At 68.3% G+C, this 44,143-nt stretch carries 44 protein-coding genes, 2 tRNA genes and 2 pseudogenes; 12 read left to right on the top strand and 36 right to left on the bottom strand.

Going from position 1 to position 44,143, the window contains the following annotated elements; genetic code table 11:
* The first annotated feature begins 103 nt into the window (after window positions 1-103).
* Entirely contained in the window at window positions 104-1,573 is a 1,470-nt protein-coding gene (locus ACFPZL_RS00535) for a PrgI family protein (protein ID WP_218115771.1), read from the top strand.
* Between the two features lie 49 nt (window positions 1,574-1,622).
* Here the strand turns inward: ACFPZL_RS00535 and ACFPZL_RS00530 are convergent, their stop codons facing one another.
* Both ACFPZL_RS00530 and ACFPZL_RS00525 read right to left on the bottom strand, forming a co-directional pair.
* On the bottom strand, window positions 1,623-2,441 hold the full coding sequence (locus ACFPZL_RS00530) for a hypothetical protein (protein WP_157732532.1): 819 nt from the start codon (window positions 2,439-2,441) through the stop codon (window positions 1,623-1,625).
* A gap of 19 nt (window positions 2,442-2,460) precedes the next feature.
* Window positions 2,461-4,254: a hypothetical protein gene (locus ACFPZL_RS00525; RefSeq protein WP_218115767.1), complete on the bottom strand. Its 1,794-nt coding sequence runs from the start codon at window positions 4,252-4,254 to the stop codon at window positions 2,461-2,463.
* A 142-nt stretch (window positions 4,255-4,396) separates the two neighbouring features.
* Here ACFPZL_RS00525 and ACFPZL_RS00520 point away from each other — a divergent pair, with 142 nt between their 5' ends.
* From ACFPZL_RS00520 to ACFPZL_RS00485, 8 genes and pseudogenes are all read left to right on the top strand, one after another.
* Window positions 4,397-5,128 (top strand): hypothetical protein, encoded by a 732-nt coding sequence (locus tag ACFPZL_RS00520; protein ID WP_236022074.1) that lies wholly within the window; start codon window positions 4,397-4,399, stop codon window positions 5,126-5,128.
* Window positions 5,125-6,609 (top strand): ATP-binding protein, encoded by a 1,485-nt coding sequence (locus tag ACFPZL_RS00515; protein ID WP_129392818.1) that lies wholly within the window; start codon window positions 5,125-5,127, stop codon window positions 6,607-6,609. Before ACFPZL_RS00520 ends, ACFPZL_RS00515 begins: the two co-directional genes overlap by 4 nt.
* On the top strand, window positions 6,606-7,154 hold the full coding sequence (locus ACFPZL_RS00510; RefSeq protein WP_094180420.1) for a hypothetical protein: 549 nt from the start codon (window positions 6,606-6,608) through the stop codon (window positions 7,152-7,154). The genes ACFPZL_RS00515 and ACFPZL_RS00510 overlap by 4 nt, the downstream gene beginning before the upstream one ends.
* A complete protein-coding gene (locus tag ACFPZL_RS00505; RefSeq protein WP_094180421.1) occupies window positions 7,151-8,929 on the top strand; it encodes a type IV secretory system conjugative DNA transfer family protein in 1,779 nt (592 codons plus the stop codon). Before ACFPZL_RS00510 ends, ACFPZL_RS00505 begins: the two co-directional genes overlap by 4 nt.
* Window positions 8,930-9,009: 80 nt before the next feature.
* Entirely contained in the window at window positions 9,010-9,450 is a 441-nt protein-coding gene (locus ACFPZL_RS00500; RefSeq protein WP_028707601.1) for a single-stranded DNA-binding protein, read from the top strand.
* A 37-nt stretch (window positions 9,451-9,487) separates the two neighbouring features.
* Window positions 9,488-10,027, top strand: coding sequence for a hypothetical protein (locus tag ACFPZL_RS00495; RefSeq protein WP_084634547.1), 540 nt, complete (start codon window positions 9,488-9,490; stop codon window positions 10,025-10,027).
* Window positions 10,028-10,031: 4 nt separating this feature from the next.
* A complete protein-coding gene (locus ACFPZL_RS00490; RefSeq protein WP_028707603.1) occupies window positions 10,032-10,259 on the top strand; it encodes a hypothetical protein in 228 nt (75 codons plus the stop codon).
* 181 nt (window positions 10,260-10,440) lie between these two features.
* Window positions 10,441-11,481: pseudogene (locus tag ACFPZL_RS00485) on the top strand (recombinase family protein); the annotation flags it as partial.
* 243 nt (window positions 11,482-11,724) lie between these two features.
* On the opposite strand, the gene ACFPZL_RS00480 reads toward ACFPZL_RS00485, so the two are convergent.
* The 13 genes from ACFPZL_RS00480 to ACFPZL_RS00420 form a co-directional block, all read right to left on the bottom strand.
* Window positions 11,725-11,964 (bottom strand): hypothetical protein, encoded by a 240-nt coding sequence (locus tag ACFPZL_RS00480; RefSeq protein ID WP_232514701.1) that lies wholly within the window; start codon window positions 11,962-11,964, stop codon window positions 11,725-11,727.
* A 130-nt stretch (window positions 11,965-12,094) separates the two neighbouring features.
* Window positions 12,095-12,167: transfer RNA gene (locus ACFPZL_RS00475), tRNA-Ala, on the bottom strand.
* A 49-nt stretch (window positions 12,168-12,216) separates the two neighbouring features.
* Window positions 12,217-12,636 (bottom strand): ribosome silencing factor, encoded by a 420-nt coding sequence (gene rsfS / locus ACFPZL_RS00470; RefSeq protein ID WP_218115759.1) that lies wholly within the window; start codon window positions 12,634-12,636, stop codon window positions 12,217-12,219.
* Window positions 12,633-14,009: a hypothetical protein gene (locus tag ACFPZL_RS00465; protein WP_218115758.1), complete on the bottom strand. Its 1,377-nt coding sequence runs from the start codon at window positions 14,007-14,009 to the stop codon at window positions 12,633-12,635. Before ACFPZL_RS00465 ends, rsfS begins: the two co-directional genes overlap by 4 nt.
* Complete coding sequence (nadD, locus tag ACFPZL_RS00460; RefSeq protein ID WP_218115756.1) at window positions 14,006-14,614, bottom strand: nicotinate-nucleotide adenylyltransferase; 609 nt, start codon at window positions 14,612-14,614, stop codon at window positions 14,006-14,008. The genes ACFPZL_RS00465 and nadD overlap by 4 nt, the downstream gene beginning before the upstream one ends.
* Before the next feature lie 4 nt (window positions 14,615-14,618).
* Entirely contained in the window at window positions 14,619-14,834 is a 216-nt protein-coding gene (locus ACFPZL_RS00455) for a hypothetical protein (protein ID WP_218115754.1), read from the bottom strand.
* Window positions 14,835-14,916: 82 nt separating this feature from the next.
* On the bottom strand, window positions 14,917-16,176 hold the full coding sequence (locus ACFPZL_RS00450) for a glutamate-5-semialdehyde dehydrogenase (protein WP_268912066.1): 1,260 nt from the start codon (window positions 16,174-16,176) through the stop codon (window positions 14,917-14,919).
* 39 nt (window positions 16,177-16,215) lie between these two features.
* Entirely contained in the window at window positions 16,216-17,001 is a 786-nt protein-coding gene (proB, locus tag ACFPZL_RS00445) for a glutamate 5-kinase (RefSeq protein ID WP_218115750.1), read from the bottom strand.
* Window positions 16,998-18,503, bottom strand: a complete 1,506-nt coding sequence (gene obgE / locus ACFPZL_RS00440; protein ID WP_218115749.1) for a GTPase ObgE — start codon at window positions 18,501-18,503, stop codon at window positions 16,998-17,000. Before obgE ends, proB begins: the two co-directional genes overlap by 4 nt.
* 95 nt (window positions 18,504-18,598) lie before the next feature.
* Window positions 18,599-18,853: a 50S ribosomal protein L27 gene (gene rpmA / locus ACFPZL_RS00435; protein WP_218115747.1), complete on the bottom strand. Its 255-nt coding sequence runs from the start codon at window positions 18,851-18,853 to the stop codon at window positions 18,599-18,601.
* Window positions 18,854-18,875: 22 nt separating this feature from the next.
* Complete coding sequence (gene rplU / locus ACFPZL_RS00430) at window positions 18,876-19,184, bottom strand: 50S ribosomal protein L21 (RefSeq protein ID WP_218115745.1); 309 nt, start codon at window positions 19,182-19,184, stop codon at window positions 18,876-18,878.
* Window positions 19,185-19,363: 179 nt separating this feature from the next.
* Window positions 19,364-21,901, bottom strand: a complete 2,538-nt coding sequence (locus ACFPZL_RS00425) for an Rne/Rng family ribonuclease (protein WP_218115743.1) — start codon at window positions 21,899-21,901, stop codon at window positions 19,364-19,366.
* Window positions 21,891-22,094 (bottom strand): hypothetical protein, encoded by a 204-nt coding sequence (locus ACFPZL_RS00420; protein ID WP_382334535.1) that lies wholly within the window; start codon window positions 22,092-22,094, stop codon window positions 21,891-21,893. Before ACFPZL_RS00420 ends, ACFPZL_RS00425 begins: the two co-directional genes overlap by 11 nt.
* Before the next feature lie 51 nt (window positions 22,095-22,145).
* On the opposite strand from ACFPZL_RS00420, the gene ACFPZL_RS00415 reads away from it, so the two are divergent.
* Window positions 22,146-22,760: a vitamin K epoxide reductase family protein gene (locus ACFPZL_RS00415; RefSeq protein WP_218115741.1), complete on the top strand. Its 615-nt coding sequence runs from the start codon at window positions 22,146-22,148 to the stop codon at window positions 22,758-22,760.
* A 45-nt stretch (window positions 22,761-22,805) separates the two neighbouring features.
* On the opposite strand, the gene coaE is transcribed toward ACFPZL_RS00415, so the two are convergent.
* On the bottom strand, window positions 22,806-23,414 hold the full coding sequence (coaE, locus tag ACFPZL_RS00410; protein ID WP_218115740.1) for a dephospho-CoA kinase: 609 nt from the start codon (window positions 23,412-23,414) through the stop codon (window positions 22,806-22,808).
* Window positions 23,415-23,480: 66 nt separating this feature from the next.
* Between coaE and ACFPZL_RS00405 the strand changes: the two genes are divergently transcribed.
* On the top strand, window positions 23,481-24,098 hold the full coding sequence (locus ACFPZL_RS00405; protein WP_218115737.1) for a DUF4126 domain-containing protein: 618 nt from the start codon (window positions 23,481-23,483) through the stop codon (window positions 24,096-24,098).
* Window positions 24,099-24,230: 132 nt separating this feature from the next.
* Here the strand turns inward: ACFPZL_RS00405 and rpsA are convergent, their stop codons facing one another.
* Both rpsA and polA read right to left on the bottom strand, forming a co-directional pair.
* Window positions 24,231-25,688 (bottom strand): 30S ribosomal protein S1, encoded by a 1,458-nt coding sequence (gene rpsA, locus ACFPZL_RS00400; protein WP_218115736.1) that lies wholly within the window; start codon window positions 25,686-25,688, stop codon window positions 24,231-24,233.
* Window positions 25,689-25,863: 175 nt separating this feature from the next.
* Window positions 25,864-28,482 (bottom strand): DNA polymerase I, encoded by a 2,619-nt coding sequence (polA, locus tag ACFPZL_RS00395; RefSeq protein ID WP_218115778.1) that lies wholly within the window; start codon window positions 28,480-28,482, stop codon window positions 25,864-25,866.
* Between the two features lie 144 nt (window positions 28,483-28,626).
* On the opposite strand from polA, the gene ACFPZL_RS00390 reads away from it, so the two are divergent.
* Window positions 28,627-28,974: a hotdog fold thioesterase gene (locus ACFPZL_RS00390; protein WP_218115776.1), complete on the top strand. Its 348-nt coding sequence runs from the start codon at window positions 28,627-28,629 to the stop codon at window positions 28,972-28,974.
* 86 nt (window positions 28,975-29,060) lie between these two features.
* On the opposite strand, the gene ACFPZL_RS00385 is transcribed toward ACFPZL_RS00390, so the two are convergent.
* The 18 genes and pseudogenes from ACFPZL_RS00385 to ACFPZL_RS00300 form a co-directional block, all read right to left on the bottom strand.
* Complete coding sequence (locus ACFPZL_RS00385) at window positions 29,061-29,678, bottom strand: hypothetical protein (protein WP_218115734.1); 618 nt, start codon at window positions 29,676-29,678, stop codon at window positions 29,061-29,063.
* A gap of 262 nt (window positions 29,679-29,940) precedes the next feature.
* On the bottom strand, window positions 29,941-30,546 hold the full coding sequence (locus ACFPZL_RS00380; protein ID WP_218115732.1) for an ANTAR domain-containing response regulator: 606 nt from the start codon (window positions 30,544-30,546) through the stop codon (window positions 29,941-29,943).
* A 99-nt stretch (window positions 30,547-30,645) separates the two neighbouring features.
* A tRNA-Leu gene (locus ACFPZL_RS00375) sits at window positions 30,646-30,727 on the bottom strand.
* 76 nt (window positions 30,728-30,803) lie between these two features.
* Window positions 30,804-32,279, bottom strand: coding sequence for a pyruvate kinase (gene pyk / locus ACFPZL_RS00370; RefSeq protein WP_218115731.1), 1,476 nt, complete (start codon window positions 32,277-32,279; stop codon window positions 30,804-30,806).
* A 6-nt stretch (window positions 32,280-32,285) separates the two neighbouring features.
* Entirely contained in the window at window positions 32,286-33,314 is a 1,029-nt protein-coding gene (gene lgt, locus ACFPZL_RS00365) for a prolipoprotein diacylglyceryl transferase (protein WP_218115729.1), read from the bottom strand.
* Between the two features lie 64 nt (window positions 33,315-33,378).
* Window positions 33,379-34,191 (bottom strand): tryptophan synthase subunit alpha, encoded by an 813-nt coding sequence (trpA, locus tag ACFPZL_RS00360; RefSeq protein WP_218115727.1) that lies wholly within the window; start codon window positions 34,189-34,191, stop codon window positions 33,379-33,381.
* A complete protein-coding gene (gene trpB / locus ACFPZL_RS00355; RefSeq protein ID WP_218115725.1) occupies window positions 34,188-35,435 on the bottom strand; it encodes a tryptophan synthase subunit beta in 1,248 nt (415 codons plus the stop codon). Before trpB ends, trpA begins: the two co-directional genes overlap by 4 nt.
* A 65-nt stretch (window positions 35,436-35,500) precedes the next feature.
* A complete protein-coding gene (trpC, locus tag ACFPZL_RS00350) occupies window positions 35,501-36,271 on the bottom strand; it encodes an indole-3-glycerol phosphate synthase TrpC (protein WP_218115723.1) in 771 nt (256 codons plus the stop codon).
* 1 nt (window position 36,272) lies between these two features.
* Window positions 36,273-36,506 (bottom strand): HGxxPAAW family protein, encoded by a 234-nt coding sequence (locus ACFPZL_RS00345; RefSeq protein ID WP_218115721.1) that lies wholly within the window; start codon window positions 36,504-36,506, stop codon window positions 36,273-36,275.
* 96 nt (window positions 36,507-36,602) lie between these two features.
* Window positions 36,603-37,244 (bottom strand): Trp biosynthesis-associated membrane protein, encoded by a 642-nt coding sequence (locus ACFPZL_RS00340; RefSeq protein WP_218115719.1) that lies wholly within the window; start codon window positions 37,242-37,244, stop codon window positions 36,603-36,605.
* A complete protein-coding gene (locus ACFPZL_RS00335; protein ID WP_218115717.1) occupies window positions 37,237-38,787 on the bottom strand; it encodes an anthranilate synthase component I in 1,551 nt (516 codons plus the stop codon). Before ACFPZL_RS00335 ends, ACFPZL_RS00340 begins: the two co-directional genes overlap by 8 nt.
* A 4-nt stretch (window positions 38,788-38,791) precedes the next feature.
* Window positions 38,792-39,235 (bottom strand): phosphoribosyl-AMP cyclohydrolase, encoded by a 444-nt coding sequence (gene hisI / locus ACFPZL_RS00330; RefSeq protein WP_382332067.1) that lies wholly within the window; start codon window positions 39,233-39,235, stop codon window positions 38,792-38,794.
* A gap of 4 nt (window positions 39,236-39,239) precedes the next feature.
* Window positions 39,240-40,001 (bottom strand): imidazole glycerol phosphate synthase subunit HisF, encoded by a 762-nt coding sequence (hisF, locus tag ACFPZL_RS00325; RefSeq protein WP_218115716.1) that lies wholly within the window; start codon window positions 39,999-40,001, stop codon window positions 39,240-39,242.
* Window positions 40,002-40,013: 12 nt separating this feature from the next.
* Entirely contained in the window at window positions 40,014-40,853 is an 840-nt protein-coding gene (gene hisG / locus ACFPZL_RS00320; protein WP_218115714.1) for an ATP phosphoribosyltransferase, read from the bottom strand.
* 102 nt (window positions 40,854-40,955) lie between these two features.
* A complete protein-coding gene (locus ACFPZL_RS00315; RefSeq protein WP_218115707.1) occupies window positions 40,956-41,219 on the bottom strand; it encodes a phosphoribosyl-ATP diphosphatase in 264 nt (87 codons plus the stop codon).
* Between the two features lie 41 nt (window positions 41,220-41,260).
* Window positions 41,261-41,923: a ribulose-phosphate 3-epimerase gene (gene rpe, locus ACFPZL_RS00310; protein ID WP_218115705.1), complete on the bottom strand. Its 663-nt coding sequence runs from the start codon at window positions 41,921-41,923 to the stop codon at window positions 41,261-41,263.
* Window positions 41,924-41,932: 9 nt separating this feature from the next.
* Window positions 41,933-43,423, bottom strand: coding sequence for an MFS transporter (locus ACFPZL_RS00305; RefSeq protein ID WP_328798027.1), 1,491 nt, complete (start codon window positions 43,421-43,423; stop codon window positions 41,933-41,935).
* 175 nt (window positions 43,424-43,598) lie between these two features.
* Window positions 43,599-44,143 (bottom strand): annotated as a pseudogene (locus ACFPZL_RS00300) (rRNA small subunit methyltransferase B); the annotation flags it as partial.

Genomic DNA, 44,143 nt, shown 5'->3' with positions numbered 1-44,143 from the left:
GGCACCGCCGTCGAGCCCGGCACCACGACCGCCGAGCACCGACCCGTCACCGCCGCCGACGCAGCCCCCGCCGCCCGCGCCACGCCCACCGAAGGAGTAGACGATGAGTAGCACGAACCACGACCGGCCCACTGCGGGCGAGCTCGTGCCGGTGAAGTTCTCCCGCCTCACCCGCCGCGGTGTCCTCCTCGGCCTGTCGCTGACCCAGCTCATCACGCTCGCCATCGGCGGAGCCACGCTCATCGGCGCGTTCTACACCGGTGGCGGGATGCTGCTCGCCTACACCGCCCCCATCTGGGTGCTCGCCGCCGCGCTGACGTGGATACCCATCGCAGGCCGGCCCATCGTGGAATGGCTGCCCATCGCCTGCTGGTGGCTGTGGCGTATCACCGGCGGGCAACTTCTGTACCGGCGCAGGATCGTTGTCCCGCGCCCCGTCGGAACCCTCGCCCTGCCCGGCGACATGGCCCGCCTGCGCGAGTACACCGAGCCCGACACCGGGGCAGGGATGATCCACGACCCCCACGCCGCCACGTTGACGGTGGTGTGCGAGGTCACCCATCCCGCGTTCGTGCTCCTCGATCCCGGCGAGCAGGAACGACGCGTCAGCTCCTGGGGCCGCGTGCTGGCCACGGTCTGCCTCTCCGGACGGATCGCCACTCTTCAGGTCTTGGAGCGGACCCTGCCGGACTCTGGCACCGGACTGGCCGAATGGTGGGCCACCCACGGCACCCCGGACGGATCGTGGGCGACCGACACCTACGCAGAACTCATCGACCGGGCTGGACCCGCTGGCGAACGCCACGCCACCACGCTCTCGCTGTCACTGGACATGAAGACCAGTGCCCGGCAGATCAGGACCGCCGGCGGCGGGATACGCGGTGCTGCCGCCGTGCTGCGGCAGGAGATGAACACCCTCGTCGCGGCGCTGCGCTCCGCCGACCTCTCGCCCTCGGGATGGTTGACGCCGGGGCAGATCGCGGTGATGCTGCGTTCCGCCTACGACCCCGCGATCGCCGCCACTCTGGAGCGGCACGGGCGGCTGGGCCAGTCCCTCGCGACCGCGGGGCCGGTTGCGGTCACCGAGACCTGGGGCAGGCTGCGCACCGACTCCGCTCACCATGCGGTGCTCTGGGTCAGCGAGTGGCCGCGGTCACTGGTGTATCCGGGGTTCCTGTCTCCGGTGCTGCTGTCGACCGGCATCCAACGATCGTTCTCGCTGATCTGCACCCCGATGCGATCCGACGCGGCTGCGCGCGACATCCGCAAGAAGAAGGTCGAGCACATCTCCGACCAGACCCAGCGCGCGAAGATCGGGCAAATCGAGGACGCCTCCCAGACCGCCGAGTACCACGACGTGCTTCAGCAAGAAGCCGACCTCACGGCCGGACACGGCATCCTCCGCTACACCGGCCTCATCGCAGTCTCCGCGCCCACCGTCGAGGAACTCGACGCCGCCGTCGCCGCGATTGAGCAGGCCGCGATTCAGGCGTCGTGTGAGACCCGGCTGCTCGTCGGCCAGCAAGCAGCCGCGTTCACAGCCGCCGCGCTTCCGCTCTGCCGTCGGATCTAAGTCAACCGCCACCGCCGCGGCGTGACCCGACCCTTGCTCCGGCAGTGGATCAGGCTCGCGCCTCGATGAACCGAAGCATCGAAACAGGAACCGGCGCGTCTGGGGTTCGTGGCAGATCGACCACGGGAAGCACCAGGGACACGTCTGCGAGGTCGTCGACCCCGAGTTCTAGCCAGTCCGTGCAGTCGGCATGTGGCAAAGCGCTCACCAGCTGGCGATCCGCGAGCAGCAAGCTGAACGGAGGGAAGTGAATCACGGCAGAGATTGTCGGTGTGGTGGTTGTCGTCCATTCATCGTCCCTTCCACCATCCCGCGACAGCTTTACGGCCAAGCCCTCGTGTGCTCCCTCAAGGACCGCCGCCGCTCCGTCCGGCGCGATCGCCGCCAAGAGCCGGATGCCCTCTGGCGCTGGGGCTGCGACTCCATGCCGCACGGCCCCGACCAGGTCAGGGTGTGAATCGATGAGTTTCGGAGTCAGCGCTGTCATGCCCGCGAGCGCGGAGCGGATGAATCGGCCCGGGCGAACCTCGTTGAGCTTTCCTTCAATATGAGTCCGCTCGCCCTTCCATTGGGAGTGGAGCAGGTTGCCTGCGAAGGTGTAGGCCCACCGAATGTACTCGTCATCCCAAGGGGATGTGGCTGCCCGGCAAGGTTCGCAATGCGCATACAGGCTGGCGCCACCGAGTCGTGGACGCCCGTGGGCAAGTCGGTTGCCTGCTGTCGTGCCGCCCCAAGAGAAGCTCCCATTGTTGAATGCAGCTCTCGGTGGCACGTGTGCCTTGGTGAGTCTTGCCCGGGCCCCGCACAGCGCGCACTTGCCGCTCTTTGCCCGCCCACCCGTCGGCCGGAAGCCTTCCTGCTCACTCATGCCTGCACTCGCGCAATCTCTAGGCGTCGATGGCGGAGTCTGCTGTGGCAAGTCCTTCAATCGCTGTCGGGGCCGAAACAGCGTGGGGCGTTCTTTCGGAGAGAGCCGCCGCCAGGCTGTCGATGTCCTCGTGCTCCGCGGCGTCGGGGAACATCCAATGCAGGTCGCGCTCCTCTGTGGCCACGTCGATAGTGGGTCGGACGCCCGCTCCGCGGTGCGAGCGACCGCGTACATTCCGCACGTCATCCAGGGAGTAGATCGGGCCGAGTTCGCCTCGCTTTAGGAGGTTCCCTGGGTTAGCGGTGACGATCCGTCGGTCAGTCACCGCTACGAACGTGCTCGACGCGAACTTCTCAACGATGGCACTGGCTCTTCCTGGCGCGAGCGCATCCCAGGTCGCATCAACCCTTCTGGCGAGAATGGCCGGCACGACGCCAGCGAAGTTGTGAGTTCCCATTTCGTATGGGAAGGCCACGCTGCGAAGCGTCTCGCCATCCTCAAGGAACCACCGAAGGATATGCAGATACGGATCGAGTTCAAGCCCTTCGGGTGCGCATACCGCCGCTGGTACTGCTGGCATCTCGACTGCTGGCTGGAGCATGTTGGCCAAAGGGTCGATCGCTTCGAGGAGCTGCCTGCAAGTGAGTTGAGAAGCCTTGGCGTCTTTTCGCTTCTTCGTGAGAGGCACGGTGGCGCGGCCGGGGAGTTCGGCGATGATCCGCAACTCGCGGACGAGCGACTCGGTCAGCGATCGGATTTCGGAGAGCGACTCGTCGATCTCGACGGGAGTGTTCCGGGCGATCCGGTCGAAGAGCTGCGCTTCGCTCTCGTCGTTGGTGCTTCGTGTTCTGGCGAGGGCGGCCCGGACAGCCTGGTACTCCGCGTGGGTCTTGAGTGAGCTGAGAAGCGCGTAGGTATCGAAGACGATTGCTTCGGCGTTGGATTCGAGGTACTGGCGGCGAGCGCGACCGTCCAACTTCCCGAGTTCCTGGACATGGCCTGCCACGTTCTTGCGGTATAGCTTCAATTGCTTGCGGATGTTGGGACCGCTGGGAGCGATGGGCTCCCAGACAGAGTCTGTGATGGCGTCGAGTTCGCGGGTCTCCTTGACTGCCTCATCGACGGACTCCGCCAGCCCTTCAAGCTCTGCCCATTGCTCGTTTCGGATGGCCTTGAGCGTCTGCGTCGTGAGCTGGATGTTGGAGCGGACGAGGCCGGAAATCTCGCCGAGCTGCATTTGGAGCGCGATCATGGCGACGGCCGGGCCGATAGCTGCGATCGCCGTGGCGGCCGTCATGGAGGCTGGGATGAATCGCGCCTGGGCGACCAGTTCACCGTTCTTGAAGATCGCCCCGAGCTTGGCGCCGTCCTTTGCTGCCATCTGACCGCCGCTCTTCAACAGAGACAGCGTCGCATCGTTGACGCGGAAGAGGCCTTGCGCGCTCGATACAGCCTCTGCGACGTTCCCGACGATCGTGCCTGCGTTGCCGAAGGAGCCGAGAGCGGTGGAGAGCTGAGCGCGGTCGAAGGACGGCACCATGTCAAGGCTGATGAGTTCAAGACCGTCGGGGACTTCGCCGAATACGACTGCGACGCCTGGCGTCACCTCGACGAGGGTCGTGGACGCTGCGAGCTCAAGCGCGTCGGACCTGACCTGACCATCCTCTGCGGTCTGCCTGCCAACGGCGTCATCATTACCGGACTCGTCGCGCGGGTCGTCCATGTGGCTCTCCTTCTCGCCGGTGACTGCCTCGTGCCTCCCTCCGACGCCTCCATCAAGTATGTCAGCCGCCTTCGACAGCGCCTGGGTCATCGCAGCACACCTCCTGGTCACACGACTTGCGAGGAGGCCGACCATGCCCACGTTCTTCGATTCGACTGCCGATGCCGCTGAGGCGTCCGAAGCCTTGCGCGGACTCACTCACGCGAGCCGGGGGTTCGATCAGCCAGCCGAGATGTATGGGGTTATCGGTGACCTGTCCTCGGGGATGCGGTCGCTGCGGCAGGCGCTCGACCAGATCGCTGATGTTCACGAGCGCAAGGCCGCGCACGCCTTCAACGACGCCGGCAGCCACGAGGCAGGAGTGCGGGACGCGCTCGCCACTGCGGAGGAGTTGCGTCAGGCCGCGAGTCTCGTCGACCGGGCGTATGACCGGCTCGCGGAGGGGTTCATCGCTGCGGGGCGGATCGCTTGGCATCCCGAGCCCGCCGTCGAGGAGGCCGCGCCGTCGCGGTGGGTCAGCGTGGTGTTCCTCCAGGGCGAAGAGGCCGACCGGCCATTGCGCATCCTCGGCGAGCTGGGCCATGTCGATGCGGTGGACTTCCTCGCGCAGTGGGACTACGGCGACGAGACCACGCAGGCCGCGCTGGAGAACGGATACGTCTACGACGAGCCCGGCGAGGGAACAAACGACCGGGTGGCGCTCTCGGGCGACTACGCGCTGGTCGTCAACCCGCACGTCGGCTACGTCTCGTTGCTGCGCCGCTACACCGAACCGGAGGCAGAGACCCAGGCCGCCGAACAGATCGAGCCCGAGCCGGTGCAGGGTGGGCCGGAACTGCTGGTGTCGTACTCGTCGCCGGGCGCCCCAGAGCGGGCCGACCTGCCCGCGCCGAAGCGAGACGGGTCGTGGTTCGAGCCGGCCAAGATCCCGGCGGTCAAGCAGGCGCGGGGGCTGGTGCGGTGACCGAGGATCGCGCGCGGCTGCACACTGCCGTTCTGGTGGCACCGTCGAAGGAGCGGCGCAAGCTCCGCAAGCAGCGCCGCAAGGCCGAGGCGAGGCTCCACGCCGAGCAGCACAGGACCGCGATCGCCGCCGCGAAGGCGAAGGCTGAGCAGGAGCGCGCCGAGCGCCGCGCGACGATCTACCTGCCGAAGGCGGGCGAGTCCGGTGCTGCGCGGCTGCGCACCCCAGGTCGGTTTCATCTGACGCGGCATCAGGACACGTCGGCGACACTGGCGGGCGCGTACCCGTTCGTCGCCGAGGGCGGTCTCGGCGCCGACGGCGTGTTCGTCGGCCAAGACCTCTACTCGGGCGGGAGCTTCGTCTACGACCCGTGGGTGCTCTACGCACGCGGCATCATCACCGCACCCAACGTGGTGCTGGCCGGGATCGTCGGCTCCGGCAAGTCATCGCTGGCCAAGTCCCTCTACACGCGGTCGCTACCGTTCGGGCGGCGCGTGTACGTTCCCGGCGATCCAAAGGGCGAACACACCGCCGTCGCCAACGCCGTCGGCGGACGCGCCATCGTCCTCGGCCACGGACTCAACACTCGCCTGAATCCACTCGACGAAGGCCACCGGCCCAGCGGACTCTCGGATGAGCAGTGGGCCTCGACCGTCGCTGCGCGACGCCGTGACCTGATCGGCGCCCTCGCGGAGACCGTGCTCGCGCGCGGCTTGTCGCCGTTGGAGCACACCGCGATCGACATCGCCCTGACTCAGACGGTGCGGGAGAACGACGTGCCGATCCTGCCGATGGTCGTTGATCGCATCCTCGCCCCGAGTGCGGATGCCGACGGCAGGTTGGCCGAGGACGGCAGGCTTGTCGGCCATGCGCTGCGCCGCCTCGTGGCCGGTGACCTGGCCGGGCTGTTCGATGGGCCTTCGACGGTCGCGTTCGATCCGTCGTTGCCGATGATCTCGCTCGATCTCTCGCGGGTCACCGAGAACTCGACGCTCATTTCGGTGTTGATGACGTGCTCGTCGGCGTGGATGGAGTCTGCGCTGCTCGACCCGAACGGTGGGCAGCGGTGGGTGATCTACGACGAGGCCTGGCGGCTCATGTCCCACCCGGCTCTGTTGCGGCGGATGGATGCGCACTGGCGACTCGCCAGGCACTACGGGATCGCGAACATGCTGATCTTCCACAAGCTCACCGACCTCGACAACGTGGGCGACCAGGGCTCCGCCATGCGCTCGCTGGCCAACTCACTGCTTGCGAACGCCGAGACGCGGATCGTGTACCGGCAGGAGTCCGACCAACTCGGACCGACCGCTACCGCTCTCGGCCTGACCGGCACCGAGCAGCAGCTCTTGCCAAACCTCGGCGTCGGACAAGGCCTATGGCGGATCAAGGCCAGAAGCTTCGTCTGCCAACACCAACTCCACCCCGACGAACTCGCACTATTCGACACCAGCAGCCGTGCAGCCGGAGGCCACCGATGAACCTCAATGGCCCACGCCGATCCACCACGACCGACGACGAGAACACGGCTCCCGTCGAGCTGCCGCATGTCCTCGTGACCGTCGCCGAAGACGGCACCCTCGCCGCGATGGTCGATGGGACACCGTTCGCGTCGCCGGACGGGAGCGCTTGGACGCGGGCGACGTTCGGGCCGCTCATGGATGCCATCACCAAGGACCGCACCATCGCGGTCCGGGTCGAAGTGCGCGAGAACGATGGCAGCGTCTTCACCGACATCCTCCGCACCCGCAAGCCCCGACGCGCAGCGGCACCGACCGAGAACCCGGTGCCGGAGACTCGTCGGAGCCGTCACGCCCGACGGATGCCGCGCTTGGCCGAGGTCACCGCGGGCGGGTTCGTCCCCGGCGAGGATGTCGCCGTCGCGACGATCGTCTCCCACACCGACGCCACCGGAACCGGCGAAACCCGGACGCTCATTGACCTCGACGACCTGCCGGACGGCACACACGAGGTGATCCTGTTCGGGCGCATCTCGGGCACGCTCGCGGTGCGGCGGCTGACATGAACCAGCGGCAAGCCGCGGGCATGGGCGACGAACTCACCAACGCCGCCCTCATTGGCCTGATCGGCATGTTCGGGATCGCTCTCGCCCTCCGCGCCGCTGGTAGCGTCGCCGCGTTCCTCACCGGCACACCGCAACCAGACGCCGGCGCAGCGGCGGGGCTCGCCGTACTGTTCAACCCCGGCGATCCAGCGACCGCACTCGGTGCCGACGGACTCAACCCGGTCGTCTACTGGCTTGTCAGCACGGCACTGCTCGGCGGACTCGCTGCCGGGATCGTCTGGGTGTGGATCGTGCTGCGCCGCCACACGCGGAAGACAGAGACCGACCCGCACCGACTGGCGGGGATCGCGACCAGCCACGAGGTCAAGACCGCCGCATCCGCGAAAGCACTGCTTCACCGCGCGGCCACGCTGCGGCCCTCCTTGGAGTCGCCAGCACCGCAGGATGTCGGCTACCTGCTCGGTGCCAGTCGTGGAACGAAGGTCTGGGCATCGGTCGAAGACTCGATCCTGCTGATCGGCCCGCCCCGCTCAGGCAAGGGCCTGCATGTCGTCATCAACGCGATCCTCGACGCACCCGGAGCGGTCGTCACCACCAGCACCAGGCCCGATAACCTCACCGCGACCCTCCGCGACCGACGCCGCAAGGGCGGGCCGGTCGCCGTGTTCGACCCCCAACACCTCGCCGAAGGCATCCCCGCCGGGCTGCGCTGGTCACCCATTCGCGGGTGCGACGATCCGCTGACCGCGATGATCCGCGCCAACGGCCTCGCCGCCGCCACAGGCCTCAGTGCTGGCGGGGTCGAGTCCGGCGGGTTCTGGGAGGGCAAGACCCGCACAGCACTCCAGAGCCTGCTGCACGCTGCCGCGCTCGACGGCCGCCAGCCGGCCGAGCTGTTCAGGTGGACTCTTGATCCCAGCGCGGCGTCGGAGGCCGTCGCGATCCTCAACTCGCACCCGAACGCCGCGATGGGCTGGGACGACTCGCTAGCCGCGATGATCGACGCCGACCCCAAGACCCGCGACAGCATCTGGCAAGGCGTCTCCCTCGCGCTCGCAGCCCTCGCCGACCCGCGCGTGCTCGATGCTGTCACGCCAGGACCGCACGAACACTTCGACCCCGAGACCTTCCTCACCGAACAAGGCACCCTTTACCTGCTCGCCACCGGTGCCGGAGCGGGAGCCTCCGCGTCGCTGGTCGCGGCGTTCGTCGAAGACCTCATCGAAACCGCCCGCCGACTCGCGGCACGCTCACCGGGAGCCCGGCTCGACCCGCCGCTGTTGCTCGCGCTCGACGAGATCGGAAACCTCGCGCCGCTGCCGTCACTGCCGACGCTCATGGCCGAAGGTGGCGGCACCGGGATCACGACCATGCCGGTCTTGCAGTCCCTCGCCCAGGCTCGCGACAGGTGGAGTGAGCATCAGGCCGGCGCGATCTGGGACGCCAGCATCGTCAAGATCATCCTCGGCGGCGCATCCAACAGCCGTGACCTCCAAGACCTCTCCACGCTCATCGGAGAGCGCGACGAGTACACCGACAGCGTGACCCTCGGCGACCACGGCACCCGCTCGAATCAGCGCTCGATCCGCCGCGTCCCGATCCTGCCGCCAGACCGCATCCGAACACTGCCGTTCGGCACCGGCATCACGATGCTGCGCTCTGCACCGCCCATCGTCACCGACCTACGCGCCTGGCCGACCCGCCCCGACGCAGCGCAGCTCCGCACTGACCGCGACGAACTCGAAGCGCTTCTGCGCCACCGCCCCGCCTCCTGACGACGCTTGGAAGCTCCAGTGCACCTGCCTGACAGAGCGACCCACACGCAGCTGGTCGCCCGAATCAGGAGGAGGCCATCATGGCCATTCACACCCAGGAATCGCTGTCAGGCTTCATCGCTTCGGAGCCGTTGCTCACCGAGACGGCAAAGGGAGACGCCAGGTTCTTCGCCCGTATCGGCAAGGAGCACTTCCGCCGCGAGGACGACGGCTCGTTCACGCAGACCGAGACGACCTACCACCACCTGGTGATGTTCGGGCGTTCCGCTGAGCACGCGCACGCGAACTTCGACCAGGGCGACAACTTCGTCGCCGAGGGCTACACGCGACCGGTCAACTACGAGCGCAACGGTCAGGCAATCGAGGGCGAAGAGTTCGTCGCCAAGAAGATCGGCCACGACGCCGCGCGAACCCGCTACCAGGTGGATCGCACGCCGCGCAATGGAGTCGGGCGGGACGCAGCAACGTACGAGCCGACGCAGCGAGCAGCGACCGCGGCGCACGCCCCGGTCAGCATGTGAGCTCGGGAGCTACAGCACCATGAACGATCAGCATGAGATGGATGAGCCGGACGTCTTCGACGGCCCGCCCCGCGTCACCAACTCGGACATGCCCGAACCGCCGCACCCCGTGAACTGGAACCTGCTGACGGCACACGAGCTGGAGCAGGAATGGCTCGCGCTGAACCGATGGGTTGACTGGCTGCGCCGCACCTACGGCCTCACCGTCGCGGTAGTGCCACCGTTCTGGCACCACCACCCGGAGATGGTCTGGGAGCTATCGGCACTGCACCTGCACTGGCTCGCGGCCTACGACCCCGATCAGAACGCATCCGCGCCGCTCGGCTGGCACCGCGACTTCGCCGACGCGCGCGAACGCCTTCGCTACTGGGTCACCGCCTGCGGCACCCGTGGCGACCGCGACCGACCGACCCGGCAAGCTGCATGGCCCGGTGAAGACTCAGCGCCCACCATCCAGGACTTCACCTTCACCGACCGCGACACCGAGTTCGTCGAGTTCGTCATCGCCCAAGTCCGCAAGCGCCAGGAGGCCGAAGACGAGTTCTACGCCAACCTGGCCGACGATGAAGCTCCGTAGAGCGATGAGCCGCTATGCCAAGAAGACCGACCGTCGCCCGTACGAGGAGCGGTCGTTTTCCGTCCGGGCCGTCCACCGCGAGCGCGCCGACCTGCACAAGCTCGCCGAGGTTCTCATCCGGCTGACGTTGCAGGAGACCGGCGAGAGCCGCGCGGCCCGTGAAGCCGTGCGGGTGCCCGACACCTACCAGGCGGCTCCCGATGGCCTGGCCGCCTCTGAAGCCGCCCGGTAGAATGAAACCTGCAAGCCTCGCGATGCGGGGTGTTGTGGCCTAAACCCCGCCGTTCGGCGGGCAACACGCACCGAGACCATCGGGTCTCGCCCTACAGCCTTCACCGGCTGCTCTCACGATCAACACCCCTCCCACCAACAGTGGGAGCGCGAGGGTCGAACCGCGTGAGAGTGAGCCCCCGATGACCACCATTGCCGACGATCCGGCAGCCAGCCTCATCGACCCGCCCAAGACTGCGGCTGCCGCCGTGTCCTACCTGCGAGTCTCGACCCGCGAGCAGGCAGAGAAGGGCGGCACCGACGAAGGCTTCTCGATCCCGGCCCAGCGCGAAGCGACCAGGCGCAAGGCCGAACAGCTCGGCGCCGGCATCGTCGAGGAGTTCGTGGACGCGGGAGCCTCAGCCAAGTCGTCCGACCGGCCCGAGCTGATGCGGATGATCCAGTACGTCAAGGCCAATAAGGTCGCGTACTGCATCGTTCACAAGGTCGACCGGCTCGCCCGCAACCGCGCCGACGATGTGAGCATCCACCTCGCACTCCAACAGTGCGGGGTGATGCTCGTGTCCGCGTCGGAGAACATCGACGAGACTCCTTCGGGGATGCTGCTGCACGGAATCATGTCCACCATCGCCGAGTTCTACTCCCGCAACCTCGCCACCGAGGTCGCCAAGGGCATGACGCAGAAGGCCATCGGTGGCGGCACGAACGGGCGCGCACCCATCGGGTATCTGAACGTCCGCAAGCGCGACGAGCTCGGGCGCGAAGTCCGCACCATCGAGCTCGATCCTGAGCGCGCACCGATGATCGAATGGGCGTTCAAGGCCTACGCCTCGGGCAACTGGAGCGTCAGCCAACTCCACGACGAACTCACCTCGCGGGGGCTGCGCAGTCTGCCCACGCCGAAGAGGCCGGCGAAGCCGCTGGCCGTGTCCACCATCCACCGCCTCCTGACCAACCCGTACTACAAGGGCGATGTCGTCTACCGAGGCACCCGCTACAAGGGCAACCACCCGGCGCTCGTGCCCGCCGAGGTCTGGTACCAGGTCCAGTCCGTGCTCACCGCGCACCAGTGCGCCGTCGAGGCAACCCAAGTCCACGGCCACTACCTCAAAGGCACCATCCACTGCGGCCAGTGCGGCTCCCGACTCATCGTCTCCAACGCGAAGAACCGCCACGGCAACGTCTACTGCTACTTCGTGTGCTCCGGCCGGCACTCCAAGCGCACCGACTGCACACGCCAGGCGATGCTCATCGAAGACGTCGAGAAACTCGTCGAGGACTACTACACCCGCGTCCAGATCACGCCCGCCCAGCAGGACGCGCTCGCGGGGATGCTCCACCACGAGTTCGACCGGCTCATGGCCGCCGAAACCGAGGAACTGGAACGCCTCACCACCAACCGCGACCGGCTCGAAAGCGAGCAGGACCGCCTCATGCAGGCGCACTACGCCGACGCGATTCCGCTCTCAGTGCTCAAGCGCGAACAGGACCGCATCGTCGCCGAACTCGACCAAGTGACCCGCCGCATCGACGCCCACTACGGCGACTACGCCGACGCCCGCTCCCACCTCGACGACGCGCTCGGTCTGCTCGCCAACTGCGCCGACATCTACACCCGGTGCGACGACACCAACCGGCGGCTGTGCAATCAGGCGTTCTTCACCAAGGTCTTCATCGACGAAGACAACGAGCTGCGCGTCGAGCACAACCGACCCTTCGAGATGCTCCTCGATCCACAGGTCAACGCCAACGCGCTGACCTGGGCCGCAGACGCACACAAGGCCCGAACCTCAACCAACGTTTCCGTTGGCAAGGGTTCGAGCCTTGTGCGTGCGGTGGATCTGAGGGGACTCGAACCCCTGACCCCCTGCATGCCATGCAGGTGCGCTACCAGCTGCGCCACAGACCCGGGAAGTCGGGCGAATGCTCACCCGACAACCCTTCTACTCTACACCATTTCAGGGTTGGTCACGCAAATCGGCGGCGTCCGCCGCGGCGTGCGCCGCCTGCAGAATCGGGGCCACGTCGATGAGCGGGCAGTCCTTCCAGAGGCGCTCCAGCTGGTAGAACTCTCGCTCCTCCTGGTGGAACACGTGCACGATCAGATCGCCGAAGTCGAGCAGAACCCAGCGCCCGCTCTCGCGCCCCTCACGACGAATGGTGCGCACGCCCGCAGCGTTCAGTCCGTCCTCGACAGCGTCGGAGATGGCCTGCACGTTGCGCTCGACGCCACCGCTCAGAACGAGGAACGCATCCGCGAGCGGGAACAGGTCCCCCACCCGAATCGCGATCGGGGCCGTCGCACCTTTGGCGTCCGCCTGGCGCACGGCGATCTCCAGCTGATCCGACAACGGCAGCGGCACGGTCTCCCCGGTCATCCGAACATCCCCGAACTCGCGCCCCAGATCAACAGGGCGCCGACCGCGACCACGAGGCCGCCACCGGTGACGATGAGGACCAGCGGAAGCTTGCTCTTCTCCTTGGTCTCCTGCTCGACCGCAGCCGACTGCGAGGTGCTCACCGCGCTCACCGCCCGTGATGCGGAGACCGGCAGGATCGGATTGCTCGTCGCCGGCAGGGCGTCGAACCCCATCTCCTCGAGATGATCGGCCTCGACGTCGCTCACCGGCACATGTCCACCGGTCTCGCCGACCGACTTCGGCAGCGAGATCGATCCGGTCACGAACAGCTCTCCGGTTCCGCCGAGCGGACCGCTGAGGTCGCCGGTGTCGGGAAGATTGGGCAGGATCAGTGCCGAGGCATTCGTCGTGGTGGTGGCGCTCTCCTGTGCCACCGCCCGCGAGATCAGCTCATCGAAATCGCCGTTCTCCTCCGGGGAGCCGGCGGGGCTCGAAGAACCGACCGTGCGCACCGTCGGATCGTCGAACACGGACACCTGGTCGTCGAGCGGCGTGATGTCGGGGAAGGAATAGGCCGGCGCTGATTCCTCCGCGGCGGGCTCCTCAGCGGGCGCTGACCTCGGATCCGGAGCGGACTCGACGACTGCATCCGCATCTCGAGCATCACGAGGCTCGGAGGCATCCGCGGTAGCAGGGGCAGCGTCCGCCGCCGCTTCGACGACGGCATCGGCCCCACTGGCACCGGACTCACCGGCGGACTCGACGTCCAGCTCGCGAAGATCCTCGAGCGAGAACGGCTGCGTGGCTTCCAGGGGCTCGTCGACGAACTCATCCGCAGGCAGCGGGTCGACCACCGGAGACGTCGGCTCCTCGCCACCCTCCTCGACCGTGTCCTCGCCCGCATCCGATTCGAGCTCCCCGCCCGCAGCGTCCGCAGACCGGTCCACCGCGTCGTCGGCGACCGTATCGGTCTCCAGCGGCGTCGCTTCCTGCGTTGCCTCCGGCTCCTCATCGGGCTCTGGATCCGCAACCGACTCCGGTTCGGCAACCGCCTCCGGCTCCGCATCGGCCTCCGGGACCGCGTCTACTGCCGGCTCAGCCGCAGATTCCTGCTCGCTCGCCGCCGCCTCCGCGGCCCGAGCGCGCTCGGCGAGTGCCTGCTCTCGCAACGCGCGCAGTTCACGACGTGTGCGCGGCCGCCCATCCTCGTCGAGTGGATCGATCTCGATGTCGTCGACTTCGAGGGCCTCGGGCGCGCTCCCCTCCGGGGACGCCGTCTCGCGCACCTGCTCGGCGGCGGCCTCAACCGTCGGGACCGCGCCGGTTGCCACCATCTCGAGCAGCCGCCGCTCGCGTCGTGTGAGCGGACGATCCTGTTCGAGTTCACTCATGCGTCGTCTTCACTTCCGTCGGCGTACAGGTCATGCTTGGCGATGTACTGCACCACCCCGTCCGGCACCAGGTACCACACGGGGTAACCGCGAGCGACGCGACTGCGGCAGTCCGTCGATGAGATCGCCAGAGCGGGAACTTCCAACAAGCTTACGTGCTCGCCGGACAATCCCGAAAGCGAGAGTTCATGCCCCGGCCGTGAGACGGCGATGAAGTGAGCCAGATCCCAGATCTCCTCGACGTCCTTCCATCCGAAGATCTGAGCGACGGCGTCGGCGCCGGAGATGAAGAAGAGGTCGGCATCGGGCATGTGAGCCCGCAGGTCGCGCAGCGTGTCCACCGTGTAGGTGAGGCCCTCGCGGTCGATGTCCACCCGGCTGACCCGGAAGCGGGGGTTCGAGGCCGTGGCGATCACCGTCATCAGATACCGATGCTCGCTGTCGCTGACGTTGCTCTTCTGCCAGGGTCGGCCCGTGGGCACGAAGAGCACCTCGTCGAGGTCGAAGCTCTGAGCAACCTCGCTCGCGGCTACCAGGTGGCCGTGATGGATCGGATCGAATGTGCCGCCCATCACACCGACCCGACGTCTGCGGGTGGTCGTCATGGGGTCAGTGACGCGGCGCGTCTTCACCGTGCTCGCGCGCGTACGCCTCGGCCTTCTCGGCATGGCGGTTGGCGACATCGCGGAACGAGAACGTCACTCCGGCGAGCACCACGAACAGGGCGAGCACGATGGCGCCGAAGACGGGCGCAGGGAAGATCAGCTCGTTGACGACGTGGCTGCCCTCTTCCGAGGCGAGAACAGCAGTGGCGAAAACAGACATCAGTACTCCGGCATCCTTACGGTGAACGAACGGTCTCAGTCTAGCGGTATCCCGGGGCGGAACGGCGCCGCCCCGGCCGGTGTCAGCGGATCTGCCCGCTGCCGCGCACGAGCCACTTGGTGCTGGTGAGCTCGGCCAGGCCCATGGGACCGCGCGCGTGGAGCTTCTGCGTCGAGATGCCGACCTCGGCGCCGAAGCCGAACTCCCCGCCATCGGTGAACCGGGTGGACGCGTTGACCATCACCACGGCGGAGTCGACCTCGGCGAGGAAGCGCTGCGCGTTGTCGTAGTTCTCCGTCACGATCGACTCGGTATGCCGGGTGGAGAAGCGTTCGATATGCGCGAGGGCCTCGTCGAGGGAGTCGACGACTTTCACGCCCATCTCGAGCGCGAGGTGCTCGGTGGCCCAGGTCTCATCATCCGCGGCGAGGATGCCCTCCGCGAGTTCACGAGTCCGCTCGTCGCCGTGGAGGAGGACGCCGGCGTCGATCAGGTCCGCCGCCAGCCGCGGCAGGAGGCGGTCGGCGCACTCCCGGTGCACGAGCAGCGTCTCGGCGGCGTTGCAGACGCTCGGGCGATGCGTCTTCGCGTTCCGAACGATCGCGGCGGCCTTCTCCTCATCGGCGCTGGCGTCGACGAAGACGTGCACGATGCCGGATCCCGTCTCTATGACCGGAACCGTCGATTCCCGCACCACCGTGGAGATGAGGTTGGCGGACCCGCGAGGGATCAGCACGTCGATGTAGCCTCGGGCGCGCATCAGGCGATTCGCGCCGTCGCGGCCGAACTCGTCGATCGTCTGCACCGCCTCGCCGTCGAGGCCGACGCCGGTGACCGCCCGCTGGATCAACTGGACGAGCACCCGGTTCGACTGCTCGGCTGCGGTCCCCCCGCGCAGGACGACCCCGTTCCCGCTCTTGAGCGCGAGCGAGGCGATATCCACGGTGACATTGGGACGCGCCTCGTAGATGGCGCCGATCACGCCGAAGGGCACCCGTACCTGGGTGATCTGCATGCCGTTCGCCATCGTGCTGCCACGGACCACCTCGCCGATCGGATCGGCGAGCGAGATGACGTCTCGCACGGCGGCGGCGAGCCCGCGCAGGCGAGAATCGTCGAGGAGCAGACGGTCGAGGAGGCCTTCCTCGAGACCGGATTCCCGCCCCCGCTCCAGGTCGAGGCGGTTCGCCTCGACCACCTGCGGGATCCCGGCCTCGATCGCGTCGGCGATCGCGGCCAGCGCCGCGTTCTTCTGACCGGTGGTCGCGGTCGCGAGGCCCCGTGCGGCGGTGCGCGCACGCTCGAGACGATCGGTGAAGGCGTCGGTACTCATACCTTCCAGCCTAGGGTATGCCGCAGTGTCCGACGGCGAGGACCTGCCCTAGTGAGCGCCTGCAGCGGCCTCGAACACCGTGCCGTGCGCCTCCCCGTCGAGCAGCTCGGCGAACAGTCGCGTCTCGGTCAGCAGGACCTCTGTGCCGGCTTCCGCCGCGAGCCGAGCCGCCTGGACCTTGGTGGCGGCCCCTCCGGTCCCCCAGCCCGATTGCGTCGCACCGATCTCGACTCCGGCGAGCTCGTCCCCGAAGGGCACGCGAGCGATGCGGGTCGCACCGGCGACGTTCGGCGGCGCGGTGTAGAGCGCATCGACGTCGGAGAGGAGGACCAGGTGATCCGCACCGACCAGCCGCGCGACGAGCGCTGCCAGCCGATCGTTGTCGCCGAATCGGATCTCGTGAGTGGCGACCGTGTCGTTCTCGTTGATGATCGGCAGGATCCCGAGCTGCAGCAGACGGACGATCGCGCGCTTCGCATTGTCCCGGTGGGTCGGGTTCTCCATGTCGTTCGCGGTCAGGAGGACCTGGCCGGCGATGATGTCGTGCACGCTCAGCGCGCGCTGGTACCGGCCGACGAGGATGTTCTGCCCGACTGCGGCCGCGGCCTGCTGCGTCGCGAGATCGTCGGGGCGGACGTCGAGACGCATGAACGGCACGCCGGTGGCGATCGCTCCGCTCGAGACGAGGATGACCTCGCCGCCGGTGCGGTGGAGCCTGGCGAGGGAGTCGACGAGGCTCGGAATCTGCGCGGCGTTGTCGCCGCTCACCGAAGAGGATCCGACCTTCACGACGACGCGCTTGCCTGCGAACCTGGGGGGCTGCGACTCGGTCACGACTCCTCCCGCCACAGGCCGGCCTTGCGCTCCCGATCCAGTTCGGCCCGGGCCTCGGCCTTCGCATCCATCCGCTCGTGGTACTCCTCGCGTCGCTCCTTGCTCGTGCGGCGGCCCGATTGATCGACGCGCTGATCCGATCCGCGCGCACCCATCTGCACCTCGGCGGCGCTCGTCATGGTCGGCTCCCAGTCGAAGACCACACCGGCGCCCGGTCCGATGACGACCGTCGCTCCGGCGGTCGCCCCGGCCTTCACGAGCGCGTCGTCGATGCCGATCTTCTGCAGGCGGTCCGCGAGGTAGCCCACGGCCTCGTCGTTGGCGAAGTCCGTCTGCTCCACCCACCGTTCGGGCTTCTCTCCGAGCACCCGGTACACGGTGCCGTAGGTGCCGCCCTCTGCGAGGATGCGAAACCCGCCGTCGTCGACGGCGCGCGGACGCAGGACGACGCGCGGGCGGTCCTCGGCCTCGGCGACGGTCTGCGCGCGATGGGTCTCGACGAGTTCTGCGAGTGCGAAGCTCAGCTCGCGCAGCCCCGCGTGCGAGACCGTCGAGATCTCGAAGACCCGGAAACCCATGGCCTCGAGCTCGGGGCGCACGAAGGCCGCGAGCTCGGCCGCCTCGGGCACGTCGATCTTGTTCAGAGCGATCAGCTGGGGGCGCTCCAGCAGCGGGAGCTGGCCCTCCGGCACGGGGTAGGCGGCGAGCTCCCGGCGGATCACCTCGAGGTCGGTGAGCGGATCCCGCCCGGGCTCGAGCGTGGCGCAGTCGAGCACGTGCAGCAGCGCGCTGCAGCGCTCCACGTGACGCAGGAAGTCGAGGCCGAGCCCCTTGCCCTCGCTCGCGCCCTCGATCAGACCGGGTACGTCGGCGACCGTGAAGCGGTGGTCGGCGACCTGCACCACGCCGAGGTTCGGCTGCAGCGTGGTGAACGGGTAGTCGGCGATCTTGGGACGCGCGGCGCTGAGCGCGGCGATGAGACTCGACTTGCCGGCCGACGGGTAGCCGACGAGCGCGACATCGGCGATCGTCTTGAGCTCCAGGGTCACCGATCCCGACCAGCCCTCGGTGCCGAGCAGGGCGAAGCCAGGGGCCTTGCGCTTGGTGCTCGCCAGAGCCGCGTTGCCGAGCCCGCCGAGCCCTCCCTTGGCAGCGACGAAGCGGGTGCCCGGCTCGGTCAGGTCGATCAGGGTCTCCCCCAGGGCATCCTTCACCACGGTGCCGATGGGGACGCTCAGGAGCATCTCCTCGCCGTTCGTCCCGGCACGGAAGTCGCCCATGCCGAAGCCGCCGTTCTCGGCATTGCGATGCGGCCGACGGTGGAAGTCGAGGAGCGTCGTGACCTGGGGATCCGCCAGAAGCACGATGTCACCGCCGTGGCCGCCGTTCCCGCCGTCAGGGCCCGCCAGGGGCTTGAACTTCTCGCGTTTGACCGAGACGCAGCCATTGCCGCCCCGACCCGCCTGGAGGTGCACTTGCACCTGGTCGACGAAGGTCACCATGCTCGGTCCTGCTCCTCTATCCGTCCCTGTTCGCCGAAACTTCCCCGTATACGGCAAAAGGCGAGCCGAAGCCCGCCTCGCCGTCGCATGCCGTATCAGGCAGCGGCCACCACGTTGACGACCTTGCGGCCGCCCTTCGCGCCGAACTCCACCGCGCCGGCGGCGAGAGCGAACAGCGTGTCATCGCCACCGCGTCCCACGTTCGCGCCCGGGTGGAAATGCGTCCCGCGCTGGCGGACGAGGATCTCGCCCGCGTTGACCTGCTGACCGCCGAAGCGCTTCACGCCGAGGCGCTGAGCGTTCGAGTCACGACCGTTGCGAGTCGAGCTCGCACCCTTCTTGTGTGCCATCTGAGTGTCTCCTTCGGCGGGGTTACTTGATGCCGGTGATCTTGAGCCGGGTCAGGTCCTGACGGTGGCCCTGACGGCTCTTGTAGCCGGTCTTGTTCTTGTAGCGCTGGATCACGATCTTCGGGCCGCGCAGGTCGTCGAGCACCTCTGCCGTGACCTTGACCTTGGCGAGAGCCGCCGCATCGGTGGTGACCGTGTCACCGTCGACGAGCAGCACCGCCGGCAGCTCGAGCTTGCCCTTGGCGTCGCCCGACACGCGGTTCACCGTGATGATCGACCCGACCTCGACCTTCTCCTGCCGGCCGCTAGTGCGCACTACTGCGTAAACCACGTTTCTACCTTTTCCTCGTGAACGATCTTCGATTCACGCGACTCGCATCTGCATGCGATCTGCCGCGTACGATTCCGGCCGGGTCCGAGAGACCCGGCGACTGCCGCCCGAAAATGGGTGGCACCAGCGATCAACTTTATCGTACTCGCCTACGCGAGTCAAACGTCCGCACTGGCGTGTCAGGCCTCTCCCTCGCCCGGCACGACCGCCTCGACCGTCGTCGCCGCCGAGCTCGCTCGACGACCCGCGCGCCGCTTCCTACCCGGCTCGGGCGCCGAAGGCAGTGCGTCGAGCACCGAGCCGAGCAGATCCTCGGTCGATCGCGCCTGCTCGGGCGCGGGCGACTTCGTCTCGTGCGGCTCCAGCGCTTCGAGCGCCTCGCGCACATCGGTGTCGACCCGCCCCTGACGGCGCTTCCGCGAGGCGGCATTCTCCGACCTCTTCGGGGCCGCCTCAGGCGCCGGCTCGCTCGTGTGCTCCTCAGGCCGCGCGATCGCATGATCCGCGGCTCCCGGGATCGTGCTCGCCGCGATCTTCGCCATGGCCGAGCGGGATTCGTCGGTGAGCGCGTGGGTCTGGCCGTTCGACGACGCGGGCTGGCTCTGCGACGATCCGCCGCCCTTGCGCTTGCTCCGCGATCCGTTCCCCTCGGAACGATGCTTCGCCACCGGCTCGTGATGGACAATGAGACCGCGCCCGGCGCAGACGTCGCACGGCTCGCTGAAGGATTCCAGGAGACCGAGCCCCAGCTTCTTCCGGGTCATCTGCACCAGGCCGAGCGAGGTCACCTCGGCGACCTGATGCTTGGTGCGGTCCCGGCTGAGGCACTCCACCAGCCGACGGAGCACGAGGTCGCGATTGGACTCGAGCACCATGTCGATGAAGTCGACGACGATGATGCCGCCGATATCGCGCAGACGCAGCTGTCGCACGATCTCCTCGGCGGCCTCGAGGTTGTTCTTGGTGACCGTCTCCTCGAGGTTGCCCCCCGAACCGACGAACTTGCCCGTGTTCACGTCGACGACGGTCATGGCCTCGGTGCGATCGATCACGAGGGACCCACCGGAGGGCAGCCAGACCTTGCGGTCGAGCGCCTTCACGATCTGCTCGTTCACCCGGTACTCGTCGAAGATGTCCCGGTCGGCGTCGTAGCGGGATACCCGCTCGAGCAGCTCGGGAGCCACCTGCGCGAGGTAGCCCTCGATCACCTGATAGGTGTCCTCGCCCGCGATCACGAGCTTGTGGAAATCCTCGTTGAAGACGTCGCGGACGATCTTGATGAGCATGTCGGGCTCGGAGTGCAGCAGCACCGGACCTCCGCCCTGGGCGACGCGCTTCTGGATCGACTCCCACTGCTTGGTCAGTCGCTGCACGTCGTGCGTCAGCTGCTCCTCGGTCGCGCCCTCTGCAGCGGTGCGCACGATCACGCCCGCGCCGCTCGGCAGCACCTCCTTGAGGATCTTCTTGAGGCGCGCGCGCTCCGTGTCGGGCAGCTTGCGGGAGATCCCGTTCATCGCGCCGCCCGGCACGTACACCAGGAAGCGTCCCGGCAGCGAGATCTGACTCGTCAGGCGTGCGCCCTTGTGCCCGACCGGATCCTTCGTGACCTGCACGAGCACCTGATCGCCCGGCTTGAGCGCGTTCTCGATCTTCCGCGCGTTGCCGGTGCCCTCGAACTCGGACCAGTCGACCTCACCCGAGTAGAGGACCGCGTTACGGCCACGACCGATGTCGACGAACGCCGCCTCCATGCTCGGCAGGACGTTCTGAACCCGACCCAAGTAGACGTTGCCGATCATCGACGATTCCGACGACCGCGCCACGTAGTGCTCGACGAGGACCTTGTCCTCGAGCACCCCGATCTGGATCCGGTCAGCGGTCGTGCGCACGACCATCTCGCGGTCGACGGCTTCACGACGGGCCAGGAACTCGGATTCGGTGATCACCAGTCGGCGACGGCGGCCCGCATCCCGCCCTTCGCGACGGCGCTGCTTCTTCGCTTCGAGCCGGGTCGAGCCCTTCACCTTCTGCGGCTCGGTGATCGGTTGCGGCTCGCGCTGCCGGCTCCGCTGCTCCCCGTCTTCGTCCGAGCCGTTACGACGGCGGCCTCGGCGACGGTTCGAGGTGCCCTCCCGCTCCTCGCGCTCATCGTCCTCGGGCGTGAAGCGCTGATCCAGCATCTCGTCGAGCTGACGGAGCGCGCTCCCGCTGCGTCGCTGACGCGGCGGGAGCGGCGGGACGTCGGGAGCGAGGAAGACGAGGCGCGAGGTGGCGCGGAATCGCTCCTCGGGGCTCATCTCTGCGAGCGAGATCACGAGCGGGCGGCCATCCGCGCCGACCGGTGCCTGCGGTTCGCCCGGATCGGAGGACGCGGACTCGGGCTCGACCTCAGCCAAGTTCTCTGATGCGGTGGACTCGACCGCCAGCGGTGCATCCTCGGTCTCGGTTTCAACCTCGACCTCGGTTGCGACCTCGGTCCCGGAGACGGGGGCTTCGGCCGAGGGCCCGGCCTCGGCCGGCTCGGTCTCGGCGAGGGTCGCCTCAGCGGGTATCGGGTCGCCCGGCTCTTCCGACTCCGGTGTGTCCGCCGGGATCTCCGCAGGCGCCTCCGCGAGGTCGGGCTCCGGGGTCTCGATCGCCTGACCCGCCTCGGTTCCGTTCACCGCCTCGGTGCTATCCGCGTCCGCTGCTTCGTATGCTGATTCATCATTCACCATCGCTGGTGCGCTCCTCTTGCCCCGAGCGGTCACCCGACCTCGGGAAATTCTCACTGCGGCGTCGCCGCAAAACCTTCTGCTCGCGTCGCTGGTGCCACGCGCCCGGCCCATCATGGAGCCGCTGGCCGCGATGCTCGCGACCGAAAGACTGTTCCGCATCGGATACGCGTTGGCGCTCGATGCTGGTATCCATTATGGCACGCTCGGCGGGCGAACACGCAGATCACCCGGCTAGGATCGCCGCATGACCTCTCTCGCCGCCGCTCCATCCGCTCGCAGCCGGAGAGCCTACGCGGTCTTCTCCATCGTGCTGGGCGCGATCGGCTGGTTCGCGTCGTTCGAACTCATCACCGAGTACATCAAGAAGCTGAAGAACCCGGACTACGTTCCGAACTGCTCCGTCAGCATCCTCGTCACCTGCGGCCCGAACATGGACTCTGCGCAGGGCTCGCTCCTCGGGTTCAGCAATACGATCCTCGGCGTCGCCGCCTTCGTCGCTCCGATCGCGGTCGGTGTCGCACTGCTCGCAGGAGCCCGCTTCGCCCCCTGGTTCTGGGGTCTCTACCAGGTCGGCTTGCTCGCCGGATTCGTGTTCGTGTGCTGGCTGCAGTACCAGAGCATCTTCGTGCTCGGCACCCTCTGCCCGTGGTGCATGGTGGTGTGGGCCGTCATGATCCCCCTCTGGTGGAGCGGTCTCGCGCGCCCGTTCGCATCCGGAGGAATCCCGCTCGGCCCGAACGCTCGAAGGCTCGCTCAGACCCTGTACAGCTGGGTATGGGTCGTGGTACTCGTCAACTACCTGGTGGTCGCGGCCATCGCGCAGATGCAGCTGAACTGGTTCGCCGAGTTCGCGCGCTGAGTCGGCGAACGGATACGTCCGCGGGCCTCGTCTCCGGCCCGGCTGTCATCCGTTCAGCGTCCGCCAGAGCGCGTCCACCTGCTGGAGCGTCTGCTCCTTGCTCCCGGAGGTATCGATGAGCACGCCGGCGGCAGCGCGCCGCTCGTCGTCGTCGGCCTGGCTGGCGATCCGGCGCGCCGCCTCCTCCTCGCTCAGTCCCCGGAGTTCGACCAGTCTTCGCTCCCGCTTCTCAGCCGGCGCATCCGCGATCACGATGAGATCCCACCTCACCGTCCCGTCGCTGTGGGCGCCCGTCTCGACGAGCAGCGGGATCTCGTACACGACGATGGCTGCGGGATCCGCTGCCTCCGCCGCCGCGATCCGCTCCTGCGCGAGCTCCCGCACCGCGGGGTGCACGATGCCGTTCAGTTCGGCGAGTGCGTCGGGATTCGCGAACACGAGGCTGCCGAGCGCCTCGCGATCGAGCGCCCCGTCCGCGGCGATCACGTGCTCGCCGAACGCGGAACGGATGCGCTCGAGTGCGGGAGCACCCGGCTGCACGACGTCCCGGGCGAGTTGATCCGCATCGATCCGAACGGCTCCGAGCTCCTCGAGCCGTCGCCCGATCGTGGACTTTCCCGAGGCGATCCCGCCGCTCAAACCGATCAGCTTCATGCTGCCACTGTAGCGAGGCGACTGGTACGACTCCGCCCGCAGCACCTCGGATTCTAGACTGGGAGCATGATCGAGGTCATCACCGGTCTGGTGCTCGCGAGCGCAGCCGGCCTGAACGCGTACATCCCCCTGCTCGGGCTCGGCCTGCTCTCCCGCTTCACCGATCTCGTGCAGCTGCCCGAGAACTGGATCTGGCTCGAGAACGAGTGGACGCTCGGCATCATCGGGGTGCTGCTGGTCGTAGAGGTGATCGTCGACAAGGTACCGGCGCTGGACACGGTGAACGACGTGCTCCAAACCGTCGTGCGTCCGGCGTCCGGCGGGCTGGTGTTCTCCGCGGGCGCATCGAGCGACACCGTCGCGGTGACCGATCCCGCGGCGTTCGCCGACTCCGCGCAGTTCTGGCCGTTCGTGCTCGGCATCGTCGTCGCGCTGCTCCCCCACCTGCTCAAGATGATCGCTCGGCCGTTGCTGAACCTGGTGAGCGCCGGCTTCGGCGCCGCCGTGGCGAGCACGCTCGAGGACATCGGCGCGGTGGTCTTGACGATCCTCGCGGTCGTCGTCCCCGTGCTCGCACTGATCGCCGTGGTCGTGACGATCCTGCTGCTGGTGCGGCGTCTGCGCCGCGCGCTGCGCGTCCGCCGGGAGCAGCGGGCGGCCGGCGGATCGCCGGTGTCGGCCTGAGCCGACGGGTTCGACGGGACGGATCCGCAGACCTGCTCCGCGAAACGTGTCTGCGAGCGACTTCAAGAAACGCGACAGGCTCCGCACCCGAGGGGATGCGGAGCCTGTCGCGTTTACCGGAGGCTACCGGGCTCAGTTGCCCTCGAGCTGCGCCTTCAGCGCGGCAAGCGCCTCATCGTCGGCCAGCGCACCGGTCGACGACGAGTCGCTCGAGAAGCTCGACGGAGCGGCGGCGGAACCGGCGGCGGGGAGCTCGGCCTGCGCGGCGATGGCCTCGCCGACCTGCTTCTTGTGAGCCTCCCAGCGCTCCTGCGCTGCTGCGTACTCCTGCTCCCAGGCCTCGCGCTGGGTCTCGAAGCCTTCCTTCCACTCCTGGGTCTCGGGATCGAAGCCCTCGGGGTACTTGTACTCGCCGTTCTCGTCGTACTCGGCGGTCATGCCGTACAGCGCCGGATCGAACTCGGTGCCCTCGGGGTCGACGCCGTCGTTCGCCTGCTTGAGGCTGAGCGAGATCCGACGACGATCGAGATCGATGTCGATGATCTTGACGAAGACCTCCTGGCCGGCGGAGACGACCTGCTCGGCGAGTTCGACGTGCTGGCCCGAAAGCTCGGAGATGTGCACGAGGCCCTCGATGCCGTCGGCCACGCGGACGAACGCGCCGAAGGGCACGAGCTTGGTGACGACGCCCGGGGCGATCTGGCCGATCGCATGGGTGCGGGCGAAGACCTGCCACGGGTCTTCCTGCGTCGCCTTCAGCGACAGCGAGACGCGCTCGCGGTCCAGCTCGACCGACAGCACCTCGACGGTGACCTCCTGGCCGACCTCGACGACGTCGGAGGCGTGGTCGATGTGCTTCCACGACAGCTCGGAGACGTGCACGAGGCCGTCGACGCCGCCGAGGTCGACGAACGCGCCGAAGTTGACGATCGACGAGATGACGCCCTTGCGAACCTGACCCGGCTTGAGCTCGGCGAGGAACGACGAGCGGCTGGCCGACTGCGTCTCCTCGAGCAGAGCACGGCGCGAGAGCACCACGTTGTTGCGGTTCTTGTCGAGCTCGAGGATCTTGGCCTCGATCTCCTGGCCCAGGTACGGGGTGAGGTCGCGCACGCGGCGCAGCTCGATCAGCGACGCGGGCAGGAAGCCGCGCAGGCCGATGTCGACGATCAGGCCGCCCTTGACGACCTCGATGACGGTGCCGGTGACGACGCCCTCGGTCTCCTTGATCCGCTCCACGTCGCCCCACGCGCGCTCGTACTGCGCACGCTTCTTCGACAGGATCAGACGGCCTTCCTTGTCCTCCTTCTGGAGCACGAGCGCCTCGACGGGATCGCCGACCTGAACGACCTCGTCGGGGTTCACGTCGTGCTTGATGGACAGCTCGCGCGAGGGGATGACGCCCTCGGTCTTGTACCCGACGTCGAGGAGCACCTCGTCGCGGTCGATCTTCACCACGGTGCCCTCGATGAGGTCGCCGTCGTTGAAGAACTTCAGAGTCTTCTCGACCGCGGCAAGGAAGTCTTCGGCCGAGCCGATGTCGTTGATAGCGACCTGCTTGCTTGCCTTTTCGGTCGTTGCGTTCGTCATGTAATTGGTCTCCAGAATGGACAGGGAATCAAGGCGGATCGTACGATATTCCGAGCAGCCGATCGGCGGCCGGGCGTGCGACTCGCACGTGGACATGGTTGAGTCGTCACAGAAGTGACCCTTTACCCTACCGTCTTTCTCGACCGGTCGTCAATGCGTCGTGCGGCCGCTCAGGTCAGTGCGCCGCAGCGTTCCAGTTCGCCCCGTGCCCGACCTGCACGTCGAGCGGCACCAGGAGTTCGGCGGCGCCGGCCATCTCCTCCCGCACGATCGTCTCGAGCGCGTCCCATTCGCCCTCGGCGACCTCGAACATGAGCTCGTCGTGGATCTGCAGCAGCATGCGCGACGCCATCGACCCCGCGCGCATGCGCAGCTCGACCTGCACCATCGCCCGTTTGATGATGTCGGCGGCGGATCCTTGGATCGGCGAGTTCAGCGCCGCGCGCTCCGCGTTCTCGCGCAGTACTCGGTTGGGGCTCGCCAGGTCGGGGAACGGCCGGCGGCGCCCGAAGATCGTCTCGGTGTAGCCGTCGATCTTCGCCTGCTCGACCACGGATCGCAGGTAGTCGCGCACGCCGCCGAATCGCTCGAAGTAGTCGAGCATCAGCTGTTTCGCCTCGGCGCCGGTGATCCCGAGCTGCTTCGCCAGGCCGAACGCCGATAGCCCGTAGGCGAGGCCGTACGACATCGCCTTGACCTTGGCGCGCATCTCGCTCGTGACCTCGGCGGGCTCCACGCCGAAGATGCGCGAACCCACGAAACGGTGCAGGTCCTCGCCCGCGTTGAACGCCGCGATGAGGCCGGCGTCGCCGGAGAGATGCGCCATGATCCGCATCTCGATCTGCGAGTAGTCGGCCGTCATCAGCGTTTCGAACTCGCCCGAGTGTATGAAGCCCTCCCGGATGCGCCGGCCCTCCTCGGTGCGCACGGGGATGTTCTGCAGGTTCGGATCGGTCGAGGCGAGACGGCCCGTGCTCGCACCGATCTGCACGAGCGTGGTGTGGATCCGCCCGTCGGGCTGCACAGCCTTGATCAGTGTTTCGATTATCTGCCGCAGCTTGTTCGCGTCGCGGTGCGCGAGCAGCGCGTCGAGGAACGGATGCGGCTGCTTCGACTGCAGGTCCGCCAGGGCGGCCGCATCCGTCGTGTACCCCGTCTGCGTCTTCCGCGTCTTCGGCATGTCGAGTTCTTCGAAGAGCACCTGCTGCAGCTGCTTGGGCGACGAGAGGTTCACCTCGTGCCCGATCGCGGCGAAGGCCTCCTGCTCCAGCCCGGCGACCCGCTCGCGCAGTTCGGCCTCGTGCGCCTGCAGCAGTGGCAGGTCGATCTCGACACCGCGCCGCTCGAGCGCGTCGAGCACGGGCAGGAGGGGCAGCTCGATCTCCGAGTACACCTCGCCGGTACGCCCATCGAAGCGGGAGCGGATGACCTCGTGCACGCGGACGATGTACCAGGCAAGCGCATCGGGCCCTGCGACCGAACCCTCCTCGGGCACCAGCTGGTTCGGATCCCCCTCCGGCACCTGCTCGCCCAGATAGCGGAACACCGCTTCGGCGATCGTCTTCTCGGGCGCGGTGGGGCGGACCAACCAGGCGGCGAGCAGGGCATCCCCGGCGATGCCGGCCAACCGGATGCCCGCGCGCTCCGCGATCTTCATCTGCGGCTTGGCGTCGAACAGGATCTTCGGGGCATCTGCGGAGAGCCACGCCTCGAACTGCGCGTAGTCCCGGCCGCCCGGCTTCCAGTTCACGAGCACGGTCGAGTCTGGGGTTGCGAGCCCGACGTGCAGGCCGCCGGCGTCCTCCGTGATGAGCACGGCCGGCTGCTCCGCCTTCGCGAGCCAGTCTCCGAGCTCCTCGTCGAGCAGAAGCCGAGGCTCCGGGAGCGTCGGCGCCAGGGACACCGCGCCGCCGTCCGTCGCCTCGGTATCGGCTCCGGCGAGCTTTCCCACGCGCTGGAGCAGTGTGCGGAACTCGAGCCGGGCGAACACCTGCTGCACGGCGCTCATGTCGATATCGCCGCGCGCCAGCTCGTCGAGGGAGACGCCCAGCTCGACGTCGCGCACCAATCGGTTCAGCCGGCGGTTGCGCTCGGCCAGGTGGGCGTGCTCGCGCAGGCTCTCGCCGACCTTGCCGCCGATCTCGTCCTGCCGCCGCAGCACCTCTTCGAGCGAACCGAACTGGTTGATCCACTTCACCGCGGTCTTCTCACCGACGCGCGGGATGCCGGGCAGGTTGTCACTCGTCTCCCCCACCAGCGCGGCGATCTCGGGGTACTGCTCGGGCCGGATGCCGTAGCGCTCCATCACCTTGTCCGCGTCGTAGCGCGTGAGCTCGCTCACCCCCTGCTTCGAGGGGTAGAGCAGCGTGACGTCGTCGTCGACGAGCTGGATCGTGTCGCGGTCGCCGCTCACCACCAGGACGCGGTACCCCTCTGCAGCGCCGCGAGTCGCGAGCGTCGCGAGGATGTCGTCGGCCTCGTAGTTCTCCTTCTCGAGGGTGCGGATGCCCATGGCGTGCAGCGCCTCCTGCAGGAGCGGCACCTGGCCCTTGAACTCCGGTGGCGTCTCGCCCCGGGTGCCCTTGTACTCCGGGTACTCGTCGGTGCGGAAGGAGTGCCGCGAGATGTCGAAGGCGATCGCGAGCGCGTCGGGATTCTCGTTGCCCAGCAGGTTGATGAGCATGGAGATGAAGCCGTGGATCGCGTTCGTGTGCTGCCCGGTCTGCGTCTGAAAACTGTCGACCGGCAGCGCGTAGAAGGCGCGGAATGCGAGCGAGTGGCCGTCGATGACCATGAGGGTAGGCTGAGGATTGCTTGGCACAGGGCCAGCCTACAAGTCGCCGCCGACATTCATCGGGAGAAGATCAACGTGACCATCACCTCCGAAGACGGCACCGCCTACATCGCCCGCCGAGGACTCGGTGCTCTCGCCGACAGGATGGGCATCGTCTTCACCGAGTTCAGCGGCGACCGCGCGGTCGCGACCATGCCGGTGGAGGGCAACACCCAGCCGATCGGACTGCTGCACGGCGGCGCGTACGTCGTGCTGGGGGAATCGCTCGGGTCGATGCACGCGAACCTGATCGCGCCCGAGGGCATGGTGGCCGTGGGCATCGACATCAACGCCACGCATACGTCGTCAGCGACCGAGGGCGTCGTGACGGGCGTGTGCACGCCGATCAAGGTCGGCCGAACGCTCACAGTGCACGAGATCGTGGTGACCGATGAGCGCGGTCGCCGATGCTCGACGATTCGCATCACGAACCTCTACCGGCCGGCGCCGTAGCCGCGCCGGAGATCCCGCGACTCGCTTCGTTCGCGCAGGATGACGGGGTCCGAGCCGCGGCGCCACCGCGCCCGGATCGCCGTATCTCAGTCGGTAAAGACGTACTCGAGTTCGATCGACGGGTCGATGGCGGAGATGATCGTGTCGTAGTGGGATCTCGCCTGGTCCTGAAGCATCTCGCGGTTCTTATCGACATAGGCGAGCTGTCGTTCTCCGTCGAGAATCGCATTCGTCATCTTCGATTGATCGATCTCTGGGGCGACCCAACTCAGAATGCCGTTCTTCTCGACGGCCGACTCGAACTTGACCTCGTCATGCCCGATGAAGATGAATGAGGGGACCGTCACACGGTACTGCTTTTCGTCGAGCTTCTCGATCTCGACATCCTTCCCCTCTATTCCGAGCTTGGCGTTGAAGGCGTAACCCAGGAGTTTGGCGCGCTCGCTCCCAGGAACTGCGATCCCCCAGATCTTCTTTGTTTCCTGGTCTTCCTTCTCAACGCCTTCGATGACGAGGCTGACCAGTACCACCTGATCCTGGGGAAGCACGGCGACGATCTTCTCCATGCTCTCGGTTGCGCTGGCAGGTGCTGCGTCTCCGAGGATGCCGCTCAGCGGGCCGACCGCGAGTGCGACCCCACCGCCGAGCAGTCCGACAATGAGGACCAGACCGAGCACCAGCTTGATCACGAACTTCACGAGCATGAGACCCCCCTCAACCAGCGGAGACCGAACCGTGCTCGAACGCGCTAGTACTGCAAGACTAGTGACTTTGCGCTCAAGAATTCAAGGCACTGTTTCGCGGCGCTACCCGTCCGAGGCTCCTCGGCGAGGGAGAAGGCGTGCCGGAAGCCGGTGTGGATCCTGCGACTCGCTTCGTTCGCGCAGGGTGACAGGGTTGAGGGTCACGCGCAGGGCGACGCGGGAGGGCCGGGGTGGCGCAGGATGACGGGGTCGACGCGACGCGTCAGTCCGACTTCTTCTGCCCGAGCTGGTCGATGATGGTCTTCGCGACGTCCTGCATCGTGAGGCGACGGTCCATCGAGGCCTTCTGGATCCAGCGGAACGCCTCGGGCTCGGTAAGCCCCATCTTCTCGTTCAGGATGCCCTTCGCGCGGTCGACGAGCTTACGGGTCTCGAATCGCTCGGCGAGATCGGCGACCTCGTTCTCGAGCGCGACGATCTGCTGGAAGCGGGAGAGCGCGATCTCGATCGCGGGGATCAGGTCCGCCGGGGTGAAGGGCTTCACGACGTAGGCGAGCGCGCCCGCCTCGCCGGCGCGCTCCACGAGCTCGCGCTGGCTGAACGCCGTGAGCAGGACGACCGGGGCGATGTGATCCTTGTTGATCTGCTCCGCGGCGGAGATGCCGTCGAGCTTCGGCATCTTCACGTCCATCACGACCAGGTCGGGCTGCAGCTCTTCGACCAGGCGCACCGCCTCTTCACCGTCACCGGCCTCGCCGACGACCTCGAAGCCGTTGTCGCGGAGAGTCTCGACGATGTCGAGTCGGATCAGTGATTCATCCTCGGCGACGACGACGCGTCGGGCCGGTGCGGTGCTCTGCTCGGTCATGCCTCGTAGCTTACTACTCGCACCCCGGCCGAAGCTGCGCCGCGCGTATCGTCGAGGCTGCGGGCTTCGCGGAGCACGTCGTATCGCGACGGAGCGAAGTGCCGAATGCGGGACTCGAACCCGCACGCCCGAAGGCAACGCATTTTGAGTGCGTCGTGTCTGCCAATTCCACCAATTCGGCGCAGGGCTATGAGCCTAGCGCAACCCGGAAGCCGCGGATCCCACGGCCTCGATCACGCCACGCGCTCACCCTGCGGTCACACCGGCACGCCGCCGCGGCCGATGGTGTGCTTGCGCGGCCCGGCCTCGCTCAGCTGGCCGGTCGCCTCCCCCATGCGGTGGATGCGCAGCGTGTTCGTCGTCCCGACGACGCCCGGGGGCGATCCCGCGATGATCAGAACCTTGTCGCCCACCTCGATGCGGTTGCCGTCGAGCAGCACGATGTCGACCTGCGCGAACATCTCGTCGGTGGACCCGACGCGCGGCACCTCGTAGCTCCGGGCGCCCCAGGTCAGTTCCATGCGGCGGCGGATCTGCCTGCTCGGCGTGAAGCCGATGATCGGGATGGGCCTCCGCAGGCGGGACATCCGGCGCACGGTATCCCCCGACTCTGTGAACACGCAGATGTACTTCGCCCCGATGAACTCCGCGACCTCCGCCGCGGCGAGCGTGAGGGCGCCGCCTTGCGTGTGCGGGCTGGCTCCGAGCGGCTCGATGCGGTCCAGCGCGTGCTCCTCGGTGGCGACGATGATCCTCGCCATGGTCTCGACGGCTTCGACCGGGTAGGCCCCGACGCTCGTCTCGCCCGACAGCATGACCGCGTCCGCGCCGTCCAGCACCGCGTTCGCGCAGTCGCTCGCCTCGGCCCGGGTGGGACGAGGGTTCTCGATCATCGATTCGAGGACCTGCGTAGCCACGATCACGGGCTTCGCATTGCGTCGCGCGAGCGCGATCGCCTCCGTCTGCACGAGCGGAACCTGCTCCAGGGGCAGTTCGACGCCCAGGTCGCCGCGGGCGACCATGATGCCGTCGAAGGCCTGCACGATGCCCTCCAGGTTCTCCACGGCCTGCGGCTTCTCGATCTTCGCGATGACCGGCAGCTTGATGCCGGCCGCGTCCATGATCTCGTGCACACGGGTGATGTCGGCGGCGTCCCGTACGAAGGAGAGCGCGATGTAGTCCACGCCGAGCTTCAACGCCCAGCGGAGGTCGTCCTCGTCCTTCTCCGAGAGCGCTGGAACGTTGACCGCCACCCCGGGAAGGTTGATCCCCTTGTTGTTCGAGACGGCGCCCGGCACCTCGACGACCGTGTGCACCGTGTCCTCGGTGACGCGGGTGGCGCGCAGCGTCACCTTTCCGTCATCGATGAGCAGCGGGTCGCCGGGTCGCACGTCGCCGGGCAGGCCCTTGTGCGTGGTCCCGCAGATCGTCCGATCGCCCACGACGTCCCGCGTCGTGATGGCGAACTCGTCGCCCTCCTCGAGCTCGTACGGGCCGTCGGCGAACGTGGCGAGACGGATCTTGGGGCCCTGCAGGTCGGCGAGCACCGCGATCGGGCGGCCGACCTCGTTCTCAGCGCGCCGGATGTTGCGGTAGATGCCCTCATGCACGTTATACGTGCCGTGCGACATGTTGAGCCGCGCGACGTTGACGCCCGCGCGGATCAGTTCGAGCGTGTGGTCGTAGCTGGAAACGGCCGGACCCCAGGTGGCGACGATCTTCGCGTGACGCATATCCGGTCAGCCCTTCTCTTGGCCCTCGGGAACGGAGATCTTCTCCTCGCCTCCGGCCGCATCGGCATCGACGTCGGATCGATCGGCGCCGGCATCTTCGGCGTCCGGATCCTCGGTCGCGGATCGGTCTGCGCCGAGCACGTGGAAGTACTCGTCGGGGTCGGCCGTGAGCTCGTCGATCGCATTCCGCGGGTTCCGACGCCCGGGGAGGTAGATCGAGGTCTCGAGCCCCACGTGGCGGCGTCGCTGCACCAGGATGATGGCGAGGCCGAGCAGGATGGCGAGCAGCGCCGTGAACTGGTTCGTACGCAGACCGAGCACGAGGAGGCTCGGATCGACGCGCATTCCCTCGACGAAGAAGCGACCCACGCCGTACCAGATGAGGTACATGCCGAAGAACACGCCCCAGCGCGGCCGCCATTTGAACTCGATGGCGAGGAGCACCGCGACGCCGAGCACGTTCCACAGGATCTCGTAGAGGAATGTGGGGTGGAACAGCGTGCCCTCGGGCAGGCCGATCGGGAACGCCGGGTTGGTCGACTCGATCTCGAGCCCCCAGGGCAGCGAGGTGGGGCCGCCGAAGAGCTCGTGGTTGAACCAGTTGCCGAAGCGGCCGGCGGCCTGGGCGAGCAGCAGGCCCGGAACGAGCGCGTCGGCGAACGACCAGAAACGGATGCCCGTGATCCGCGAGGCGATCAGCACGCCGGCGGCGCCGCCGAGCAGCGAGCCGAAGATGGCGATGCCCCCGTTCCAGAAGGCGAAGATCTCGAGGGGGTTCTTGCCCGCACCGAAATAGTCGCCCCAGTGGGTGAGCACGTGGTAGAGCCGCGCACCGATGATGCCGAGCACCACCGCCCACACGGCGAAGTCGATGACGACGCCGTTCTCTCCACCCCGACGGGTGAGCCGGCGACCGGTCCAGATCGCGGCGATGATGATCCCGGTCAGGATGCAGAGCGCATAGAAGTAGATGCGCAACGGGCCGATCTGCAGGAACTGCGTCTCGGGACTCGGGATGCTCAGCGGAAGAATCATGCTCTGCTTTCTCGCGTCAGCGGGATCGCCGGCGCAGACGCGCAGCGGCACATACGGATCAATCCTAGCGTTCGGGATCGGGGGCGCGGCCGGTGCCGCGGGCGATCTCCTCGACGACGGTCGCCAGGCCCGCGACGCCGCCGTCCCGCAGCGCGCGGACGAAGGCCGTGCCGACGATCGCGCCGTCGGCGTACTCGAGCGCGGTTGCGACATGCGCGGCGTTCGAGATGCCGATGCCGACGCAGGCGAGCTCGGCACCCTGCGCGCGCAGACGCTCGGTCAGGCCTCGCGCGGCGGCGTCGAGCGAGGCCCGCTCCCCCGTGATGCCCATCGTCGACACGGTGTAGACGAACCCGGTGGTGCTGCGCGCGACGAGCCCGAGGCGCTCGTCGGTGGAGGTCGGTGCGGCGAGGAAGACCCGGTCGAGACCGTGGCGCTCGCTCACCTCGATCCACTCGGCGGCGGAATCCGGGGTGATGTCTGGTGTGATGAGGCCCGCGCCGCCCGCCGCGGCCAGATCGGCGGCGAAGCGGTCGACGCCGTACTGCACGACCGGGTTCCAGTAGGTCATCACGAGCACGGGGGTGTCGACGGCCTCGCGCACGCGGCGCACCGCCTCGAAAACGTCGCGCAGACGGAAGCCGCGTTCGAGCGCGGTGCGCGTCGCGTCCTGGATCACGAGTCCGTCCATCACGGGATCGCTGTAGGGCACGCCGAGCTCGAGCACGTCGGCCCCGCTGCGCGCCATCGCGATCGCCGCGTCGATGCTCGTGCCGAGGTCGGGGAAGCCGATCGGCAGGTATCCGATCAGCGCGCCGTTCCGCTGTTCCTTCGCCTCGCGGATGGCGGCGGCGACCTGAGATTCCCGGCCGCTCATGCGCCCGCCTCCGATCCTTCTCCGTCGAGCAGGCCGAAGTACTCGGCCGCGGTCTCCATGTCCTTGTCGCCGCGTCCCGAGAGGCTCACCGCGATGAGGCCGTCGGGTCCGAGCTCGCGCCCGATGCGCAGAGCGCCCGCGAGTGCGTGCGCCGACTCGATCGCCGGGATGATGCCCTCCGTGCGGCTGAGGAGCTTCAGCGCCTGCATCGCCTCGTCATCGGTGGCCGGGATGTACTCGGCGCGTCCGATGTCGGCGAGCCAGGCGTGCTCGGGGCCGACGCCCGGGTAGTCGAGCCCGGCCGAGATCGAGTGCGACTCGATCGTCTGGCCATCCTCGTCCTGCAGCACATAGGTGCGCGAGCCGTGCAGGATCCCCGGTCGGCCGCGTTCGATCGAGGCCGCGTGCCGGGGCGTGCCGATGCCGTCGCCGGCGGCCTCAACGCCGTAGAGACGCACCTCGGGATCGTCGAGGAACGCGTCGAACATGCCGATCGCGTTCGAGCCGCCGCCGACGCAGGCGACGACCGCGTCCGGCAGCCGCCCGGCCGTATCGAGCAGCTGGGCTCGCGCCTCCTCGGAGATGACCTTCTGGAAGTCGCGCACCATGGCGGGGAACGGGTGCGGGCCGGCCGCCGTGCCGAAGATGTAGTTCGTGCGCTCGACCGTGGTCACCCAGTCGCGGTACGCCTCATTGATCGCGTCCTTGAGTGTGCGGGACCCGGTGCGCACCGGCACCACTTCGGCCCCGAGCAGGCGCATCCGCGCCACGTTGAGCGCCTGGCGCACGGTGTCCACTTCACCCATGTAGACCGTGCACTCGAGCCCGAAGAGCGCCGCCGCCGTCGCCGTCGCCACGCCGTGCTGACCGGCGCCGGTCTCGGCGATCACCCGGGTCTTGCCGAGGCGCTTCGTGAGGAGCGCCTGCCCGAGCACGTTGTTGATCTTGTGCGATCCGGTGTGATTCAGATCCTCGCGCTTGAGGAAGATCCTGGCGCCGCCCGCGTGCTCGGCGAACCGGGGCACCTCGGTGATCGGCGAGGGCCGACCTGCGTAGGAGCCGAGGAGCTCGAGCAATTCGGCGTGGAACGCGGGATCCGCCTTCGCGGCCTCGTACGCGAGCGTCAGCTCGTCGATCGCCGCGATCAGCGACTCGGGCATGTACCGCCCGCCGTACTCGCCGAAGTCTGGGCCGTGCTGCTCGCGCAGCGATACCCCGGGCCCGCCGGTCTGCTGGTCTGTCATCGTTGCTTCCATCCCCGCCGCACGGGTCGGCGGTTCGTTCTCGGGTGCTGCTGCCACGCAGCGGGTCAGACGCTCAGGTAGCTCTGCAGCGTCGTGATGGGATCGTTCGTCACCAGCGCTTCGCCCACCAGCACGACGTCGGCGCCGGCTTCGCGGTAGCGCACGACATCGCTCACGTCGAGCACGGCCGACTCGGCGACGCGGATCACGCCCGCCGGGATCTGGTCGGCGACTCGGCCGAAGAGATCCCGGTCGAGTTCGAAAGTCGACAGGTCCCGGGCGTTCACGCCGATCAGCTGGGCCCCGAGGTCGACCGCGCGGGCCACCTCGGCCTCGCTGTGCGTCTCTACCAGCGCGGTCATGCCGAGCTGGCGCGTGAAGGCGTAGAGGCGCTGCAGGGTGTCCTGCGGCAGTGCGGCGACGATCAGGAGCACGAGATCGGCTCCTGCCGCGCGCGCCTCGAGGATCTGGTACTCCTCGCCGATGAACTCCTTGCGCAGCACCGGAATGCTCACGGCCTTGCGCACGGCCTCGAGGTCTTCGAGAGAGCCCTTGAACCGCCGCTGCTCGGTGAGCACGCTGATCGCGCTGGCTCCGCCGGACTCGTACTGAGCGGCGAGCGCCTGCGGCTCGGGGATGTCCGCGAGGTCGCCGCGGGAGGGACTCGCGCGCTTGACCTCGGCGATCACGCGGATGCGATCCGTCGGCGCCAGCGCCTCGAGCGCATCGAGCGCCGGAGCGCGGGACGCGGCCTCGGCCTCGACCACGACGGTCGGCTTCAGCTGCCTGCGTGCCCGCGCGTCCTCAAGCGATCCGGCGAGCAGTTGATCGAGCACCTCAGTCGTGGGGCTTGGGGTTGTACTTGGGGCCGTTCACGCCGTAGCCGGCCTTCGCGAGGATCGCCCCGAGCAGCGCGCCCACCACCACCACGCCGACGCTCACCCAGACCAGCCAGACCTGCTGCAGGAAGAATGCGGTCGTCGCGACCGCGATGCCGAGCAGCATGACGATCACCGCCGTCCATGCCGCGGGCGAATCGCCGTGACCAGGATCTCCGTGCTGGGTACTCATGTATCTCCTCGAAACTGATGGGTCGTCGACCAGCCTACCGCGAGTCCGACGTTTCCTGCGAGTTCTGGACGGCCCGTCGCGTCGCCGTCACCGGCCTCACGGACGGGGGTCGCTCGGATCCTGGCCCTCGCTGAGCGCGTCCCACTCGCCGATTCGATCCGGTGCGCCTCCCGCAGCAGCCGCGTCGCCCCGGTCGGGGCGCGACTGGTACTTCCGCCCCGCGGCCCGCCACCCTCCGCCGAGCAGCAGCACCAGTACGCCGGCGAGGGCGATCGCCCCGCCGTACACGCACGTGAGCACCGGCCACGGAGTGGTCGAGAGCCCGCTCACCAGCGCGTACTGGGCGTCGCCGGCGAGGCCGGTCGCCTCGGCGACCACCCACTCGACGCCGCCGCGCGGATCCAGCTGCGCATTCGCTCCGAGCAGCGCGATCCCCGCACCGAGCAGGAGCACCACGGCTCCGAGCACCCGCCGGAGGACCGGGCCGGCGATCGCGAGCACGAGGGCGGAGGCCAGCGCGGCGATCGCGATCGGCGAGATCGACGGATTGAGCTGCTGGCCGGTCACGCTGAGCTCGTCGAACGCGGCCGCACCCGCGAAGAGGTCGATCTCCACCCAGATGCGGGTGGCTGCGGCCAGGGTGAGGACGCTGCCGATGACGATCGCCACGAGCAGGATCCGTTTGCTGCGGGAGCCGCGCACCGTTCCGCCGTCGCTCGTAGACGGGCGCTCAGCCATCCTCGCCGCCCAGTCGGGTCAACGTGTTCGCGATGGCGACGGCGCGCAGCGGGGCGGCCGCCTTGTTGCGCGATTCCTGATCCTCCATCTCGGGCACGGAATCGGCGACGATCCCACCGCCCGCCTGCACCATCGCGATGCCGTCCCGGATCGTCGCAGTGCGGATGGCGATCGCCAGATCGGCGGCCCCGCCGAGGCCGAAGTAGCCGACGACTCCCCCGTAGACGCCGCGGCGCACCGGCTCGAGCTCGTCGATGATCTGCAGGGCGCGCGGCTTCGGCGCTCCGCTGAGCGTACCGGCCGGAAACGTCGCCCGAAGCGCATCCACCGGGTTCTGGTCCTCGCGCAGACGCCCTTCCACGGTGCTCACGATATGCATGATGTGACTGAAGCGCTCGATCCGCATGAACTCCGTCACCTCGACGCTCGAGGGCCGGCAGACGCGCAGCAGATCGTTGCGCGCGAGGTCGACGAGCATCAGGTGCTCGGCGCGCTCCTTCTCATCGGCGAGGAGCTCCCGCTCGTGCTGCAGATCCTCGTCCACCGTGGTCCCGCGCGGGCGAGATCCTGCGATCGGGTGCGTCAGCACGTGCCCGTCCTCCTGCACGGTGACGAGCGCCTCGGGGCTGGATCCGACGACCGCGAACGGCGCGCCCTCCGCGTCCTCGGCCTGCAGCAGGTACAGGTAGGGGCTCGGGTTCAGGTGCCGGAGCACCCGGTAGACGTCGAGCGGGTCGGCCGTGCACTCCAGGTCGAAGCGCTGCGAGACGACCACCTGGAAGATGTCTCCGTCGACGATGTACCGCTTCGAGCGCTCGACGCTCGCGAGGTAATCGGCCTCCGCTGTGCGGCGGGCGGCGTGCGGCTCAGCGTCCCGATCGAGCGAGCCGAGCGGCGACGGGACAGGGGCCGACAGAGCGGCCTGCAACGCGTCGAGACGCCGCTGCGCATCCGACCAGAGCGCATCCGCGTCTTCGGCCCGATCATCGTTCAGCACGTTGGCGAGCAGCACGACGCTGCCCTCGCGATGGTCGATCACGACGAGCTCGGATACGAAGCTCAACGCCTGGGTCGGCAGTCCGGTTCCCTCCGCCGGTCCGTTCGGCAGGCGTTCGAACTGCCGCACCGTCTCCCAGCCGAGGTAGCCGACGAATCCGCTCGCGAGCGGAGGCAGCCCGGGCTCGGACTCCTGATGCCAGCGCTCGTACACCGCGCGCAGCGCCTCTGCCGGCGCGAGCTCCGAGACACCGCCGGGCAGCAGACGCCCTTCATCCACCTGCTTGCCCGCTTCCGGCACCCAGTGGGCGCGCCCCTCGCGTTCCGTGAGGACGCCGAAGCTGCCTGCGCCGACGAAGCTGAACCTCGTCCAGACGCCGCCCTGCTCTGCCGACTCGAGCAGGAAGGTGCCCGGGCGGCTCGCGGCCACCTTGCGGTAGATGCTGACCGGGGTGTCGGCATCGGCGAACACCTCGCGGCAGACGGGGATCACAGTGCGGGTCGCGCGTGCCGCTTCGAAGGTCGCGCGAGTCGTCGTCAGGCTCACGGGATCAGCCTACCGGGGCCTGCGGCCCCGTCTGCGCGGCGGCATCACCCGTGCTCGGCTCACCGTCCGGCCCATCGGGGTCTCCGACCGCCCCGGTCAGCTCGCGGCCGTCGAAGCAGCTCCGCGTGCCCGTGTGGCAGGCCGCGCCCTGCTGGAGCACCCGCACGAGGAGCGTGTCCCCGTCGCAGTCCGCGGCGACGGACCGCACGTACTGCCGATGCCCCGAGGTGTCGCCCTTGCGCCAGTACTCCCCGCGCGAGCGGGACCAGTAGGTGACGCGCCCCTCCCCGAGAGTCCGGCGGAGCGCCTCCCGATCCATCCAGGCGAGCATCAGCACCTGGTCGTTCTCATCGTCCTGCACGATGACGGGGATCAGGCCGTCGGCGTTGAACTTCAGCGCCTCGAGGTCGGGTGCCGCGTATTCCATTCCTGTCGCTTCGGTGCTCATCGTGTCAGCGCACCTCGTAGCCGGCTTCGGCGATCGCCCGCTTCACCTGGCCGACCGTGAACGTGCCGTCGTGGAACACCGAGGCCGCGAGCACGGCATCCGCGCCGGCCGCGATCGCCGGCGCGAAGTGCGAGAGCTCCCCGGCGCCGCCCGAGGCGATCACCGGTACGGACGAGATGCCGCGAACGAGCGACGTGAGCTCCAAGTCGAAGCCGGCCAGCGTGCCGTCGGCATCCATCGAGTTCACGAGCAGCTCCCCGGCGCCGCGGTCGACGGCCTCCCCGCACCACTCGAGCGCGTCGAGGTCGCTCTCCCGCCGGCCGCCGTGCGTCGTCACGACGAAACCGCTCGGCTGATTCGGCGAACGCTTCACATCGAGCGACAGCACCAGCACCTGCGCGCCGAAGCGATCCGCGATCTCTCCGATCAGCTCCGGCCGCGCGATCGCGGCGCTGTTGACCCCGACCTTGTCCGCGCCGACGCCGAGCAGACGGGCGACATCCTCGTCGCTGCGGACGCCTCCGCCGACCGTGAGCGGGATGAAGACCTGCTCCGCCGTGCGGCGCACCACGTCGTACGTGGTGCTGCGGTCGTCGACCGTCGCGGTGACGTCGAGGAAGGTGAGCTCGTCCGCTCCCTGCTCGGCGTAGCGGGCGGCGAGCTCCACCGGGTCGCCCGCGTCACGCAGATTGAGGAAGTTGACACCCTTCACCACACGACCGGCGGCCACGTCGAGGCACGGGATGACGCGCACGGCGACACTCATCGCTCTCTCCCCTCAGAGCCGCGCCGCGTGGATCGCGGTCACGAGAATCGCGCGGGCGCCGAGATCGGCCAGGCGGTCCATCACGTCGTTCGCCTCGTCGGAGGTGACCATCACCCGGACGGCGACCCAGCCCTCCTCCTTCAGCGGGGAGACCGTGGGCGACTCGATGCCGCCGGCGACCGCCGTGGCCGCCTCGAGCTTCGACTCCTCGAGGTCGTAGTCCATGATCACGAACTTCCGCGCCACGAGCACGCCGCGGAGCCGTCGCAACAGGCGGTCGATGCCCTCTCGGCGGTTGGGCCCGCCGATGAGCACCGCCGTCGATTCGAGGATCACCGGACCGAAGATCTCGAGACCCGCCGAGGCCAGCGTCGCCCCGGTCGACACGACGTCGGCGACGGCGTCGGCCACGCCGAGCTGCACGGCCGATTCGACCGCGCCGTCGAGCTTCACCGTCTTCGCTTCGATGCCGCGTTCGCGCAGGAAGTCGTCGACGAGCTTGGGGTAGCTGGTCGCGACGCGCTTCCCCGCGAGGCCCTCGATCCCGGTGAACGCACCGGCCGGCCCGGCGAAGCGGAAGGTGGAGTCGCCGAAGTCGAGGTGCGCGATCTCCCGCGCGTCGGAGCCCGAGTCCAGCAGCAGGTCGCGGCCGGTGATGCCGACGTCGAGGGCGCCGGAACCGACGTAGGTCGCGATGTCCCGCGGCCGCAGGTAGAAGAACTCGACATCGTTGCGGACGTCGGCGTGGACGAGCTTCCGGCTGTCCCTGCGGCCGCTGTAGCCGGCCTCGGCCAGCATCTCGGCGGCGATCTCGGAGAGCGAACCCTTGTTGGGAACCGCTACACGGAGCATGGGGTGGTCCTTCCCTGGTGGCCGCGCTGCGCGGCCGTGCGGTGTGATGGAGCTGTGGCGAGCATCGGCGGCGAATGCGCGGGATCGCGCGGGAAGCCGACGCTAGAGATGCGTGTAGACGTCGGAGAGGCTCAGGCCCTTGGCGAGCATGAGCACCTGCAGATGGTAGAGCAGCTGGCTGATCTCCTCGGCGCAGTCCTCGTCGCTCTCGTACTCGGCCGCCATCCAGACCTCGGCGGCCTCCTCGACGATCTTCTTCCCGATCGCGTGCACGCCGGCGTCCAGGCGCGCGACCGTATCGCTGCCCTCGGGGCGCGCAGCGGCCTTCTCGCTGAGTTCAGCGAACAGCTCGTCGAAAGTCTTCACGTTTACCTATCGTATCGGGTCGCCGGGCGCGGATCGGCCGATCAGTGCGCATGGGCGGCCGCTGCGGATCGGAGCTGCGCGATCCGTTCCTCGGGAACCCCGCCGTAGACGGCGGAGCCCGCCACGAAGGTGTCGGCGCCCGCCTCCGCGGCGATGCCGATCGTGTCGACCGTGATGCCGCCGTCGACCTGCAACCAGACGTCGAGGCCCAGCCGTGCCTTCGCCTCGGCGAACGCCCGCAGCTTCGACATCATGTCGGGCATGAACGACTGCCCGCCGAATCCGGGCTCGACCGTCATCACCAGCACCTGGTCGAACTCGGGCAGCAGCTCGAGGTAGGGCTCCGGGTCGGTACCCGGTTTCAGCGCGATGCCCGCTCGGGCGCCGATCTCGCGCAGTCGACGGGCGAGCGCCACCGGATCCGCCGCTGCCTCCGCATGGAACGTCACCGAGAACGCGCCCAACTCGGCGTAGCCAGGAGCCCAGCGGTCCGCGTCGGCGATCATCAGATGCACGTCGAGCGGCACCGGCGAGACTGCCTGAATGCGCTCGACGATCGGCGGCCCCATCGTGAGGTTCGGCACGAAGTGATTGTCCATCACATCGACGTGCACGAGGTCCGCGGTGGCGATCCGCTCGAGCTCGTGCTGCAGGTTGACGAAGTCGGCCGAGAGGATGCTGGGGTTGATGCGCTGCGCGGTCACCGGACCAGCCTACGGCTTCGCCGCGTCGATCGACGACCCCGGCGCCGTCTCCGGTGATGTCCCCGGCGGCACGGGGCCGGCCTCGGGCGGTTCGTCCGCGGCCGACAGCGGTGCTGCCGGCTCCGCCTCGGCGAAGCTGCGGCTGAGCCTGCGGTAGGTGGGCGTGAGGATCGCAGCGAGCGCCAGGACCACGGTGATGAGGCCCGTCCAGAAGAAGATCAGGGCGATGCCTCGGCTCTCCCCCTCGCCCAGCAGCCAGCCCCAGCGGGCCTGTCCGGCCGGGTCGTCCATGTACGGAACCACCCAGAACTCTGCGACGGGCGCGATGATGAAGGCGGTGATCGGCGCGGCCGCCGCTTCGAAGGTCATCGCGAGACCGAATACGCGGCCCTGCTTCTCGAACGGCACCACGCGCTGGATCACGGTCTGCTCGGCCGCTTCGATCGCGGGCATCATGAGCATGAACACCCAGATGCCCGCGATGAACAGCCAGGCCCACTCCCGGATGGTGATCACGCTGCCGAGCAGGCCGAGCAGCGCCACGAGCAGCAGCATCGTGCGCACCGGGTTCCTCCCCAGTCCCCGCTTCGCGACGATCGCGCCGCCGACGATGAAACCGGTGCCGGCGACGCCGAAGAGCAGGCCCCAGATCTCCACCGGGAACATGGTCAGGCCGTACGGGTCGAGCAGCGCCATGTACACGCCCGACGAGAGATTGTTGAAGGTCGTGAAGATGACCAGCCCGATGAGCCCCGGCACGGCGAGCATGGCCAGCCAACCGCCCCGGAAGTCGACGGCGCTGCGGTTCGGATCGTGCGCGATCTCGGGCTCGGGGATGCGCAGCAGATGCAGGTGCACGACCGGGATCGCCGTCAGCGCCGTGGCGATCAGCATGGTGACGCCCATGCCGAAGAACCCGATGGAGATACCGCTGAAGACGCTCGTGACGATGAAGCTGAGACCCTGCACCGTCCCGACGAGACCGTTCGCGTTCGCGTGGCGCTCCACCGGCACCAGCAGCGTCACCGTCGTGGAGAGCGCGAGGCCGCGCAGCAGCTCGACCACGCAGCCCGCGAGCAGCACGAGCGCGAACGCCCAGAACCACGGTCCGTTCAGCGCGAGCAGCGTCTCCGCCGGAATCGTGAAGAAGATGACGCATCCGACGACGAAGGCCACGAGCGAGCACCAGGCCGACACCAGCATCACCCGATGCTTGCGATAGCGGTCGACGAGCGATCCGAACCACATCGAGCAGACCGCGAGCAGGATCATGTAGGCGCCGCTCAACAGGCCCGTGGCGAGAATGCTCTTCGTCTCGAGGTACACCCAGAAGACGACCGCGAACCAGATGAAGTTGGTCGTGAGCCCCGCCACCGCCGTATTCACCAGGACATGCACGAAGGTGCGCCATTGCGCGCGCTGCTGCGCGACCGGCGGCACGGAGGACGTCTCCCGGCCCGGCCCTTCAGCGCCGTTCGAGGCGGCCTCGGGTGTGCTCACCCGAACAGCTTACGCGCTCGCCCCGCTGCCTCGCCGACCCGTCGACTCGACCGGGGTCCCGGTCGTCGTGCCACCGGTTCATCCCGACGAGCGGGATTCTCCACTCATCGGTTCGTCGCGACGAGCGCGACTTTCCGCCTGTCAGTTCATTGCGACGAGCGCGACTCTGCGCCTGTCAGTTCATCGCGACGAGCGCGACGAACATCCCATCGGTGCCGTGGCGGTGCGGCCAGAGCTGCGCGCCGAGCTGCGGGCCCGGCAGATCCAGCGCATCGCGCGCCACCGCGTTCAGCACGGCCCGTGCATCCAGCTCGCGCAGCCCGGGATGGCGCTTCAACGCGCCGGCGACCACCACCCGGGTCTCGGCGAGGTGCGGCGAGCAGGTGACGTAGGCGATCACGCCCCCGGGTGCGAGATGCCGCACCGCCGAGTCGAACAACTCGCCCTGCAGCGCCGTGAGCATCGGCAGATCCTCGGGAGTCTTGCGCCAGCGCGCCTCGGGGCGGCGACGCAGCGCGCCCAGCCCCGAACAGGGCGCATCGATGAGGATCCGGTCGAATCGGGCATCCGGTCCGCCGAAGGCGCCGTCGTCCCGGCCGTCCCGGCACACGATCTCGACATCGCCCTCATGCGCGACCACCGCGCGACTCACGAGTTCGGCGCGATGCTCGGAGACCTCGTTCGCGCGCAGCGACGCACCGCCGAGCGCCGCCTCCGCCG

It is taken from the genome of Leucobacter soli (assembly GCF_042659205.1).
GTDB lineage: Bacteria > Actinomycetota > Actinomycetes > Actinomycetales > Microbacteriaceae > Leucobacter > Leucobacter soli.
This window is presented reverse-complemented; position numbering and strand designations above follow the sequence as displayed.

Excerpts from the sequence above, each read along its gene's own strand:
- ACFPZL_RS00535 (WP_218115771.1), top strand. The coding sequence starts at position 104 with ATGAGTAGCACGAACCACGACCGGCCCACTGCGGGCGAGCTCGTGCCG.
- ACFPZL_RS00530 (WP_157732532.1), bottom strand. The coding sequence starts at position 2,441 with ATGAGTGAGCAGGAAGGCTTCCGGCCGACGGGTGGGCGGGCAAAGAGC.
- ACFPZL_RS00525 (WP_218115767.1), bottom strand. The coding sequence starts at position 4,254 with ATGACCCAGGCGCTGTCGAAGGCGGCTGACATACTTGATGGAGGCGTC.
- ACFPZL_RS00520 (WP_236022074.1), top strand. The coding sequence starts at position 4,397 with ATGTATGGGGTTATCGGTGACCTGTCCTCGGGGATGCGGTCGCTGCGG.
- ACFPZL_RS00510 (WP_094180420.1), top strand. The coding sequence starts at position 6,606 with ATGAACCTCAATGGCCCACGCCGATCCACCACGACCGACGACGAGAAC.
- ACFPZL_RS00505 (WP_094180421.1), top strand. The coding sequence starts at position 7,151 with ATGAACCAGCGGCAAGCCGCGGGCATGGGCGACGAACTCACCAACGCC.
- ACFPZL_RS00500 (WP_028707601.1), top strand. The coding sequence starts at position 9,010 with ATGGCCATTCACACCCAGGAATCGCTGTCAGGCTTCATCGCTTCGGAG.
- ACFPZL_RS00495 (WP_084634547.1), top strand. The coding sequence starts at position 9,488 with ATGGATGAGCCGGACGTCTTCGACGGCCCGCCCCGCGTCACCAACTCG.
- ACFPZL_RS00490 (WP_028707603.1), top strand. The coding sequence starts at position 10,032 with ATGAGCCGCTATGCCAAGAAGACCGACCGTCGCCCGTACGAGGAGCGG.
- rsfS (WP_218115759.1), bottom strand. The coding sequence starts at position 12,636 with ATGACCGGGGAGACCGTGCCGCTGCCGTTGTCGGATCAGCTGGAGATC.
- ACFPZL_RS00465 (WP_218115758.1), bottom strand. The coding sequence starts at position 14,009 with ATGAGTGAACTCGAACAGGATCGTCCGCTCACACGACGCGAGCGGCGG.
- nadD (WP_218115756.1), bottom strand. The coding sequence starts at position 14,614 with ATGACGACCACCCGCAGACGTCGGGTCGGTGTGATGGGCGGCACATTC.
- ACFPZL_RS00455 (WP_218115754.1), bottom strand. The coding sequence starts at position 14,834 with ATGTCTGTTTTCGCCACTGCTGTTCTCGCCTCGGAAGAGGGCAGCCAC.
- obgE (WP_218115749.1), bottom strand. The coding sequence starts at position 18,503 with ATGGTGACCTTCGTCGACCAGGTGCAAGTGCACCTCCAGGCGGGTCGG.
- rpmA (WP_218115747.1), bottom strand. The coding sequence starts at position 18,853 with ATGGCACACAAGAAGGGTGCGAGCTCGACTCGCAACGGTCGTGACTCG.
- ACFPZL_RS00425 (WP_218115743.1), bottom strand. The coding sequence starts at position 21,901 with ATGGTGAATGATGAATCAGCATACGAAGCAGCGGACGCGGATAGCACC.
- ACFPZL_RS00420 (WP_382334535.1), bottom strand. The coding sequence starts at position 22,094 with ATGGATACCAGCATCGAGCGCCAACGCGTATCCGATGCGGAACAGTCT.
- ACFPZL_RS00415 (WP_218115741.1), top strand. The coding sequence starts at position 22,146 with ATGACCTCTCTCGCCGCCGCTCCATCCGCTCGCAGCCGGAGAGCCTAC.
- coaE (WP_218115740.1), bottom strand. The coding sequence starts at position 23,414 with ATGAAGCTGATCGGTTTGAGCGGCGGGATCGCCTCGGGAAAGTCCACG.
- ACFPZL_RS00405 (WP_218115737.1), top strand. The coding sequence starts at position 23,481 with ATGATCGAGGTCATCACCGGTCTGGTGCTCGCGAGCGCAGCCGGCCTG.
- rpsA (WP_218115736.1), bottom strand. The coding sequence starts at position 25,688 with ATGACGAACGCAACGACCGAAAAGGCAAGCAAGCAGGTCGCTATCAAC.
- polA (WP_218115778.1), bottom strand. The coding sequence starts at position 28,482 with ATGGTCATCGACGGCCACTCGCTCGCATTCCGCGCCTTCTACGCGCTG.
- ACFPZL_RS00390 (WP_218115776.1), top strand. The coding sequence starts at position 28,627 with ATGGGCATCGTCTTCACCGAGTTCAGCGGCGACCGCGCGGTCGCGACC.
- ACFPZL_RS00385 (WP_218115734.1), bottom strand. The coding sequence starts at position 29,678 with ATGCTCGTGAAGTTCGTGATCAAGCTGGTGCTCGGTCTGGTCCTCATT.
- ACFPZL_RS00380 (WP_218115732.1), bottom strand. The coding sequence starts at position 30,546 with ATGACCGAGCAGAGCACCGCACCGGCCCGACGCGTCGTCGTCGCCGAG.
- pyk (WP_218115731.1), bottom strand. The coding sequence starts at position 32,279 with ATGCGTCACGCGAAGATCGTCGCCACCTGGGGTCCGGCCGTTTCCAGC.
- lgt (WP_218115729.1), bottom strand. The coding sequence starts at position 33,314 with ATGATTCTTCCGCTGAGCATCCCGAGTCCCGAGACGCAGTTCCTGCAG.
- trpA (WP_218115727.1), bottom strand. The coding sequence starts at position 34,191 with ATGAGCGGCCGGGAATCTCAGGTCGCCGCCGCCATCCGCGAGGCGAAG.
- trpB (WP_218115725.1), bottom strand. The coding sequence starts at position 35,435 with ATGACAGACCAGCAGACCGGCGGGCCCGGGGTATCGCTGCGCGAGCAG.
- ACFPZL_RS00345 (WP_218115721.1), bottom strand. The coding sequence starts at position 36,506 with ATGAGTACCCAGCACGGAGATCCTGGTCACGGCGATTCGCCCGCGGCA.
- ACFPZL_RS00340 (WP_218115719.1), bottom strand. The coding sequence starts at position 37,244 with ATGGCTGAGCGCCCGTCTACGAGCGACGGCGGAACGGTGCGCGGCTCC.
- hisI (WP_382332067.1), bottom strand. The coding sequence starts at position 39,235 with ATGAGCACCGAAGCGACAGGAATGGAATACGCGGCACCCGACCTCGAG.
- hisF (WP_218115716.1), bottom strand. The coding sequence starts at position 40,001 with ATGAGTGTCGCCGTGCGCGTCATCCCGTGCCTCGACGTGGCCGCCGGT.
- hisG (WP_218115714.1), bottom strand. The coding sequence starts at position 40,853 with ATGCTCCGTGTAGCGGTTCCCAACAAGGGTTCGCTCTCCGAGATCGCC.